A 57,671-nucleotide genomic window follows, 5' to 3' on the forward strand; every position below is an offset into this window, starting at 1 on the left:
CCCCCCCCCCCCCCCCCCCCCCCCCCCCCATCATTTTTTTTTCACTCCAAACCCGCCAAACGCTCTTAGGGAGTGTCTCGTGGGCTCGGAGTTGTGTATAAGAGACAGGCCGGGTGCGCAACCCGCCGCGGCCGCGGCCGACGGGCAGAACAACACGCCGTTCACCGGCACGGCCCCGTTCGGGCCGCCGTCGTTCGTCCCCAAGGGCGGCTCGACCGTCGGTGTGGCCCAGCCGATCATCATCAACTTCCCCGGAACGGTCGAGAACGCCGACGCGGCGATCGGCGCCGTGCACGTCTCGTCGGTTCCGCCGGTACCGGGCAAGTTCTACTGGATGACCCCGACCCAGCTGCGCTGGCGTCCCATCAATTTCTGGCCCGCGCACACCGCGGTGACCGTCGACGCCGGCGGCACCGTGTCCACCTTCCAGACCGGCGACTCGCTGATCGCCACCGCCGACGACGCCACGCACCAGCTGACCATCAGCCGCAACGGCACCGTGGAGAAGACCTTCCCGATGTCGATGGGCATGACATCGGGCAATCACCAGACCCCCAACGGCACCTATTACGTGCAGGACAAGAAGGCCTCGGTGGTGATGGACTCCTCGACCTACGGGGTGCCGGTCAACTCGACCTACGGCTACAAGGTGACGGTGGAGGACGCGGTCCGCTTCGACAACGTCGGCGACTACGTGCACAGCGCGCCGTGGTCGGTGGATGACCAGGGCAAGCGCGACGTCAGCCACGGGTGCATCAACATCAGCCCCGCCAACGCCAAATGGTTCTTCGACAACTTCGGTCCGGGCGACCCGATCGTCGTGAAGAACTCCAGCGGCGGCAACTACAAGAAGAACGACGGCTCCGCCGACTGGATGAACTAACCCGCACCCACCACGCGAAATCGCCTATTTCCACACGGAGATGGGCGATTTCGCGTTTGTGGCCGCGGTTCCGGCGATGGGGCTTCCCCGGATCGCCGACTTATGTATAGCATCTTACATAAGCTAGACCTCTGAGGAGCTGCGATGCGTGGTCCCCGCGAGCGGATGATCGTTTCCGCCGCGCTGTTGATCCGGGAGCGGGGTGCCCGCGCCACCGCCATCTCCGATGTGCTCGAGCACAGCGGCGCCCCCCGCGGATCGGCCTACCACTACTTTCCCGGCGGGCGCACCCAGCTGCTGTGCGAGGCCGTCGACTACGCCGGCGAGTACATCGCCGCCGTCATCACCGGCGCCGAGGACGGCCGGCAACTGCTGGACACGTTGATCGACCAGTACCGTCGCCAGCTCCTCGACAGCGACTTTCGCGCGGGCTGCCCCATCGTGGCCGTCTCGGTTGAAGCGGGCGAGCAGCACGACGCCGAACGCACGGTGATCGAACGCGCCGCAGCGGTCTTCGACCGATGGACGGACCTGATCGCCGCGCGGTTCATCGCCGACGGCATCGCGCCGGAGCGGGCGCGCGAATTGGCGGTGATGGCCACCACCTCGCTCGAGGGTGCGATCGTGCTCGCGCGGGTGCGACGCGACCTGATGCCCCTCGACGTCGTCCACCGCCAGCTGCGCGACCTGCTGGCGGCGTCTGGTCGGCCGCTCGGAAAGGAAACCCACGATGACCGGTGAATGGCAATCCAGCGCGTGCATCCTGTGTGAATGCAACTGCGGCATCGTCGTCCAAGTCGATGATCGCCGGCTGACCCGCATCCGCGGTGACAAGGCGCACCCGGCCTCGCAGGGCTATACCTGCAACAAGGCGCTGCGGCTGGACCACTACCAGAACAGCGGCGCGCGGCTGACCTCCCCGCTGCGCCGCCGCGCCGACGGCAGCTATGAGGAGATCGATTGGGACACGGCGATCGTCGAGATCGCCGAGGGCTTCAAGCACATTCGCGACAGCTATGGCGGCGACAAGATCTTCTACTACGGCGGCGGCGGGCAGGGCAATCACCTGGGCGGGGCCTACAGCGGCGCCTTCTTGAAGGCGTTGGGCTCGCGCTACCGCTCAAATGCGTTGGCGCAGGAGAAAACCGGAGAGGCCTGGATCGACGGGCAACTCTACGGCGGCCACACCAGGGGCGAATTCGAGCACGCCGAGGTCGCGGTGTTCATCGGGAAGAACCCGTGGATGTCGCAGAGCTTTCCGCGCGCCCGGGTGGTGCTCAACGAGATCGCCAAGGATCCGGCCCGCTCGATGATCGTGATCGACCCGGTGGTCACCGACACCGCCAAGATGTCCGACTTCCACCTGCGGGTGCGACCCGGCACCGACGCGTGGTGCCTGGCGGCGCTGGCCGCCATCCTCGTGCAGGAAAACCTGTGCAACGAAGCATTTCTCGGCGAGCACGTGCGCGGCGCGGATGCCGTGCGCGCCGCGCTGCGCGAGGTTCCGGTGGCCGACTACGCCCAGCATTGCGGCGTCGACCGGGAACTGCTGCGGGCGGCGGCGCGGCGCATCGGCACGGCCGCCAGCGTGTCGGTGTTCGAGGACCTCGGCGTGCAGCAGGCACCCAACAGCACACTGTGCTCCTATCTGAACAAGCTGCTGTGGATCCTCACCGGCAACTTCGCGAAAAAGGGTGGCCAGCACCTACATTCATCGTTCGCCCCGCTGTTCGGCCAGTTCTCCGGACGCACACCGGTCACCGGCGCCCCGATCATCTCCGGCCTGGTGCCCAGCAATGTGGTGCCCGAGGAAATCCTGACCGACCACCCGGATCGCTTCCGGGCCATGATCGTGGAAAGCAGCAATCCCGCGCATTCACTGGCCAATTCGGCCGCCTGCCGGGAGGCCTTTCAAGCCCTGGAACTGATGGTGGTCATCGACGTCGCGATGACCGAGACGGCCAGGCTTGCACACTATGTGCTGCCCGCCGCGTCGCAATTCGAGAAGCCGGAAGCCACGTTCTTCAACCTGGAATTCCCGCACAACACCTTCCACTTGCGCCGTCCGCTGATGGAGCCCCTGCCGGGTACCCTGGCCGAGCCGGAAATCTGGGCGCGGCTGGTGCGGGCGCTCGGCGTGCTGGATGACGCGGATCTGCGGCCGCTGCACGAGGCCGCGCGACAGGGCCGCCAGGCCTACACCGAGGCGTTTCTCGGTGCGGCGGCCAATCCGACCGTTGCGCAACTCCTTCCGTACGTGCTTTACGAAACGCTCGGGCCCATCCTGCCCGAAGGGCTCCGCGGTGCGGCCGCGCTGTGGGGACTTGCCCAAAAGACCGCCATGAGTTATCCGGATGCGGTCCGGCGCGCCGGGCACGCCGACGGCAACGCCCTGTTCGACGCGATCCTGAACACCCCGTCGGGGGTGACGTTCACCGTGCACAACTACGAGGACGACTTCACGCTGATCAGCCACCCCGACCACAAGATCGCGCTGGAAATCCCGTCGATGCTCGACGAATTGAAGACGCTGTCCCGGATTCCACCCCGGCTGACCACGCCGGAATTCCCGATCGTGCTGTCGGTGGGGGAGCGGCGCGCCTACACCGCCAACGACATCTTCCGCGACCCCACCTGGCGCAAACGCGACGCCGAGGGCGCGCTGCGGATCAGCGTCGAGGATGCCCAGGCCCTCGGGCTCGGCGCGGGGGACCGGGCGCGCATCAGCACCGCGGCCGGTAGCGCCGAGGCCACCATCGAGATCACCGAGACGATGATGGCCGGGCATGCCGCCCTGCCCAACGGTTTTGGGCTCGATTACGTCGACGACGAGGGACGCACCGTCACCCCCGGCGTCGCGCCGAACGTGCTCACCTCGACCGAGTGGCGCGACCCTTACGCGGGCACGCCGTGGCACAAGCACGTGCCCGCGCGGATCGAGCCCGCCCCGATACCCAGCGGCGTCAGTTCCAGATCTTGACCCGGCTGTCCGGCTCCAGGAACAGCGCACCGGAGTCGGCGTCCTCGAAGGCGTCGTAGAACGCGTCCATGTTGCGCAACACGCCGTTGCAGCGGAACTCCGGCGGCGAGTGCGGATCCACCGCCAGGCGCCGGATCGCCTCCGCGTCACGGGATTTGGTGCGCCACACCTGGGCCCAGCCGTAGAACACGCGCTGCACGCCGGTCAGACCGTCGATCACCGGGGCGGGCTGGCCGTTCAGCGACAACTGGTAGGCCAGCAGCGCGATCGACAAGCCGCCCAGGTCGCCGATGTTCTCCCCGACGGTGAACGCGCCGTTGACGTGGTGGTCACCGCCCAGGCCGCGCGGCGTGTAGCTGTCGTATTGCTCGATGAGAGCCTTTGTGCGCGCGCCGAATTCGGTCCGGTCGGCGTCGGTCCACCAGTCGATGAGGTTGCCGTCGCCGTCGTATTTCGCGCCCTGGTCGTCGAAGCCGTGGCCGATCTCGTGCCCGATCACCGCGCCGATGCCACCGTAGTTGGCCGCGTCGTCGGCCTCGGCGTCGAAGAACGGCGGCTGCAGAATCGCTGCCGGGAAGACGATTTCGTTCATTCCCGGGTTGTAGTAGGCGTTGACGGTCTGCGGCGTCATGAACCACTCGTCTTTGTCCACCGGCCCGCCGAGCTTGGCCAGCTCACGGTCGTGGTTGACCGCGTAGCCGCGCTGGTAGTTGCCGTACAGGTCGCCGCGGTCGATCACCAGCGACGAGTAGTCACGCCACTTGGAGGGGTAGCCGACCTTGGCGGTGAACTTCTCCAGCTTGGTCAGCGCCCGCTCCCGGGTCTGCGGTGTCATCCAGTCCAGATCGCTGATGCTCATCCGGTACGCCGCCCGCAGGTTGGCGACCAGCTCGTCGATGCGGGCCTTCGCCCCGGGCGGGAAATGCCGCTGCACATAGAGCTTTCCGACGGCGTCGCCCATCAGGTTCTCCACCAGCGACACCGCGCGCTTCCACCGGTCCCGGATCTGCTCGGTGCCGGTCAGCCGCCGGCCGTAGAAGTCGAAGTCCGCGGACACCAGCTCGTCGGTCAGCCAGGCGGCCCGCGCGCGGATCAGCCGCCACCGCGCCCAGCTCTTCCACACCTCCAGGTCCTCGCTGCGCCACAGCTCGGCGAAGGTGCGTAGGTAATCCGGTTGGCGCACAATCACTTCCGCGAGGGCATCGGGGTTCGCGCCGAGCGCGCCGGCCCAGCCGGCCCAGTCGAAGCCCACCGACTCGTCGCGAAGCTCCGCGAAGGTGCGCAGGTTGTAGGTGAGGTCGGCGTCGCGGCGCTTGACCACGTCCCAGTGCGCCTCGGCCAGCCTGGTCTCCAGCGCGACGATGCGGTCGGCGGTCTGGACGTGGTCGGCCGGGTCCCCGCCGAACACCAGGGCGAACATCCGCGCGATGTGCGCGGGGTAGGCCTCCAGCACCTCGGCGTGCCGCTCCTCGCGGTAGTAGGACTCGTCGGGCAGCCCGAGGCCGGACTGGGTGAAGTGCACCAGGTAGCGGGCCGAGTTCTTGGCGTCGGTGTCCACGTACACCCCGACGCCCCCACCCGCGCCGGTGCGCTGCAGCGCGCCGATGGCCCGGGCCAGCGCGTCGGCGTCGGCGGCCTCGTCGATCACCGCCATCTCGTCCAGCAGCGGCCGCACGCCGCGGCTCTGCACGGTGTCCTCGTCGAGGAAGCTGGCGTACAGGTCGCCGATGCGCTGCGCGTCGTCGTCCGCGGCGGCCGAACCCTGCTGGCTGGCCTCCACGATCAGGTCGCGCACCTGTTCCTCGGCGCGGTCGTACAGCTGGCGGAAGGCGCCGTCGGTCGCCCGGTCCGCCGGTATCTCGTATTCGGCCAGCCAGCGGCCGTTGACGTGACCGAACAGGTCGTCTTGGGGGCGGATACTGTCGTCGACAAAGCTCAGGTCGATGCCCGAGCGGATGGCCGTATTCGTCACCCCGCCATCCTTCCATCTTTCCCGGGTGCGACGATCGGGCCATGTCCGAGGGCGAGCGAACCGAGCCATCTGCCGAAGAAGATTGCGTTGACGTCGCCCCCGACGACGACGCGAACGATGACGCGAGCGACGTCGGCGAAGACGAATCCGAAAGCGCCGAAGTCTTTTCCCATTACGGCATCGCGTCGGCGGTGCTCGGTGTGTTGTCGGTGGCCGCGGTGGTGCTCGGCTTCATCATCTGGTCCGACCACCGCGACCAGGTCGCCGAGCGCGGCTACCTGAGCCGGGCCATGCAGACCGCCGCGGACTGGGCGAACGTGTTGATCAACATGAACAGTGGCAACGTCGACGCCAGCCTGCAGCGGCTGCACGACGGCACGGTCGGCGAGCTCAACACCGACTTCGACGCCGCCGTGCAGCCCTACAAGGCGGTCGTGGAGAAGCTGCAGTCCAAGAGCGCCGGGCGGATCGAGGCGGTGGCGGTCGAAACCGTGCACCACGACCTGGACACCCAGCCGGCGGGCACGAGGCCTCCAAGAGACATAGTCACCACCAAGCTGCCGCCGTTCGCGAGCCGAACCGACTCGGTGATGGTGATCGCCACGTCGGTCAGCGAAAACGTCGGGGCCAAGCCGCAAACCGTGCACTGGAACCTGCGGCTGGACGTCTCTGACGTGGACGGCAAGCAGATGATCTCCGGATTGGCGTCGATCCGATGAGGAACGTCTGGCGGCTGTTCGCCTTCGACATCCTGGCCCCGCTGGCCGCGATCGCGGCCCTGCTGGCCATCGGGCTGGTGCTCGGCTGGCCGCTGTGGTGGGTCTCGGCGTGCTCGGTGTTGATCCTGCTGATCGTCGAGGGCGTGGCGATCAATTTCTGGCTGCTACGCCGCGATTCGGTCAGCCTCGGCACCGACGACGACGCCCCGGGGTTGCGGTTGGCGGTGGTGCTGCTGTGCACGACGGCGCTGGCCGCGGCCGTGGCGACCGGCTACACGCACTGGACAAGGGCGGACAACGACTTCACCAACGACTCGCGCCAGGTCGTCCAGATCGCCACCGGCATGGCGGAGGCGATGGCGTCGTTCAGCCCCACCGCCCCGGCCGGCTCCATCGACCGTGCCACGGCGATGATCGTCCCGGAGCACGCGGCCGCGTTCAAGGAGCAGTACAGCAAGTCCAGCGCGGATCTGGCCCAGCACAACGTCACGGCGCAGGCCACCACGGTATCGGCCGGAGTCGAGGCCCTCGGGCCGACGGCGGCCAGCGTGGCGGTGATTCTGCGGGTCACCCAGAACACCCCGGGCCAGCCGCCCAGTCAGGCGGCGCCGGCACTGCGGGTGACACTGACCAAACGGGGCAGCGACTGGTTGGTCGCCGACGTGCTGCCGGTCAGGTAGCTGGGGTCAGTTGGCTTCGGCGGACCGGGCGGACTTCACCTTGACGAACCGGTCCGACAGCCGCCGGATCCGGATCATCAGCGCGGCCGTCGGGCTGGTGCTGCCGTCGAGGTAACCGTCCAGCTCCTCGGCCGTGACGCCGATGCGCGACGCGAATTCCTGCGGGGCCAGGCCCGACCGGTCGATCAGGAGCCGCACGTGGCGCGCCACCTCGGCGCGCTCGTTGGCCTCCAGGTGGGTACGGGCCCGCTCGAGCACCTCCCACAGCGCCTTGGCGATGCCGTAGGGCCGGGTGCCTTCGAGAACCTCCTCGACCTGACGGGCGGTCCGCCCGTACGGGTCGCGCTTGAGTGCGCCGGCGATGCGCTTCCAGGTCGCGATGTCGCCGCCCTGCAGGGCGGACCGAATGGCCGCGGTCGGCCAGAACTCCACCGGCTGGTCGGGATCCTGGAAGGACCCGGATGGTCCTCCCGAGGGTCCATTGCCGCGGGGACGCTGCTCGGGGCCCGGCCGGTGGGGCGGCGGTGCGGGGCGTCGGTCGGGTGCCAACGTCACCTCGCCTCCTCCAGCATCGCTACCGCCACGGACAGGCAGCGTTGCCTGACTCCCTCCCAGTCCGCGTTGGCGTCGGCGTCCGATCCCTGGTCTTCCGGGTAATCGCAGGGGTCGGGATCTGCGAGTCGACGGACCAACTGGGTGGCAATCCACTGCTGCCTGGATGATTTACAACAGTAATACCTGTCCATTCCGGCCAGCACCACCGCGGCGGTCTCGGGCTCCAACGAATCGACCATGTCTGCAAAATCGGCATAATCGCGCCGACTGTTACGGCACATGATCAGGTAGCCCTTGAGCCGCAGGGTCTCGGCGCCGGTCGGCACCCGCAGCCGGTCGCCGGTGGGCAGCTGCACGTTGGTGGTCTCCACCGGGCTGCGCCGCTCGTATCTCGGCCCGCCGCCCGCCGTCGTGGTGTCGGTCTCCAGCGCGTCGATCGCGACCGACAGGCGGCCACGCCACAGCGTCACCGGGTGCACGGGCCGGTCCGTCCCGGCGATGGCCTTGGCGATGCCGTTGCGCGAGGTCAGGCCGCCGACCAGCTTCTTGGCCGCCAGGGAGCCGTTGGTGTGGCCGTTGGTGCCGGGCTTCCTGGCGGCGGCACCCACGCCGACGCTGACCTTCTCCTCGCCGAGGGCGACCTGGTGCGGGATCTGCGCGGGCCCCAGACCCCGGGTCTGCTCCTCGTCCGGGCCCGGCGACGCCTGCGCGTTGCGGCCACAGCCGGTGAAGGCGAGCGGATCGGTGACGGAGATGGCGTCGGGCGCGAGGTGCTGGAGCTTCGCGGCGGACTTGAGCACCATCCGCAGGTCGGCGCTGGGCGCCACCAGCGCCGAGATGTCGTCGGGGATGACGACCACGTCGCCGAGGTCGACCTCGGGCAGTGGCCGGTCGAAGTCGACCGACGGCAGCACCCGGGACAGCCACGCCGGCAGCCACCAGTTCCACTGGGCGAACATCGCCATCAACGCCGGCACCATCACCAGCCGCACCACGGTGGCGTCCACCGCGATCGCGACCGCGCACGCCACGCCGATCTCGGCCACCAGCGGCATGCCGGCGAACGCGAAGCCGACGAACACGGCGATCATGATCAGCGCGGCGCTGGTGATGGTGCGGGCGCTGGTGCTGACGCCGTAAGCCACCGCGTCGCGGGTGTTACCAGAATGCAGGAAGCGCTCCCGGATGCGGGTGAGCAGGAAGATCTCGTAGTCCATCGACAACCCGAAGGTCATCGCGAGCACCAGCGGCGGCACGGTGCTGTCGATCGAGCTGATCTGGGCGAAGCCGAGATCCTTCAGCCACCCCCACTGGAACACCATGACCAGGCTGCCGTAGGCGGCGGCGACCGACAGCAACGTCATCAGGACGCCCTTGAGCGCCAGGAAGACAGAGTGGACCGAAACCAGCAGCATCACGAACGCGATTGCCGCGACGATGGCCAGCACCAGCGGCTCAGTCGCCGACACCTGGTCGTCGAAGTCTTTGATCAGCGCGGTCGGGCCGCCCACGTCGACGCGCGCCGTGCCCGCCTCCGGAACCTTGGGCAGCTGCGCGCGCATCCAGCCGACCGTCTCGCGGGCCTTCATGTCCTCGGGGTCCACCGACAGCACCGCGGACAGCAGTGCGCTGCCGTTGTCCTCGGCGAACTGCGGCGGCGACACCGAGACGATGTTGGGCGCCTGCGACATCCGCTGGCGGATCGCGCCGACGGTGTGGCTGTGTTCGGGGGAGGCCGCGCCGCCGTCGGGGAAGTTGATCAGCACCCGGATGGGGCCCAGCGCGCCGGGGCCGAGGGCCTGCGCCGCGGCGCCCACCCCGGCGCGGATTTCGTGCGACGAGTCGAACTGGCGCAGCAGGCTGTTGCCCAGCACCATCGACGCCGCCGGCGCCGCCATCACAAGAAGCACCAGCGATGCCGCCAGCGCGGACACCCACGGCCGGCGCATCACCCAGCCGATCCAGCGGTTCCAGAACCGGGACTGCGTGCTCTCGGGCCGCCGCGACCAGTGCAGGAAGCCCGACCGCTTGGCGGCCGCACGCCCGAACGTCGCCAACGCCGCCGGCGTCAGGGTCGTCGAGGTCAGCATGGCCACCGCGACGGCCAGGATGGCGCCGGTGGCCATCGACTTCAGCGCCGGGGTGTTGATCACGTAGATCCCGGTGAGGGAGGCGATCACCGTCATGCCGGATAGCACCACGGCCAGCCCGGAGGTGGCCATCGCGGCGTCGACGGCTTCGCGGGGCTGGCGCCCGGTGCGCAGCTCCTCGCGGAACCGCATCAGGATGAACAGGGAATAGTCGACGGCCAGCGCGATCCCGAACATGGACACCGTCGAGGTCACGAACACCGACATGGTGGTGTAGGCGGACAGCAGATAGACCAGGCCCATGGTGACCACGACCGTGCAGATGCCCAGGGCCAGCGGGATGGCGGCGGCGGCCAGCGAGCCGAACACCGCGAGCAGCACGATCAGGATGACCGGCAGGTTCCACTTCTCGGCGGCGGCGATGTCGTGCTTGGTGTTGGCCGCGGCGGCGGCGGACAGCGCGCCCTGCCCGATGACGTAGAGCCGCACGCGGCCGTCCGCGGTCTGGCCGGGCTGGTCGCCCTTGATGCCGACCTTGGTGCGCAGCTGCTTGGCGACGTCGCTGGTGTTGCGGGAATCCAGCCGCACCGACAGCACGTAGGGCCGGTCGGGCTGCGGGGGCCGCTGGGTGGGGTTGGGTATCTCGGTGGTGCCAGGGATGCCGGCGGCGATCTGCCGCAGCTGCGCGACGGCGTCGTTCATGTCCTGATAGCTGGCGTCGGGCCGGGGGGCCGCCACCAGCGCCAGCGACGATCCACCCTGGTCGTGATAGAGATCCTCGAGCTGGTCGTGCACCGCCAGCGACTGCGATCCGGCCACGTCGAACCCACCGCCGGTCAGGTTGCCCGACTGCGTCAGCGCCAGGTAGACCGCCGGAACCAATGCCAGCAACCAGCCCGTGAAGACCAACCAGCGGTACCTACGCAGGCTGCGGCTGAGGCGCATCATTAACTGCTGGATTTTGTCGCTCCCCGGTTCTCGCTAACGCGTGTTGGCGACGATACCGCAGCAGGCTGTGGATTATGTGGGCTTATCTAGTTCCTGAGCTGCGGCGACGGCGTTGTTGCCAAGACGCTGCGAAGACGTTGTGAACCGTTGACCAAGCGGGATTTCGGTCACATATCCCGTCCCGGCGTTCGTTCGGACTGGCAGGGGTGATATCGGCGGTGGCAGGATGTCGGATGGCCCGCGAGGCCTCCGGGGGATTTCGGGGGGACGCCTTCATCGCGTCGGGCCGTCTCATTGCAGTCGTTTGCGAGGCGCCGAGTCGGCGGTCGTCGCAAACTCCTAAGGAGTTGTCCATGACGAGAGCCACCGCTGGACGGGGTCGCAAAATCTTCGTCGGGCTGATCGCCGCCACGGTGCCCGGGGCGGCCGTCGCGGTGCTCGCCGGGGCGCCCGCGACCGGGGCCAACGACCCGTGCGCGGCCAGCGAGGTCGCCCGGACGATCGGCTCGGTCTCCAAGTCGATGGGCGACTACCTGGATTCGCACCCGGAGACCAACCAGACGATGACCTCGATGCTGCAGCAGCAGGCGGGGCCGCAGTCGGTGAACGGCCTGAAGTCCTATTTCGATGCCAACCCCAAGGTCGCCGGTGACATGACGTCGATCGCCCAGCCGCTGACCAACCTGTCGCTGCAGTGCAAGTTGCCGATCTCCATCCCGCAGGCGATGGGCCTGATGCAGCAGGCGCAGGGCGCGGCCGGTGGGCTGCCCGCGCTGCCCGGTAACCCCGCCGCCGCGTCGCCGCTGGCCGGGACGACCGGTGGTGCCCCGGCCGCCGCGCCGCAGCCGGCGCCGCCCGCGGCGACCAACCCGCTGCCGGGCCCGTCGCGCGGCAACACCGTCGGCTAGAGCTCGGGTTCCGGATTCCGGTCCGGCGGCAACGGCCCCTGCAGCGCGGTCTCGGTCGGGTCGGCCGCGGAGTCGCCCTGCAGCGGCACGATTGGGAGCGGACCCGTGATCGGATCCTCGTCGGAGTCGGCGATGTTCTCGGTGCGGAACACGAAGAAGAACACCACCCAGCCGATCGCGGAGATGAGCAACCAGCTGATCAGCCGGTAGATCAGCATCGCCGAAATCGCGTTGGGCAGCGACATCCCGCTGGACACCAGGCCCGGCACCAGCACCGCCTCGACGATCAACAGGCCGCCGGGCATCAACGGGATCGTGCCGACCGCGCGGGCGGCCGCATACGCCACCGTCAACCCGGCCACCGAGGCGTGATCCCCGGCGGCGTAGGCGGCGAAGCCCAGGCAGGCAACGTCGGCGATCCAGTTGAACATCGACCAGCCGAACGCCACCCCCAGGTCGCGACGGCCCAGGCTCACCGATTCCAGCTGCATCAACGTCTCGCGCCACTTGTCCAGGCCGGTGTCGGCCGGCCTGCCGCGCACCGAATTGACCCACGCCAGCACCCGGCAGCCGATCCCGTCGATCAGCTCCGGCCGTGACGCGACGGCCTGGGCCAGCAGCAGCAGCGCGACGAACCCGCCGAGGGTGAACAGCAGCGAGAACGGGTTGTTCTTGGCGCCCAGCAGGAAGGCGCCGCCCAGGCCGAGCAAAGCCAATCCCACCGCCTGCAGCACACCCGACATCACCAGCTGCCACGAGGCCACGACGGCGGATGCGCCCCACAGCCGCTGCTGCCGGAACAGGAAGGTCGCCGACAGCACGGGCCCGCCGGGCAGCGTGGTGCTCAGCGAATTGGCGGCGTAGAACGCGGCCTCGGAGCGCAACTGCTTGACGTGCACGCCGGCCGACTTGAGTAACGTGCGCTGGATCTGGGCAAAGCTGTGCATCGACGCGGCCGCCGCCGCCACCGATGCGAGCAACCACCACCAATTCGCCTCGTACAGGCTCATCCAGGCTTTGGCCAGCTGATCCCAGCCCAGCGAAACCTCGACGGCAAGCACGATGGCTACCGCGGCGAGGATCACCCAGCGCACCCACCAGTACTTCCCGCGCGGGGTTTCCTCGCGCGGGAAGTCGAGATTGCGGGCGGGTGCGTCGTGCGGCACGTGATTTAGGGTAACGGTGCAGGTGGCGCGGCGATCGCTGCGCACCGCCCACCGTGTCTCGGAAGTTCCGGGGTCGTGATCGGATCGTGCCGACGGCGACGGCTCCGGCCGACGCATCACAGCCGTCGAGCGGGCGTAGAGAGACGTTTGACGGCGCGCCGCGGCGGATAGGCTGGCCAAATGTCAGCAAACGCCGACGACGCGTCGGTCGAACCCCTCGTCCGCAAGACCGCCGCCTGGGCCTGGCGCCTGCTGGTCATCCTGGTCGCCGTGCTTGCCCTGTTGTGGGTGGTGAAGAAACTCGAAGTCATCGTCGTCCCCGTGCTGGTGGCGCTGCTGCTGAGCGCGTTGCTGGTGCCGGTGGTCGACTGGCTGGACAAGCGTGGCCTGCCCCGCGGCGGTGCGGTGGCGCTGGTGCTGTTGGGTGGCTTCGCGATCCTGGGCGGCATCCTGGCGTTCGTCATCCTGCAGTTCATCGACGGCCTGCCCGGGCTGACCGAGCAGGTGACGCAGAGCATCGAGTCGACGCGGCGCTGGCTCATCCACGGGCCGGCGCACCTGCGCAACGAACAGATCGACAGCGCGGGCAACGCCGCCATCGAGGCGCTGCACAACAATCAGGCGAAGCTGACCAGCGGCGCGCTGTCCACCGCGGCCACCGTCACGGAGCTGGTCACCGCGGCGGTGCTGGTGCTGTTCACGCTGATCTTCTTTCTCTACGGCGGGCGCAACATCTGGCAGTACGTCGTGCAGATCATCCCGTCCGACGTGCGCGGCCGGGTGCACGAAGCCGGCAACGCCGGCTATGGGTCGCTGATCGGATACGTGCGGGCCACCTTCCTGGTGGCCCTGACCGACGCGGCCGGGGTCGGCACCGGTTTGGCCATCATGGGCGTCCCGCTCGCGCTGCCGCTGTCATCGCTGGTGTTCCTGGGCGCGTTCATCCCGCTGGTCGGTGCGCTGATCTCGGGCCTGGTGGCCGTGGTGGTCGCGCTGCTGGCCAAGGGGGTCGTGTATGCGTTGATCACGCTGGGCCTGCTGATCGCGGTCAACCAGATCGAGGCCCATCTGCTGCAACCGCTGGTGATGGGACGCGCGGTCTCCATTCACCCGCTCGGGGTGGTGCTCGCCATCTCTACCGGCGGCGTGCTCGCCGGGATCGTCGGCGCCCTGCTGGCCGTTCCCACGGTGGCGTTCCTCAACAACGCGATCCAGGTGCTGTTGGCGCCCGATCCGTCCGCCGAAGCCGAGAAACAGACCGAGGAGGCGGACGATAAGAACGCGATCCTGCAGGCCGAGCCCGACAGGCCCGAGGACGAACCCGGCTGAGGCTCAAGCCTTTTCGCGGCTCAAGGGCTTTAAGCGCCGCCCGGGCGCCTGATTACAGCCGTCCCTCGCGGCGCAGCAGATCCTGGGCGGACAGGCCGCCGCCGGAGCGCCGGCGTTGCCGCGCCGGGTCGCCGTTGTCACCCTGACCCCGCGCGTTCGCCTGGTCGCCGGCCGCGTTGGGGTCGTTGCCTTCCGCGCGCAGCTTGGGCAGGGCGGTGGTGGGTTCGGCGGCGTCGCCGTTGTCGTCAGGTCGGTTGCCGGGAACCGGGATGGCCCGCGTCTGATCGCCGGACGGCGGTGCCGCCGGGCCCGGCGCCGGGGCCCGCTGCGCGGAATTGGCCGGACGCGGGTCGGCCGGCCGGTCACGGCCGGGCGCTCCTTGGGCGGAGAAGCGCGTGGTCTTGGCTTCGGTCGGCTGGCTCGGCCGGGCCGGGATGCGCGTGGTGCTCGCGGCCGGTTCCTGCGCGGGCCGCGGGTCCGTGGGGCCGGGCCGCGCCGGGCGCGACGGTTCCAGCGCTCCGGGATGGGTCGGGTCGTGCGGGGGCCGCGGTGCCGCGGCGACCAGGCTGGCCGCCACCGGCGGCCGCGCGGGCCGGCCGTTGAGCGTGGGCCGCTTGCGCTCGTCGGGCAGGTCGATCTCGCCGAGGCCGATCTTGTTCTGCAGGCGGCGGGCCCAGCGCGGCGCCCACCAGCAGTCGTCGCCGAGCAGTTTCATCACCGACGGCACCAGGAACATCCGGACGACGGTGGCATCCAGCAGCAGCGCCGCCATCAGACCGAAGGCCAGATACTTCATCAGCACCAGGTCGGAGAACACGAACGAACCGGCGACCACCGCCAGCACCAGCGCGGCGGCCGTGATCAGGCGCCCGGTGGTCGCCGTCCCGATCCGGATGGCCTCGGCCGTCGACATGCCGCGTTCGCGCGCCTCGACCATGCGCGAGACCAGGAACACCTCGTAGTCGGTGGCCAGACCGAAGCCGACGGCGACGACCAGCGCGATGAGCACCACCATCAGCGGGGTCGGGGTGAAGTTCAAGATGCCCGACAGGTGCCCGTCGACAAAGATCCAGGTCAGGATGCCCAAAGTGGAGCCCAGCGTGAGCGCGCTCATCAGCACCGCCTTGACCGGCAGCACCACCGACCCGAAGGCCAGGAACATCAGCAGCAGGGTGGCGCTGAGCAACAGCACCAGCATCAACGGGCCCTTCTCGGCCAGGCTGTGAATGCTGTCCTGCTCCAGCGCCGGTGTGCCGCCGACATAGAGGTTCAGCCCCTTCGGCGGATTCACCGACCGCAGTTCGGCGAGCTTCTTCGCCGCATCGCTCTTGTTGACCAGGCCGTTCTGGATCACCCGGACCGAGCCGTCCTTGGGCACCGTCGTCCCGTTCGGGCCGGCGACGCAGGGGTTACCGGCGATGGTCGGGCAGGCCCGCTCCTCCCAGGTCTTGTCGGTGAAGCCGCCGATCGAGGAGATCCTGTTGCGGATGTCGGCCACCTGCTGGTCGGTCACCTTGCTGCCGTTGGTGCTCTGGATCACCATCGTCAGCTGCTCGGTCCGATAGCCGGGGAATTGCTTGTCGAAGTGTTCCTGCGCCAGGCGCACCGGATTGTCCGGGGGGAGGTACTTCTCGCTCATGCCGCCGAACGACAGGTTGCCCAGCGGGATGACCAGCAGGATCATGCCGACGGCGATCGGGATGGCGAAGGCCAGCGGCTTCTTCATCACCCAGTTGACGAGCTTGCCCCAGAATCCGGCCTCGACCTCTTCGCGGGTCTTCGTCTTCTGCAGCCGGTCGGCCAGCCAGTTCAGGTAGGCGCGCGAATACTTCCAGTTCCGCAGGAACGGCACCCGGAACGCGGTCCGCACGCCCAGCGCGTCGACGTGGCGGCCGAGGATGGCCAGGCACGCCGGCAGGAACGTGATCGACAGCAACGCCGCAAGCCCCACGGCGGCGAAGATCGCGTAGGTGAGCGAATGCACGAAGCCCTGCGGCAGCACCAGCAGGCTGGCGCTGGACGCGATGATCAGCACCGCGGAGAAGGTCACGGTGCGCCCGGCCGTCATCACGGTTCTTCGCACCGCGGCCTCGGTGTCGTAGCCCTCGGCTATCTCCTCCCGGAACCGGCTCACCACGAAAAGCCCATAGTCGATCGCGATACCCAGGCCGATCAGCGAGACGACCGGCTGGGCGAAGAAGTGCACCGGCCCGAACAGGGCGACCAGGCGCAGGATGCCCAGCGAGCCGGCGATACTCAGGCCACCCACGATGGCCGGCAGGCCGGCGGCGACCGCGCCGCCGAACACCAAAAACAGCACGACCGTCACCAACGGCAGCGCCAGGACCTCCATGCGGCGCTGGTCGGTGGCGATGGTGCCGGTCAGCGCTTCGGCGATCGGCTCGAGGCCGGCCAGTTGCACGGTGCCGCCGTCGAGCTTCTGCAGGTCCGGCTGGATGGTCTTGTAGTTGTTGAGGATGCTGTCGTCGTCGTTGCCCTTCAGCGGGATCGACACGAAGGTGTGCTTCTTGTCCTCGCTGACCATCCCCTTGATGACGGGGTTGGTGCTGTCCGGCGCAGCCAGCCAGCCGGCCCAGCCGACGACCTGGTCGGAGTGGTCGGTCTTGAACTTGTTGAGCTCGCCGATGATCTTGTTCCGCCACGCCGCATCATCGACGGTTTTTCCGTCGGGGGCGGTGAAGGTGGCCACCACGTGGCTGGTGCGGTCGCGGCCGTAGGTCTGGTCGCCCAGCACCGAGGCCTTAACGGATTGGCTGCCGTCGTCGTAGAAGCCGCTCTGTGTAACATGCTTGCCCAGGCTGATTCCGAAGACGCCACCCAGCAGACACAGAGCTACCGTGACCCCGATCACGATGTACCGGTATCGGTACACAGTTCGACCCCACCAGGCGAACACGCAAGCTCCTTACTGGATCGTTAACGACCCGCGCATCGGTTTTCCAGTGTCACACACGCGCGGTCAGCAGCGCGGAGAGCGGCCGGAACGGCTGCAGCCACGCACCCTGGTCAGGCAGCGAATCTAGGCCGATCCGCGGCAATGGTTCCCGGAAGACACCAGCGATATCCTCCAGATCAACGAAGTCCAAGGTATCCGACGCTAGCGCCCAACTCGCATGTTCGCGAAATCCGATCACCTGGACGCCGACCCCGCTTCGTGCGATGTCTTCCAGCGGGTGACGAAACGCCTGACCGTCGGCCGACGCCACCACCAGCGCCGCCAACCCCTCGGTGCGCCGCAGTTCGATGTGGGCCAGCATGTCGCGGTCGACGTCGCTGTCCTCATCGATCTTCGGCTTGGCGAAGACCGCAAACCCCACGTTACGGAGGGCGTCGACCCACGGCCGGACGACGTCGGCGCTGCCGGGCGCGATGTTGGTGAACACCGTGGCCTCGGGTTCCACCACGACGCCGGGGCGACCGGCGCTGACTTCGGCCGTGCGCGCCAGCAACCAGCGGCCCAGCGCGTCGAACCGCGGGCGTTCCAGGGCTGTCGGGCGGCGGCCCAGGATGGAGCCCAGCCCCATGTCCAGGTTCGGGGCGTCCCACACCAGCAGCACGCGGCCACCCGGGGGAGAGAAGCCGCCCAGCTCGTCGCCGGTCAGCAGCGCCGGCGGCGCGACGGGTTGGGCACCGGTCGCGGCCTGTTCGGTCAGGCTCATACTCATCGCCTACTCATCGTCTAAGCCAAATGAATTCGGTGACGGCGCTGCCCGCTTCTTGAGCCTTCGTCTCGTACTTGGTGGTCGGGCGCGCGACCGAGATCGGCAGCGCACTGTCGGGATCGGCCCGGTGCAGCCGGGGCTCGCCCGCGCCGACCTCGGCGATGTGCTCGGCGTAGCCGGCGTGGTCCGTCGCAACGTGCAGGACACCTCCGGGGAGTAGCCGGTCGGCTATCAAGCCAATCGTGCCCGGCTGCAGGAACCGGCGTTTGTGGTGGCGCGCCTTCGGCCACGGATCGGGAAAGAAGACGCGCACGCCGGTCAACGAACCCGGCGCGATGAGGCGTTGCAGGACGTCGAGGGCGTTGCCGCGGATCAGCCGGATGTTGCTGACTTTGTCGCGGTCGATCGCGCACAGCAGCTGCGCCAGCCCGCGCCGGTAGATCTCCACCGCGACCACATCGATATCGGGCTCTTCCTTGGCCATCGCCAGTGTGGATATGCCACTGCCGCAACCGATTTCGAGTACCACCGGGGCCTGTCGCCCGAACCAGCCGCGGGTGTCCAGCGCGGGTTCGGGGCCGTCGGGTTCGTCGGTTGCGGCGCCCACCGACAGCCCGAGCTCGGGCCAGCGCCGTTCCCAGGTCTCGCGCTGCGCATCGGACAGCGCCGATCGCCGCGATCGGAACGCCGTGGCCGGCAGATAGCGCTGTTCGGGGCGGTCCGGGCCCCCCGTCGGCGTGTCGGCAGACATCGCCATCCCGCGCTGCGCATGCATTTGTCCATGGTGGCCTATAAACCTCGGATGTAGCCGCCCCTGGTCCGGATTGATACCCAACAGTTGCCTCCACCTGGTAACTCATTAACGGTGGCTCGCTTCTTGGTGGCGTGGGTGCCACCATTCGGTGGGACCGCTCGGCCCCGGCGCTGCCTCCGGTAGCGGCGACGCCGGCCGGGCGCGGGGTCATCCAGAACCGAACAGGCGGGATATGAGGGAACAGGGACACCAGAGTTTCGTCGACGAGCTGGCGCGCTTCGCCGCCGGCCAGGTCGACCCGCGCCTGACGGCGATCGGGCAGCGATGCGCCGCGCCCCTGCGCGTGGTTGTGCGCGGCCGCCGGGGGGTCGGCTGTCGCACCGTGCGCCGCGCCCTGGACGGCGCGGGACGCGCGGCGGGCGTCGCCGTCGACAGCCCGGCGGCCGAGCGCGACGTCGACGCGGTGGTTTACGTGATCACCGAGGTGGTCAAGCCCGAGGACACCCAGGCCGTCGCGGCGGCCGGGCGCCCGGTGCTGGCGGTGCTGAACAAGGCAGACCTGGCGGGCTCGCTGTCCGGCCGGGGCGGCGACGGCCCCATCGCGGCGGCGCGCGCCAGGTGCACGGAGCTCTCGGCGCTGCTCGGCGTGCCCATGGAACCGATGACCGGGCTGCTCGCGGTCGCCGCGCTCGACGACCTGGACAGCGCCCAGTGGACCGCGCTGGCCGCGCTGGCCGCTCACCCCGGCACGGCGTGCTTCGACGGCTCCTTCGCCACATTCCTGGCCGCCGACGCCCCGGTGCCGACGGAGGCACGGCAGCGCCTGCTCGACAGCCTCGACCTGTTCGGCACCGCGCTGGCGGTCGCCGCGCTGCGGCAGGGCCGCACCCCGGCCCAGGTGCTGACCCTGCTGCATCGGATGAGCGGCGTCGACGCCGTCCTGGCCAGAATCGGCGCGCTGGGCGCCGAGGCGCGCTATCAGCGGGTGTTGGACGCCGTCGCCGAACTCGAGGCGTTGGCCGCCGGCGGCGGCCGGCCCGCCGAGCGCATCAGCGCGTTCTTGTCGCGCGACGACACCGTCCTCGCCCGCATGGCGGCGGCCGTGGACCTGGCCGAGGCCGCCGGGCTGGAGCCGGGCGACCGACAGCCCGCCGGCGCGCATCGCGACCCGTCCGGGCACCTGCCGCGGGCGGTGCGGTGGCAGCGCTACAGCCGCGCGTCGGCCAGCGAACTGCACCGCGCGTGCGGCGCCGACATCGCTCGCGGATCGCTGCGGCTGTGGTCCCAGGCCTGCGGCTCGCTGCCGGGGGGATCGTGGTGAGCGGCGAGACAGGCGACGATCCCGTCGCCGCGGTCGACGCCCTGGTCGCTGCGGCCGGGCCGGGGCTGGATCCGCCGGCGATTCAGCGCCGCGACGTGGTGCTGGTGACCGGTCCGTGGATGGCCGGCGTCACCGCGGTGGCCGACGCCCTGCGCAAGCGGCTGCCGCAACACACATTCGTGGAGTCGACGGACCTGGGGCCCGGCGAGGCGCCGACGGTCGTGGTGTTCGTCGTCTCGGCGGCGGCCAACCTGACACCATCGGACTGCGCCCTGCTGGACGCCGCGACCGAGCACACCGATGCCGTCGTCGGTGTGGTCTCCAAGATCGACGTGCATCTCAACTGGCGCGATATCGTCGCCGCCAACTGCGACGCGCTGGGCGCGCACGCGCCCCGCTACAGCCGGGCGCCCTGGGTGGGTGTGGCGGCTCTGCCCGACCTGGGCGAGCCCGACGTCGACGCCCTGGTCGACGCGGTCTCGGCGCAACTCGACGACCCCGATCTCGCCCGGCGAAACAGGTTGCGGGCCTGGGAATCTCGCCTGCAGACGGTGGCGCGGCGGTTTGACCGCGAGGTCGAGGGGTCGGGCCGGCGGGCCCGGGTCGAGGCGCTGCGCGAGGAACGCAGCGCCGCGTTGCAGCAGCGGCGTCAGGCGAAAAGCGAGCGCACCATCACGCTGCGCAGTCAGATCCAGCAGGCTCGGGTCGCGCTGTCGCACTCGGCACGCAACCGGTGCGCGGGCGTGCGCACCGAACTGCAGGAATACGCGGCGGGTCTGTCGCGGCGCAACATGGCCGGCTTCGAGGCGGTCACCCGTGATCAGCTGGACGGGGTGGTCGCCGAGGTCAGCGAAAGCACCGACGCGCAACTGGCCGAGGTGGCGCAGGCGATGGAGGTGCCGATGGAGCTGCCGCCGCTCGAGCAACTGCCGGCGGTAGACGTCTCGCCGCCGCCGCTGAAATCGCGTCGCCAGGAAACCTGGCTGATGATCCTGCTCGGCGTCGGGTTCGGCCTCGGGGTGGCGCTGACGCTGAGCCGGCTGATGAGCGGTTTGGCCTCGCGGCTGAACCCCGCGCTGGCCGTCGTCGCCGCGCTGGCATGCGTGGCGATCTCGGTGGGGCTCACGTTCATGGTGATCAACATCCGTGCGCTGCTGCACGACCGGGCGCTGCTGGACCGCTGGGCGGGCGACGTCACGGCTTCGCTGCAGTCGGTCGCCGAGGAGCTGGTCGCCACCCGGGTGCTGGTCGCCGAGTCGGTGCTGAGCAAGGCGCTGCTGGCCCAGGATGAGGCCGAGAACGCGGAGGTCGCCGCGTCGGTGGGCGTCATCGACACCGAACTTCGCGAGCACGCCCTGGCCGCCGCGCGGGCCGCGGCCGCGCGCGATCGGGAGATGCCCGCGGTAACGGCGGCCCTGGCGGCCGTGCGTGCAGAACTGGGAGAACCGGGTATACGAGAAGACGAAAGTCACTTTGAAGACGTCGGCCGTGACGAGACCGAAAAACCCGCTTCGAGGAGCGAAGATGGCGACCCCTCGGGATCTTCTGAATCGTTGTTGTGAGAAGGCTTATACCTGCCCGAGACTCACCCGACAAGATCCTCACGATAACCTGTAGTTAACGCCACCAATTCCTTAATTGTGTGGGCGAGAGCATAGCGAGCAACACCAGCCCGATACGCAGAAGAATCCAGGAGAGTTCGATGACCTCAGCGACCATTCCCGGTTTGGACACAGCACCCACGAACCACCAGGGCCTGCTGTCATGGGTGCAGGAGGTCGCCGAACTCACCCAGCCCGACCGGGTGGTCTTCGCTGACGGCTCCGACGAGGAGTTCAACCGCCTGGCCACCCAGTTGGTCGAGGCCGGCACGTTGAAGAAGCTCAACGAGAAGAAGCACCCGAACTCCTACCTGGCGCTGTCGGACCCGTCCGACGTGGCGCGTGTGGAATCCCGGACCTTCATCTGCACCGAGACGCAGGACGGTGCCGGACCGACCAACAACTGGATGGACCCGTCCGAGATGCGGTCCACCATGAACGACCTGTACCGCGGTTGTATGCGCGGCCGCACCATGTGGGTGGTGCCGTTCTGCATGGGCCCCCTCGGCGCCGACGACCCGAAGCTGGGCGTGGAGATCACCGACTCCGAGTACGTCGTCATCTCGATGAAGGTGATGACGCGGATGGGCAAGGCCGCCCTGGAGAAGATGGGCGATGACGGGTTCTTCGTCAAGGCGCTGCACTCGGTGGGCGCGCCGCTGGAGCCGGGCCAGAAGGACGTGCCCTGGCCGTGCAACGACACCAAGTACATCACCCACTTCCCAGAGACCCGCGAGATCATGAGCTACGGCTCGGGCTACGGCGGTAACGCGCTGCTGGGCAAGAAGTGCTACTCGCTGCGCATCGCCTCGGCGATGGCCCACGACGAGGGCTGGCTCGCCGAGCACATGCTGATCCTCAAGCTCATCTCCCCGGAGAACAAGGCCTACTACTTCGCCGCGGCGTTCCCGTCGGCGTGCGGCAAGACCAACCTCGCCATGCTGCAGCCGACCATCCCGGGCTGGCGCGCCGAGACGCTCGGCGACGACATCGCCTGGATGCGCTTCGGCAAGGACGGCCGCCTGTACGCGGTCAACCCCGAGTTCGGTTTCTTCGGCGTCGCGCCGGGCACCAACTGGAAGTCCAACCCCAACGCCATGCGCACCATCGAGGCCGGCAACACCGTCTTCACCAACGTGGCGCTCACCGACGACAACGACGTGTGGTGGGAGGGCCTGGAGGGCGAGCCGGAGCACCTGACCGACTGGAAGGGCCGCGACTGGACGCCCGATTCCGGCGAGAAGGCCGCTCACCCCAACTCGCGCTACTGCACCCCGATGTCGCAGTGCCCGATCCTGGCGCCGGAGTGGGACGACCCGCAGGGCGTGCCGATCTCGGGCATCCTGTTCGGCGCCCGCCGCAAGACCACGGTGCCGCTGGTGACGCAGGCCCGCGACTGGCAGCACGGCGTATTCATGGGAGCCACCATGGGCAGCGAGCAGACCGCCGCCGCCGAGGGCAAGGTCGGCACCGTGCGCCGCGACCCGATGGCCATGCTGCCGTTCCTGGGCTACCACGTCGGTGACTACTTCCAGCACTGGATCGACCTGGGCAAGAACTCCGACGAGTCCAAGATGCCGAAGGTGTTCTTCGTCAACTGGTTCCGCCGCGACTCCGACGGCGGTTTCCTGTGGCCGGGCTTCGGCGAGAACAGCCGGGTGCTGAAGTGGATCGTGGACCGCATCGAGCACAAGGCCGGCGGCCAGGACACCCCGATCGGCATCGTGCCGACCGCCGACGACCTGGACCTGGACGGCCTGGACGTCGATGGCGGCGACGTGGCCAAGGCGCTGGCGGTCAACCCCGCCGAGTGGCGCGAGGAACTGCCCCTGATCGAGGAGTGGTTCGACTTCGTCGGCGACAAGCTGCCCACGGGTGTCCGCGACGAGTTCGAGGCGCTCAAGCAGCGGCTGTCCGAAGCGGGCTGAGCCCGCTCGCGGGCCGACTAACCCGCGCGCCGCGAATCGGGGCTGGCCTTTTTCTCTTGGTACATCAGCTCGTCGGCGCGCGCCAGCAGCTCGTCCACGGTGGCCGTGTCGGACACCGGCGCCCGCACCAAACCGATGCTGGCCGACACCCGGTAGGGCCGGTCGCCGGTCTTGTTGAAGTTCCCGAACGCCTCGGCCAGGCGCTCCTTGAGTGACGCTGTGTCATCGGCATTTTCGGTGACCATCACGCAGAATTCGTCGCCGCCGATGCGCGCCAGGATGTCGGACTCGCGGCGAATCGTGCGCAGCACGTGGGCGACGTCTTTGATCAGGGCGTCGCCCACGTCGTGGCCCTGTTCGTCGTTGACCTTCTTGAGGCCGTCGACGTCGAGGAAGGCGAGCACGCAGTTGTGGCCCAGATGGTGTGCCCCGCTGAGCTTCTGCTCTGCCAGCAGATAAAAGCCGCGACGATTGTTCAGCCCGGTCAGTTCGTCGGTCACCGACAGCCGGCGGATCTCCTCGTTGGCGTTCTCCAGCGCGGCGGTGCGGTCGCGGACACGCTGTTCCAGTTCGGCGTACACCTGGATGTTCTCCATGGCGATCGAGGTCGAGTCGGCCAGGGCCTGCAGCAGGTGAACCTCCTGCTCGGACGGCTGATGCGGGTCGGCCCAGTAGTTTCCGATCGCGCCGATCGGATCCAGCTTGCGGATCGGCACCATCACCAGGCTCTTGACGAACGTCGGGCGGTACAGCGTGTGCGGGATGCGCGAGTCGCTGTAGATGTCGGGGATGACCGCCGCGTCGCGGTTCAGCATCGCCCACCCGCTGATGCAGGACCGGATCGGGAAGCGGCTGCCCTTCCACAGCGGGGCGATCGCGTCCTCGTCGGCGTAGTAGCAGCGGTCGTTGTCGCGCAGCACGAAGGTGGAGCCGTCGCAGCCGGTGAGCTCGCGCGCCTGGGTGCGCACGATCCGCTGGATATCGGGCAGGCTGCGGGCCAGCGACAGCTCCTGAACCGCGTGCACCAGGCGCTCCATGCCGTCGACGTAGTCGGATGCGGCGAATTTGCGGTCCGGCGCGGGACGCGAGGCGATGGCCGCAGGCTCCGGTACCTGCTCGGCGGTCATGCGCGCCTCCGGTGCGAGAAGTGGCGTACCCGCCAAGGCTAACTTCCACGGCCAACGGCAGTGTACGTAACCGCAGGATCGCCGGCGACTTCTGCGGTGATCGGCGGAGGGTGGCCAAAATCCGCAGGCCGGGCCGCCGCGGCGCGGGTTTGCTGGGGCGGGGGACGGCGACCACTTAACACCCGTCAAGTTTGGCGGCGGTACAGTCTGCGCATGCAGATCCGCCCGTACATCGGCGCCGACAAAGCTGCTGTCATCCTGTACCCGTCCGGAACGGTCGTCACCTTCGACGACCTCGAGGCCCGTGCCAATCGACTGGCGCACCGCTTCCGCGGGGCGGGTCTGCGCGAGGGCGACACCGTCGCCATCCTGATGGAGAACAACGAGCACATCCACGCGGTGATGTGGGCGGCTCGCCGCAGCGGTTTGTACTACGTGCCGATCAACACCCACCTGACCGCGGCAGAGGCGGCCTACATCATCGACAACAGCAGCGCGAAGGCGATCATCGGATCGGCGGCGCTGCGCGATACCCTCGCCGGCCTGGCCGAGCATTTGCCGGGCGGTCTGCCGGAGCTGCTGCTGATCGCCGACGGTGACCTGCCCGGCTGGGAGCGTTACCCGGAATGTGTTGCGGGCCAGCCTGACACCCCGATCGACGACGAGATCGAGGGCGACCTGCTGCAGTACTCGTCGGGCACCACCGGCCGCCCCAAGGGCATCAAGCGCGAATTGCCGCACGTGCCACCGGCCGACGCGCCGGGCATGATGTCCGCACTGGTCGGTTTCTGGATGACGCCCGACTCGATCTACCTCAGCCCGGCTCCGCTCTACCACACGGCGCCGTCGGTGTGGTCGATGAGCGCTCAGGCCGGCGGCATCACCACGGTGGTGATGGAGAAGTTCGACGCCGAAGGCTGCCTGGATGCGATCCAGCGCCACCGCGTCACGCACGGCCAGTTCGTCCCGGCGATGTTCACCCGCATGCTGAAACTGCCTGAGCGGGTTCGTCATTCGTACGACCTGGCCAGCCTGCAGCGGGTGATGCACGCGGCGGCGCCGTGCCCGGTGGAGATCAAGAAGCAGATGATCGACTGGTGGGGGCCGATCATCGACGAGTACTACGCGTCCTCGGAGGCGCACGGGTCGACGCTGATCACCGCCGAAGAGTGGCTGGCGCACCCGGGTTCGGTCGGCAAGCCGATGGGGGGTGCCGTGCACATCCTCGACGAGCATGGCGAGGAGCTGCCGCCCGGCCAGGCCGGCGAGATCTACTTCGAGGGCGGCTATGCCTTCGAATACCTCAACGACCCGACAAAAACCGCGTCATCGCGCGACAAGCACGGCTGGGCCACCGTCGGGGACATCGGCTACCTCGACGACGAGGGCTACCTGTACCTGACCGACCGGCGCCACCACATGATCATCTCCGGCGGGGTGAACATCTACCCGCAGGAGGCCGAGAACCTTCTGGTCACCCACCCGAAGGTGCTCGACGCCGCGGTGTTCGGGGTGCCCGACGACGAGATGGGACAGCGCGTCGTCGCGGCGGTGCAGACCGTCGACCCGGCCGACGCCACCGACGAATTCGCCGACGAGCTGACGGTATGGCTGCGAGACCGGTTGGCGCACTACAAATGTCCGCGATCGATCGCCTTCGAAGCGCAGCTGCCGCGCACCGACACCGGCAAGCTCTACAAGAACGGGCTGATCGAGAAGTACTCGGTGTGACCGATGCTGCGGGTGGTCGACCTGTCCAGCGCGCCGCAGGACGGCCCGCCGTCGCCGCCCGGGGTGATCGTCGCGGTCGGCTCAGCCGCCGACATTGCCGAGGCCGGATTCTGGCTTGACGCAGCAACTTTCACGCTGACCCAGGATCCGTGCGCCGACCGGCGGGTGGTCACCGTCGATTCGGTGCCGGCGACGGTGGACGAGCTGACGGCGCGCTGCCGCCGCTGGCCGCACGCCAGCGGCATCTGCGACGACGTGTTGCGCGCGGTGGATCCGCGCGGCCCGGCCCTGCCGGGGGTGATGACGGAGTCGTTGGCCTACTCGACCCTGCAGGCCGGCCCGGAGTTCGCGCAGTGGTTGCGCGAGCGCGGCCCGGGCCGCATGCCCGATATCCCCGACCCGGTGCGGGCCACCCGCGACGGCGACGTCGTGCGGATCGCGTTCAACCGGCCGCAACGGCACAACGCGTTCTCCACCGATGCGCGCGCCGCGCTGTTGGAGGCGCTGGCGGTGGCGCAGCTGGATCCCTCGGTCACCGGCGTGGTGTTGAGCGGCAACGGCCCGTCGTTCTGCAGCGGCGGTGACCTGGCCGAATTCGGAACCTTTGCCGATCCGGCGAGCGCGCATCTGGCCCGCACCCGCTACAGCCCCGCCCTGGCGCTCGATGCGCTGACCGCCCGGCTCGGCCGCGCGTGCCGCGCCGAGGTGCACGGCCGGGTGATGGGCAGCGGACTGGAGATGGCGGCGTTCTGCGGGTGGGTCAGCGCCCGCGACGACGCGGTGTTCGGGCTACCCGAGCTGGCGTTGGGGCTGTTGCCCGGGGCCGGTGGCACCGTCAGCGTCACGCGGCGGATAGGCCGTTGGCGCACAGCGTATCTCGTGTTGTCCGGCCGTACCGTCGATGCGGAGACCGCGACGGCCTGGGGGCTGATCGACGAGACCTGGGATCAGAAACCCGGATAGGTGGTGGTGGTCGTGGACGGGATGGACGACACGATCGCCGCGAACATGGCAAACCACAGCACGACGCCGATCACCCCGACGACCGCACCCACGACCGCACTGATGATGGCCCACTTCTTGGCGTTGTTCGACGCCTCGTGCGCCTCGGCGTAGCGGCCCTGAGCCCACAGGCTCGAGACCTTGGTGGAGTAGACGATCGACACGATCCCGAGGGGCAGGCAGCACAGCACCGTGCACAGGATCGCCCAGACCAGATAGTTCTCGGGCTCCTGCTGGCCGTGCCAGCCGTGCTGGGGCGCCGGCCATCCGGCTGGCGGCTGTCCCGGCCATCCCGGCGGCTGCTGCGGCGGATATCCCGGCGGCGGCTGGCCTTGCCATTCCGGTTGCTGGCCTTGCCATTCCGGCTGCTGACCCGGCCATTCTGGCGAACCTCCGGGCGGCGCGGGGGGATAACTCATGGCGGCTGCCTTTCCCTTTGGTTCAGAGTCAGGTAAATATACTCCCAAACCTTGTTCTCCGACCGTGAGATTGGTGAGCGGATCAGATCCCGCCCCGCGTCACCAGTTGCCGGGCAATCACATTGCGCTGGATCTCGTTGGTGCCCTCACCGACGATCATCAGCGGCGCGTCCCGGAAGTAGCGCTCGACGTCGTATTCGGTGGAATAGCCGTAGCCGCCGTGGATTCGCACCGCGTTCAGCGCGATCTCCATGGCGGTCTCGGAGGCAAACAACTTGGCCATCCCGGCTTCCATGTCGCAGCGCTCGCCGCTGTCGTATCGCTCGGCGGCGTACCGGGTGAGCTGACGGGCCGCGGTGAGCTTGGTCGCCATGTCGGCCAGGTAGTTGCCGATCGACTGGTGCTGCCAGATCGGCTGGCCGAAGCTCTCGCGCTGCTGGGCGTAGGCCAGCGCGTCTTCGAGAGCGGCGGTGGCAACGCCCAGGGCGCGGGAAGCCACCTGGATGCGGCCCGTCTCGAGCCCCTTCATCATCTGTGAAAAGCCTTCGCCCGCAACGCCACCCAGCAGCGCCGTGCGGGGCGCCCGGAAGCCGTCGAACGACAGCTCGCAGGACTCTACGCCCTTGTAACCCAGCTTCGGCAGGTCCCGCGACACCGTCAGGCCGGGCCCGTGCTCGACGAGCACGATCGAGATGCCCTTGTGGCGTGGCCTGGCGTCCGGGTCGGTCTTGCACAACAGCGCGATCAGCCCGGAACGGCGCGCGTTGCTGATCCAGGTCTTCGACCCGTTGACCACCAGGCTCTCGGCGTCGTCGGGGTCGGGCAGCGCGGTGGTGGTCATGTTCTGCAGGTCCGAGCCGCCGCCGGGCTCGGTGAGCGCCATAGTGGCGCGCACCTCGCCGCTGGCCATCCGCGGCAGGTAGGCCCGCTTCTGGTCCTCGGTGCCGAACAGGGCCAGCAGCTTGGCGACCACGGTGTGCCCGCCCATCGCACCGGCCAGGCTCATCCAGCCCCGCGCCAGTTCCTCGGTGACCCGCACGTAGCACGGCATGGACACCGGCGAACCGCCGTATTCCTCCGGAACGGCCAGACCGTAGATGCCGATCCGCTTCATCTGCTCGATCCACGCCTCGGGGTAGGTGTTGGCGTGCTCGACCTCGCGAATGGCTGGCTTGACGTCGCGGTCGATGAACGCCCGAACCGTGGCGACCAGCATCTCTTCTTCGTCGTTCACCTCTGATCACCCTCCAGCGTCGATGGTGGCGACCCGCTTCGCCCGGCTTCGCCGCGCTCGCGATCGCCACGAAGTCGATGGTGGCGACCCGCTTCGCCCGGCTTCGCCGCGCTCGCGATCGCCACGAAGTTGACCCTCGATTCCACAGCCTGCCAGCATGGGGCGTTGTGACTGGCGACGGGTATGCGGAGATTCGCGAGGGCGGGCCGTACTTCGACGACCTCGCGGTGGGGCAGGTGTTCGACTGGGCGCCCTCGATGACGTTGTCGTCCGGCCTGGCGGGTGCGCACCAGGCGATCGTGGGGGACCGGCTGCGACTGGCGCTGGACGCCGATCTATGTGGGGCGGTGACGGGCCTACCGGCGCCGCTCGCGCATCCGGCGCTGGTGTGCGACGTGGCGATCGGGCAGTCGACGCTGGTCACCCAGCGGGTCAAGGCGAACCTGTTCTATCGCGGCCTGGTGTTTCACCGCTTCCCAATCATCGGTGATTCGCTCTACACCCGCACCGAAGTCGTTGGCCTGCGGGCGAATTCGCCTAAGCCGGGCCGGGCGCCCACCGGGCTGGCGGCGCTGCGGATGATCACGATCGACCAGGCCGATCGGCTGGTGCTGGACTTCTACCGGTGCGGCATGCTGCCCGCCAGCCCGGATTTCGCGCCCGACAACGCGCCGCATGACGATCTGTCCGCCATCGGCACCGACGTGCCCGGCCCGGCCCACGACCCCACCGCGCAGTGGGACGGCGCGGTGTTCCGTGACAAGGTGCCCGGCCCGCACTTCGACGCCGGCCTGGCCGGTTCGGTGTTACGCAGCACCGCCGACGTGGTCAGCAGCGCTCCCGAACTTGCCCGGCTGACCTTGAATATCGCTGCGACGCATCATGATTCGCGGGTCGGCGGTCGCCGGTTGGTGTACGGGGGGCACACCATCGGGCTGGCGCTCGCGCAGGCGAGCAGGCTGCTGCCCAACCTGGTGACGGTGCTGAGCTGGCAATCCTGCGATCACACCGGGCCCGTGCACGAGGGCGACACCCTGTACAGCGAGTTGCACATCGAATCCGCCGAGCCGACCGATCACGGGGGCGTGCTGGGGCTGCGGTCGCTGGTGTACGCGGTCAGCGAGGCCGCCGATGAGCCGGACCGCCCGGTGCTGGACTGGCGGTTTCACGCGCTGCAGTTCTAGTGCCGATGTGCGCGACGAGCACAATGGGAGCCGTGAGCTCGGCCGCAACCAAGTGGGGAAGCAGCGGGCTGGCCTACCTGACCGGCCCGCCCGACGGTCCCGCCGACTTCTCCCGCGCCCACGTGCTGACCCGCGCGCGCGACGTCGCCGCGGCCGCCGGGGACCGGCTGGGCATCGACATCGACGCGGCAGGCCTCTTGACGGGGCGGGCCGCCATGTTGGGGCTGACCCGCGGCGGGCGGGTGTCGCCGGGCGGCGCCACCCGCCTGCTCGCCGCCCGCGACGGCCACTGCGCGCTCACCCTTTCGCGCGCCGACGACGTCGACGCCGTGCCGGCGCTGCTGCGGGCCGACGAGGTGGCCGCGGACCCATGGCCGCAGCTGCAACGCTGGGCGGCCGCCCGCCCGGTGGCCGAGATCGTCGAGCGGGCCGGGCTGCTGGACATTCCGGCGGCGGGGATGGGCGAGGCCGCACCCACGCCGGCGTGGATACGCCCCACCGCCTCGCGAACGGCGCCGCGGGCGCCGCGGGGTTTGCTGGTGGCAGACTTGTCGTCGATGTGGGCGGGCCCGCTGTGCGGGCGGCTGCTCGCCCGGGCCGGCGCGACCGTCGTCAAGGTCGAAAGCCCGCGCCGCCCGGACGGCACCCGGGGCGGACATCGACCCTTCTTTGACTGGGTCAACGGCGAAAAGCTCAGCTACGAACTCGATTTCGATGCCCAAGCCGGTGAATTGCGCGAACTGCTCGCGGTCAGCGACATCGTCATCGAGGGCTCACGTCCGGCGGCGTTGGCGCGCCGCGGGCTCGGGCCCGATGACGTCGCGCCGCGCGCGGGCCGAGTCTGGTTGCAAATCACCGGCTATGACGGCCTGCGGCCGGGATTCGGCGACGACACCGCGGTGGCCGGTGGCCTGGTCGGCACCAGCGCCCAGGGGCCGGTGTTCTGCGGTGACGCCATCGCCGACCCGCTGAGCGGGCTGGAAGCCGCCTTGGCGGTGGCCGAATCGCTGGGCCGCGGCGGCGGCGAGCTGATCCGTGTATCCATGGCCGGGGTCGCCGCGACCTATGCGGCGCTGCCGGTCGGGCCCTCGGCATCGTCAGCGCCGGTGTCGGCGCCGGCGGCCCCGCCCGCGCCGCATCCGGCGTCCGACCCGGGCGCCGACAACGAGGCGGTGCGCCTCCTGGTCGCCCAAAGACGCGTGCTGTCATGCTGATTCAGCGGGCTACCCTACTGGACGGCACCACGACCGACATTCGGGTGGGGGCGCTGATCGAGGAGATGGCGCCGCCGGGCGAGGGCCTGGTGCCGCGGGCCGGGGAGGGCGTGCTGTACGCGGGCGGCGGCGCCGTGCTGCCGGGGCTGCACGACCACCATGTGCACCTGCGCTCGGCGGCCTCGGCGCTGGATTCGTTTTTCGTCGGGCCGCCCGGGGTCAGCACCGAGTCGCAGCTGACCCAACTGTTGACGAACGCCACACCGGGGCCCGACGGCTGGATTCGCGCTGTGGGCTACCACGATTCGGTTGCGGGAGAACTCGATCGTGGCGCCCTCGACGCCATCGTTCCGCACGTTCCGGTGCGCATCCAGCACCGCAGCGGGGCGCTGTGGATCCTGAATTCCGAGGCGCTGGGCCGGGTCGGCCTGGCCGAACATCCCGACGGGCGGCTGCGCAGCGCCGACCGCGGCTGGTCGCTGGCGCTGCAGCGACGCGAGAGCGACCTGGCCGAACTGAGCCGCCGAATTACCGCGACCGGTGTCACCGGCGTCACCGACGCGACCCCCGATCTCGATGCCGACGACATGGAGTCGCTGACGACCGCGCACGAGCGCGGCGAATTTCGGCCGCGGCTGAGTTTCCTGTCGCCGGGCAAGAAGATCCTGCACGACGATCGCTTGGACCTCGACGACCTCACGGAATGGATTGCGCGACAACATGATAGTGGGCATCCGGTCGCCGTGCACTGCGTGACCGCGGCCCAGCTGGTGGTGACCATCGCGGCCCTGCGCGCCGCCGGCGGTCATCCGCGGGACCGCATCGAACACGCCGCGGTGGTGCCCGACGACAGCCTGGCCGACCTCGCCGAGCTGGGGATCACGGTGGTGACGCAGCCCAACTTCGTCGCCGAGCGCGGCGATCAGTACCTCGCCGAGGTGCCCGCCGCCGAGCACGATCAGCTGTGGCGCGTCGCCTGCCTGCGTGACGCGACGGTGCCCGTCGCGCTGTCCACCGACATGCCGTTCGGCCACGGCGACCCTTGGACGGCGATGCGCGCCGCAGTGCACCGCACCACGCCGCAGGGCGTCGTGCTGGGCCCGCGCGAACGTGTTTCCGCGCGAGAGGCTTTGACGATGTTTCTGGGGCGGGCGGATCAGCCGGGCCGGCCGCGCAGCGTGGAAATCGGGCAGCCGGGCGACCTGTGTGTGCTGAACGAACCGCCCACGATCGCACTGGCCGCGCTGGACGCGGGGCTGGTCGCGGCCACCGTCATCGGCGGCGAGCTGGTGTACTTCGCGATGTGAGGCGGATCAAGCGGTCGGGGCCAGCGCCGCGCGCAGGCTGTCGCACTGGCTATCGAAAAACCGCCGGGACACTTGGGCTTTCGGCAACACCAGGTCGAAGCCGTGGAAGGCGCCGGGAATGGTTTCGACCTGGCACGGCACCCCGGCGGCGCGAAGGCGTTCGGCGTAAGCCAGGTCTTCGTCGTGAAACAGGTCATGCGTGCCCACACCGATCCAGGCCGGCGGCAATCCGCTCAGGTCGTCGCGGCGCCCGGGCACGGCGACCTGCGGGTCGGCATTGCCGAGATACGCCGACCAGCCGAACCTGTTGCTGCGGTTGTCCCACAGCCGGTAATTCGAGTTCGGCGCGGTGGCCGAGCTGCGGTCGTCCAGCATGGGATAGGTCAGCAGCTGGAACGCCGGGCTCACCTCGGCGCGGTCGCGGGCCAGCAGGGCCAGCGCCGCCGCCAGGCCGCCGCCGGCGCTGGCGCCGCCGATCGCGATGCGGTAGCGGTCCACCGATGGCAGCCCGGCCAACCACGTCAACGCCGAATAGCAGTCCTCCAGCGGTGTCGGATAAGGATGTTCGGGCGCCAGGCGGTATTCCACCGACGCGACGGCGATCCCCAGCCGCCGGGCGAACCCGCTGCACAGCTGGTCGTCCTGCTGGGCGGTGCCGATGACGTATCCGCCGCCGTGGATCCACAGCAGCGCGGGCGTGCTCTCGGTGGCCCCGGCCGGACGGAACAGCCGCACGCCGGCCCCCGACTCGAGTGTGATCGCCTCGACGTCGGCGACGGGCTTGCTGAGGCGCCCCCGCCACGCGAGCCCCACCCGCATGAGCGGCAGGGTTCGGGGGCCGACGAGCCGGCGCGGGGCGAAGCGGGCAAATCGCTGCAGGTCAGGATGAACATCGTTGTTCGTCACCGGACAAGTATCACCGACGCGGAAAATCATGAACTCCCGATGTGGGATCCGCCGTGCACACAACGACGTCAGGAGGCAGTGTGACCGCCAACAACCCCCGGCTGGATTCACGGTCGGTCGACACGGCTCTCGGGACCATCCGGGTTCAGGTGAGTGCGGGCGCCGGGCCGGCCGTCCTGATGTGGCCCAGCCTGTTGATGACGGGCGACCTGTGGGCTGGCCAGGCCGCGCACTTCGGCGACACCCATCGCCTGGTGCTGATCGACCCGCCCGGCCACGGCGGCAGCGCGCCGCTGCGGACGACGTTCAGCTTCACCGACTGCGCGCGGTGCGTCGTCGACCTGCTGGACGGCCTCGACATCGACCGGGCCCACTTCGTGGGCAATTCATGGGGCGGGATGATCGGCGGCACCTTCGCCGCGCTCTATCCCGATCGGCTCGACCGTGCGGTGCTGATGAATTGCACGGCATCGAAAGCCGGCGTGGCGCAGAAGTTTCAGTATGCGGCCCTGGTGTGGTTGGCGACGGCGCTGGGTGGGATCCGCTCGCCGCTGACCCGCTCGGCCATCCGCGCCTTCCTGGGGCCGACGACGTTGCGCACCCGCCCGGACGTGGTCGACACCGTGCGGACCAACGTGTGCTCGGTGAACACCGATTCGGTCCGCTGGGCGGTGCGCAGCGTGGTTTCGGCGCGGCCCGACCAGCGCGCGCTGCTGTCCCGCGTCACGTCCCCGGTGCTGGTCGTCGCCGGTGCGGAAGACGCCACCTTCCCGGTCGCTGAAACCCGCGTCATGGCCGACTCGATTCCGGGCTCGTCCTTCACCGTGCTCGACGGGGTCGCGCACCTCGCGGCGCTGGAGGACCCCGCGCGGGTGAACGCGCTGCTTGAAGAATTCTTGTTCGGACCTCGACGGTGAGGCCGCGGTAGTCATCAAGACAATCCACGGAAATACCTCCGAAACACTTCGCACGTAACTTCGGCATCGAAGGGCCGATCGGGAGGCGACATGGGAGGTCTACAGTGCAGAACCGGCCGAATGCGTACCGGCCCAGCAGCCAAGCGGTGATCGCCGATGGCGTCGGTGCCGACGAAAACACACTGCCCGTATTGCTCGTTGCAATGCGGGATCGCGATCGACGCCTCAGGGGATCGCGTCCAGCTCGCGCCGCAGGGTGACTTTCCCACCAATCGGGGTGGTCTGTGCGCGAAGGGATGGACCGCGGCTGACCTGCTGGGGCACCCGGAACGCCTGACCGGCCCCCTGGTTCGCGACGAGCGGGGCTTGCCGCTGCGACGGGCCAGCTGGAACGAGGCTTTGGAACGGGTTGTCGGAGCCTTCCAGAAGGCGCAACGCGATCACGGTCCGGATGCGGTCGGATGCTTCGGCGGTGGGGGGCTGACCAACGAAAAGGTTTACCAACTAGGTAAGTTCGCGCGCGTCGCGCTGCGCACTTCCGCGATCGACTACAACGGCCGGTTCTGCATGTCATCTGCGGCCGCGGCGAGCAACCGCTCGTTCGGCATCGACCGTGGATTGCCGTTCCCGCTGGCGGACATCGCGCAGGCCGACGTGATCCTGCTCGTCGGTGCCAATCCCGCCGAAACGATGCCGCCGGCCATGCAGTTCTTCGACGAGGGCCGGACCCGCGGCGCCCAGCACATCGTCGTGGACCCCCGGCGCACCGCGACCGCCGCCCGCGCTGACCTCCACCTGCAACCGGTTCCCGGCACCGACCTCGCCCTGGCCAACGGCATGCTCAATGTCATTGCCCGCGAGGGCCTTATCGACGAGCAATACGTCGCCCAGCGCACCACGGGCTTCGAGGCCGTGCGCCGAGGCGTGCGCCTCTACTGGCCGGACCGGGCGGAACGGATCACCGGTGTGCCCGAGAGCGACATCGTCACCGCGGCGCGGATGCTCGCCAAGGCCGAGCGCGCGATGATTCTGACAGCCCGCGGGGCCGAGCAGCACAGTTCTGGCACCGACACGGCGCAGGCCTTCATCAATCTCGCTCTGGCACTGGGCTTGCCGGGTCGCCCTTACAGCGGCTTCGCGACGATCACGGGCCAGGGTAATGGGCAGGGCGGCCGCGAACACGGGCAGAAGTGCGACCAGCTACCGGGATATCGCCGGCTCGATGATCCCGCCGCGCGGGCTCACGTGGCACAGGTATGGGGCGTCAACCCCGCCGACCTGCCCTCCTCGGGGCAGTCCGCATACGAAATGCTCAGTGGCATCGGGATGTGCGACGGCGTACGCGCGCTGTGGGTCCTGGCGTCCAACATCGCCGTGTCGGCACCGAACTCGTTACACGTGGCCGAGAAGCTGACGGAGCTCGACTTTTTGGTGGTCTCCGACATCTTCCTGTCCGAGACCGCTGCTCTGGCCGATGTGGTGCTGCCGACGACCCAATGGGCCGAAGAGTCCGGAACCATGACCAACCTGGAGGGACGTGTCATCCTGCGTCGCGCCGCGGTCGCGGCTCCCGGCGATGTGCGGTCGGACCTCGACGTGATGACGGACCTAGCGAAGCGGCTGGGGGCGCAGGGTTTTTCGTCCGATCCTGCGGAGGTATTCGAGGAACTGTCCCGAGCGAGCCAGGGCGGCAAGGCCGACTACCGCGGAATCAGCTACGAACGGATCGAGGCCCACAACGGGGTGTTCTGGCCCTGTCCGTCAGCGCTGTACCCCGACACCCCGCGGCTCTTCGTCGAGGACTTCCCGACACCGGACCGGCGGGCACACTTCCATGTGACGGAACACCGCGGTGCCGCGGAGCTGCCGGATGACGACTACCCGTACTACCTCACGACCGGGCGCGTGCTGCGCCAGTACCAGTCCGGCACTCAAACACGCAGGGTGGCAGAGCTTTCCGACGGCGATCCGGGACCGGTGGCCGAGCTGCATCCAACGCTGGGGCAACGGGTCGGTGTCGGCGACGGTGACAAGGTCCGTCTGACCACCCGCCGGGGCGAGGTCGTGATGACGGCCCGGTTGGACAGCCGCATCCGGCCGGACACCGTCTTCGCGCCGTTTCACTGGGGCGGTGTGGCATGCATCAACCGACTGACCAATCCGGCGCTGGACCCGCACTCGAGGATGCCGTCTTTCAAGGTTTGCGCGGTCGCGGTGTCAGCGGTCGCCGCTGAGCCGAACCAGTCACACCTAGGGAAGGAGATCGAGACGTATGGCTGACGACAGCACGCCCCGATTCCTGCAGGGCGCCTTCGCATTCGACGGCAAGGGCTATGACGCGCCCTCGCCGCTGGACGCGTCGCTGCGCTTCGTCGTGCCGGCCGGGGCTATCGCTCAGCCGGTCTACTTCCGCGGAGGCAACAGCACGGACGAGCTCATCACCATCGTGGTGATGCGCGACGGCGCCCCGATGCGCTACTTCCCGATCGGTGCCAAAGACGCGGTCCACGTGCCGCTTCGGGTCGTCGAAGACCTGCTCGCTGACACCGTCCTCGAAGTGTTCATCGCCGCACCCGACGGACTGAGCGGCACGGTGTTCGTCGACATCGGCTTGGTCGAGATCTAGTCACCGGAGGAAGCCGCATGACGCTCTTGGCCAAACCCACGGCGAACGGCCACAATCCGGCCCGCCTGGCCACCCTCGTGGTCATCGGCAACGGCATGGCGGGCGCCCGCGCGCTCGAGGAGATTCTGGCTCGCGGTGGCGGCGAGCGATTCGCCATCACCGTCTTCGGCGACGAGCCCTATGGCAACTACAACCGTATCCTGCTATCGAACGTATTGGCCGGCTCCGACGATGCCGGTGAGATCTACCTCAACCCACTGGACTGGTACGCGGACAACCAGATCGACCTGCGGTCCGGGGTGCGGGTGGTGCGCATCGATCCCTTCGCGCACCTGGTGCACGCCGACGACGGCAGCACGGTGCGTTACGACAAGCTGATCCTGGCCACCGGCAGCAGGTCCTTCTTCCCGCCGGTGGCGGGGATTTGGCAGGACAACACCACCCTGGCCCCCGGCGTCTTCGGATTCCGGACGCTCGACGACTGCCAGGCCATGATCGAATTCGCCGAGGGACGAAGCAGGGCTGCGGTTATCGGCGGAGGGCTGCTGGGTCTGGAGGCCGCGCGGGGCCTGCAGACCCGGGGACTGCAGGTCGGCGTCGTGCAGGGCGGACCGGCCCTGATGAACGCCCAACTCGATGATCAGGGCAGCGGCATTCTGCGCCGCCTCGTCGAGGCGCTGGGCATCGAGGTGCACACCGGCAAGACAACCAACCGAATGGTCACCTCCGGCGGCCTGCCGACGGCGATCGAATTCGCCGACGGCGGCCGGCTGCCGTGCGACATGGTGGTGATGGCGGCCGGCATCCGGCCCAACGTCGGGCTGGCCGCACGGGCCGGATTGACCGTGGAACGCGCGATCGTCGTCGATGACCACATGCGATCGGTCGACGACGACGACATCTACGTGGTCGGCGAGTGCGCGCAGCACCGCGGGCAGGTCTACGGTCTGGTCGCGCCGCTGTGGGAGCAGGCCACCGTGCTTGCCGATCATCTGACCGGCGCTAATCCCCTTGCGGCATACCACGGTTCGCGCACCGCCACCAAGCTCAAGGTCGCCGGTGTGGACGTGGCGTCGATGGGCATCAAGAGTCCCGAACGTGACGACGACGAGTTCGTGCAGTACTCCGAGCCCCGGCGCGGGGTCTACAAAACCGTGGTGGTGCGCGACGACAAGCTGGTCGGCGCCACGTTGGTCGGCGACGTCAGCAGGGTGGCTTTCCTCATGCAGGCCTTCGACCGGGGGCTGCCGCTGCCGCCCGAGCGTGTGTCGCTGATGTTCGACATCGGCGGCGCGCCGGACGCAGCCACCGGGGCCGCCGAACTGTCAGACGATGCGCAGGTGTGCAACTGCAACGGGGTGAACAAAGCGACCATCGTCGGCTGCGTCAAGGGCGGTCAGACGTCGGTCGAAGGCGTGATGTCGGCGACCCGGGCCGGCAAGGGATGCGGGTCCTGCAAGGGCCTGGTCGCCGAGATCGTCGGGTGGGCCGCCGACGGTGCGGTTTCCGAAGACGCCCAAGCGAATTGGTACGTGCCCGGCGTACCGTATGAGAAACCTGCGCTGATGCGCAAGATCCGTGAGCTCGAATTGCATTCGGTCTCATCGGTGTTCGCCGCGCTGGCGCCGGACGGCCGCGAGGACGCCGGATCCAAGATGGCGCTGTCCTCGTTGCTGCACATGATGTGGGGCGATGAATACGTCGAGGAACGCGACGGCCGGTTCATCAACGACCGCGTGCACGCCAATATCCAGCGCGACGGAACCTTCTCGGTGGTGCCCCAGCTCAAGGGCGGGGTGACCAGCGCCGAGCAACTGCGCAAGATCGCCGACGTCGCCGACAAGTACCGGATCCCGATGATCAAGCTCACCGGCGGCCAGCGCATCGATCTGCTCGGCGTGCGCAAGGAGGATCTGCCCTCAGTGTGGTCCGACCTGGGGATGCCCTCCGGGTACGCCTACGGCAAGAGCTTCCGAACCGTGAAAACCTGTGTGGGAAGCGACTTCTGCCGATACGGTGTGGGCGACTCGACGGCGCTGGGCATCGCGATCGAGGAACGCTTCCAGGGGATACCCAGCCCCGGCAAGATGAAGTTGGCCGTGACCGGCTGCCCGCGTAACTGCGCCGAGGCGCTGTGCAAGGACGTCGGCGTCGTCGCGATCGAAGGCGGGCAATGGCAGATCTACGTCGGTGGCGCGGCTGGTTCACACGTCCGTAAGGGCGATCTGCTGACCACGGTGGACACCCCGGACGAGGTGATCGCGTTGACGGGCCGCTTCCTGCAGTACTACCGCGAGAACGCCAACTGGCTGGAGCGCACTTACGACTTCGTACCCCGGGTCGGCATCGACCGGATCCGCGACATCGTGATCGACGACAGCGACGGCATCGCCGACGAACTGGACGCACGTATGCAGAAGTCGATCGATTCCTACCGCGATCCGTGGGCCGAGAGCCGAAACCCCGTCATTCCCAACCAGTTCCAGACATCGCTGCCGCTGATCCCGCTGCCTCAGGTGCCGATCCGATGAGTGCGGTCAACCTGGGCCCGGTGGATCAGATCCCGCTCGGGGAGGGTCGCGCCTTCGTCGTCGACGGGCGGCAAATCGCGGTGTTCCGGTTGCGCGACGGATCCCTGCGCGCGCTGGACGCCGTGTGCCCGCACCGCGGCGGCCCGCTGGCCGACGGGATCTCCGACGCCCGTGTCGTCGTCTGCCCCCTGCACGGCTTCACCTACGACCTGGCTTCCGGGTGCGAGGTCGGCAACGGCGGAGCGCCGGTCACCGCCTATCCGGTGCACGCCGATGACGGGACGGTTCACCTGTCCGTCGACGGCAAAGTCCACGCCTGATCGCTGAACGATCCACCCGTTGGGCTCGTGCTCAAGGGCGGTGGATTAGCCGAACCACGATCGGGGTACCGGAGCAATGCTGAGGCACGGGCATGCCGTCAGCTTGTTGGGTTTGCCGGTGCGCCGCCGCAACGTTCCACACGGGACCGAGCGCCGCCGCGTCGCCCGATCGGCCAGGACGCGAGGGGCGTGAAATGCTTGGGCAACTTTACGATCGGGCGTTGGGCGGGGAGCGATGTTGGATCCGTCATGAGGACGGCGAACTGCGGCCACTGCCGGCGCACCGATGGTTGGGGGTGCGATGTCCCGGTGATGGATCTGGTGACGCCTTCGACGAAGTCTTCGACGAAGCCGTCACGCAGATGTGCACCGGGCCGACAATCGAATTGGGCTGCGGGCCGGGCCGGTTGGTGGCCAGGCTGATTCAGCGCGGCATTCCCGCACTCGGCATCGACCGGTCGGCGACTGCCATCCAGCTGGCGGGCCGGGGCGGTGCGCCGGCCCTGCTGGGCGACGTGTTCGAGCCGCTGCCGGGAACGGGCCTGTGGCAGACGGTTCTGCTGGTCGACGGCAACGTCGGGCTCGGCGGGGACCCGCGCCGAATTCTGGGGCGCGCCTTCGAATTGCTGGCCCGCGGTGGCCGCTGCGTCGCCGAATTCGAAGCCGAGGCCATCGGAATCTGCTCGCGATGGGTGCGGCTGGAGGCGGCGGGCGAGGTAGGGCCCTGGTTTCGCTGGGCGACCGTCGGGGTGGACAGCGCCGCCGCGCTGGCCGCGCAGGTGGGGCTGACGCTGACCGGCGTCAGCCTCGTCGGCGGCCGGGTGATCGCGGACCTGACGGCCAGATAAGCGTGTCGTCCACAGCAAAATTCACCGACCTCAGCGAACCGCGAAAAACCCGTCGAACAGCATAAATACCGAACTCAGCGAGCCGGCCGGGCAAAGCGTTCGGGCCACCTTCGCCCGTTCTACAGAAACGTCAGTTTGCGAGATGCCGGGAGGGGTACAGTCCCACCCATGACGGTGAGTGGACCGGGCATTACCGATTGCGTGAAATGGTTGCTGCGGGCCCGCCCCGGCGACTATGCGCTGGCATTGAGCGTGGCCGGGGCTTCGCTGCCCGTGGTCGGCAAGCATCTTGAGCCGCTGGGCGGTTTGACCGCCATGGGTGTGTGGGGCGCCCGGCACGCACCGGAGGCGATCTCCGCGGCGACCAAGGACTGGTTCACGCCCGGGATCAACGACGTGCGGCGCCGCGACCGGGAGAGCACGCAGCAGGTGTCGCTCGCCGCGTTGCGCGGGGTCGTCTCGGCCGCGGACCTCGAGCTGGACTGGCCGGTCGCCGAGAAGACGCCGCCGATCTGGGACGGTCTGCGCCAGCGCCGCTACCTCTACCGCCGCGCCGTCCACTACGGCGACCACCCCGATCAGGTGCTCGACGTCTGGCGGCGCAAAGACCTGCCCGCGCAGCCCGCGCCGGTGCTGATCTTCCTGCCCGGCGGCGCCTGGGTGCACGGCAAGTGCATGGGCCAGGGGTCGGCGCTGATGTCCCGGCTCGCCGAACAGGGCTGGGTGTGCCTGGCGGTCAGCTACCGCGTCTCGCCGCACCATCGCTGGCCGCGCCACATCATCGACGTCAAGACCGCGATCGCGTGGGCCCGTGCCAACGTCGACAAATTCGGCGGGGACCGCAATTTCGTTGCGATAGCGGGATGTTCGGCCGGGGGCCACCTGTGTGCGCTGGCCGGCCTGACGGCCGACGACCCACAGTTCAAGGCGAAGCTGCCCGAGGGTGCGGACACCTCGGTGGACGCCGTCGTCGGGATCTACGGCCGCTACGACTGGGAGGACCGCTCGACGCCGGAGCGCGAACGGTTCGTCGAGTTCCTGGAGCGCGTCGTGGTGAAGAAGTCGATCGCCCGCCGCCCCGAGATCTTCCGCGACGCGTCCCCGATCGCGCGGGTGCACCGCAACGCGCCGCCCTTCCTGGTCATCCACGGCAGCAAGGACACGGTGATCCCCGTCGCGCAGGCGCGCAGCTTCGTCGAGCGGCTGCGGGCGGTGTCGCATTCCATGGTCGGCTACCTCGAATTCCCCGGGGCCGGCCACGGGTATGACCTCATCGACGGCGAGCGCGCCGGCGCGGCCGCGCATGTCACCTCGCTGTTCCTCAACCAGATCTACCGCACCAAGACACGCGTCGGGGCAAAAGAGGTTATCTGAACCGCCACCGCTGAGTATGGTCCCTCTATGGGTAAGGGGCAGCGGTGAAGAGGCTTAGCGGGTGGGACTCTGTACTGCTGTACAGCGAAGCGCCGAACGTGCACATGCACACCATCAAAGCGGCCGTCATCGAACTGGACGCCGACCGCCGATCGCTGGACGTCGACGCGTTCCGCAAAGTCATCGCCGGGCGGCTGAACAAGCTCGATCCGTTCTGCTATCAGCTGGTCGAGGTGCCGCTGCGCTTCCACCACCCGATGTGGCGGGAGAACTGCGAACTCGACCTGGACTATCACATCCGCCCCTGGCGGGTGTCGCCGCCGGGCGGCCGGCGCGAGCTGGACGAGGCCATCGGGCAAATCGCCAGCACGCCGCTGGATCGCAGCCGCCCGCTGTGGGAGATGTACTTCATCGACGGCCTGGCCAACAACCGGATCGCGGTCGTCGGCAAAATTCACCACGCCCTGGCCGACGGCGTCGCCTCCGCGAACCTGCTGGCGCGCGGCATGGACCTGCAGCCGGGACCGGAGGGCAAGCCGTATTTGTGCGACCCGCCCCCCACCACGCGCCAGCTGATGGCGTCGGCGTTCGCCGACCATCTGCGCCACGTCGGGAGCCTCCCGCACACCATCCGCTACACCGCCCAGGGGCTGGGCCGGGTCCGGCGCAGCGCGCGCAAATTCTCCCCGGAACTGACGCGGCCCTTCGAGCCGCCGCCGACCTTCATGAACCACAAGATCACCGCGGAACGGCGGTTCGCCACCGCCACGCTGGCGCTGGCCGACGTCAAGGAGACCGGCAAGCGGCTCGGGGCGACCATCAACGACATGGTGCTGGCCATGGCGTCCGGCGCGCTGCGCACCCTGCTGTTGCGGTACGACGGCAAGGCCGTGCCGCTGCTGGCGTCGGTGCCGATGAGTTTCGACTTTTCGCCCGAACGGATCTCCGGCAATCGCTTCACCGGCGTGCTGGTGGGCCTGCCCACCGATTCCGACGATCCGCTGGAGCGCGTGCGGTGCAGCCACGAGAACGCCATCGCCGCCAAGGAAAGCAATCAGCTGATGGGGCCGGAGCTGGTCAGCCGGTGGGCGGCCTACATGCCACCCGCGCCCACGCAGGCCTTCTTCCGGTGGGCGTCCGGGCGCGACGGGCACAACAAGATCCTGAACCTGAACATCTCCAACGTTCCCGGCCCGCGGGAACGCGGCCGGGTGGGCGGCGCGCTGGTCACCGAGATCTACTCGGTGGGCCCGCTGACCGCCGGCAGCGGCCTGAACATCACCGTGTGGAGTTATGTCGATCAGCTCAACATCTCGGTGCTCTCCGACGGGTCCACGCTCGAGGACCCGCACGAGGTTTCCGATGCCATGGTCGCGGACTTCATCGAAATCCGCAGGGCCGCAGGGCTTTCCGAGAAGCTGACGGTCATCGAGGCCGCGATGGCTCCGGCGTGATCGGCCCGGCCCGGTAGGGAATCGCCTCCGACGGTAAGCGGGATCTCGGGGGACGTTAACGCCATTTCCGCCGACCGCTACCATCGGTCCGACAGCAGCCACCCCTACCCGAAGGAGCTGTGCGGCACGTGAGCACTGGGAACGACGACGCCAACGAACCCGAAGTTCTGGTCGAACAACGGGATCGAATTCTCATCATCACGATCAATCGGCCAAAGGCCAAGAACGCGGTCAACTCCGCGGTGGCCAACGGCCTGGCCGCCGCCGTCGATCGGCTCGACAACGAGACCGGCCTCTCGGTGGGCATCCTCACCGGGGCGGGCGGTTCGTTCTGCGCGGGCATGGATCTCAAGGCCTTCGCCCGCGGCGAGCTTCCCATCGTCGAGGGTCGCGGCATGGGCTTCACCGAGCGTCCGCCGGTCAAGCCGCTGATCGCGGCGGTCGAGGGCTACGCGCTGGCCGGCGGCACCGAGCTGGCGCTGGCCACCGACCTGATCGTAGCCTCGAAGGACTCGGCGTTCGGCATTCCGGAGGTCAAGCGTGGCCTGGTCGCCGGCGGCGGCGGGCTGTTGCGGCTGCCGCAGCGCATCCCGTCCGCGATCGCGATGGAACTGGCGCTGACGGGTGAAAACCTGAGCGCCGAGCGGGCGCACGCGCTGGGCATGGTCAACGTGCTGGCCGAGCCCGGCAGCGCGCTGGACGCCGCGATCGAGCTGGCCGAAAAGATCGCGGCGAACGGGCCGCTCGCGGTGGCCGCCACCAAGCGGATCATCGTGGAGTCGCGCGGCTGGAGCCCCGGGGAGATGTTCGCCGAGCAGAACAAGCTGCTGGCTCCGGTGTTCTCCTCCAACGACGCCAAAGAGGGCGCGATCGCCTTCGCGGAGAAGCGCCCGCCCAAGTGGACGGGCACCTGAGCCAGGCCCGAGGGCCGCTAGGCGGCCCGATCCTCTTCTGCCGCTGAGCTTTCCGCGTCCGCGCTGTCCTCGGCGGTGACGGGGCCGGCCACCCTGGATGCGGCATCGGTGGTCGGCAGCGGGGCCAGACCGGGCTCCGGGGTCAGCAGCATCGTCGCGCGCGCATCCAGCACGTGGCCGATGAAGAAGTCGTAGAGGAAGATGCCGATGACGGCGCCGCCCAGCGGGCCGACGATCGGGATCCACCAGTACTGCGTGGTGCCGCCGTAATCGCCGGAGAAGGCCAGCTTGCCCCAGCCCATGAGGTAGGTGAACACGCGCGGTCCCAGGTCGCGGGCGGGATTGAGGGCGTAGCCGGCGTTGGTGCCGTACGAGCACCCGATCACGGCGACGACGAAGCCGATGATCAGCGGCGCCATGTTGCCCGCCGGCGCCTGGTTGCGGTGGTCGATCACCGCGGCGATCAATGCCACCAGGATGGCGGTACCGACCAGCTGGTCCACCAGCGGTCCCAGGTAGCCGCCGTGGAAGTACTGGGCGGGAAACGTCGCGAAGATCGAGTAGGTGTCCTGTGACTGGGGCCTGCTCAGGTGGTTGGCCGCGTTGTAGTCGTCGATGGCCGAGCCGTAGACGGCGTACACCGCCGCGGCGGCGCCGAACGCGCCGAGCAACTGGGCGACCCAGTAGGGAATGACGTTGCGCCAGTCGAACTTTCGCGCCACGGCGAAGGCCAGCGTGACCGCGGGATTCAGGTGCGCACCGCTGATACCGCCGGCGACGTAGGCCGCGAGCGTCACCGCGAACGCCCAGCCGAACACGATGATCAGCCAATTCGCCGGGCCGAACGGCACTGTCTGGCGGCCCGATCCGGGCAACCCGACGGCGTTGAGCGCGCAGGTGCCGAGTCCGAGCAGCAGCAGGATGAAGGTGCCGAAGAACTCGGCGAGCATGGCGCCGGGCAGCCCGGCGCGCAGTCTGGTCATCGTGGCGGGGGCGATCCGGGTCTGTTCTTGCAGGGTGGTCGATGTGGATTCCACGTGGTTCCCAACTAGGTCGGCGGTCTACGCCGTCGGGCGCCCGCAACGGCGACCCGGTCCGGCTTCCGGGGTGGGTTAACCCACCGTCAGCTGGGGGTAAACCTCGCCGGCACGCTCGGGCGATGTGACGGGCTGACGGTGCTGGGCCGCGAGATAGTTGCGTGATCTAAACTACAGTCGGACATGACACTTTTGGCCAGCTTTGTAACGCGTTGATACCGGAGAAAGATCGAGGATGAGCATTTCGCTGCTGCTCGAGATGGCCGCGTCGGGCGACGCCGAGCGCACCGCCGTGGTGTCTGGAGACCTGCGGCTGACAACGCAACAGCTCAGCGATCTGGCCGACGGCGGCGCCGGCGTGATCGCCGGGTCGAACGCCAAACACGTCGCGTATGTGGGCACCGGCGGCGCGATGCTGCCGGTGCTGATCTTCGCGGCGGCGCGCGCCGGGGTGGCCTTCACGCCGATCAACTACCGGCTCTCCGCCGACGGCATCCGGGCGCTGATCGAGCGGCTGCCCGAACCGTTGGTGATCGTCGACAGCCGCTACCGCGACGCGGTCGGCGACGCCTCGGACCGGGTGATGGTGTCCGACGACTTTTTGGCGGCCGCGCGCACCGCCGAGCCGGCCGCGGAATTCCCCGACCCGGACTCCGTCGCGATCGTGCTGTTCACCTCGGGCACCACGTCACAGCCCAAGGCCGTCGAACTCTCGCACAACAACCTGACCAGCTACGTCACCGGGACCGTCGAATTCGGGGCGGCCTCCGACACCGACGCGGCCCTGATCTGCGTGCCGCCGTACCACATCGCCGGGGTCAGCGCCGCGCTGTCGAATCTGTATGCCGGCCGCAAGATGGTGTACCTGCCGAATTTCGATGCGCAGGAATGGGTTCGGCTGATCAACACCGAGAACGTCACCACCGCGACGGTGGTGCCGACCATGCTGGACCGCATCATCACCGTGCTGGAGAACGGCGACGGGACGCCCATCGAGCTGCCGTCGCTGCGCAACCTCGCCTACGGCGGCTCCAAGGTGGGGCTGCCGCTGGTCCGCCGCGCGCTCGAGCTGCTGCCCGACGTGGGCTTCGTCAACGCCTACGGTCTGACCGAGACCAGCTCGACGATCGCGGTGCTGACGCCCGACGACCATCGCGCGGCGCAGGCGGGGGCGACGCCCGACGTCGCCCGCCGGCTGGGCTCGGTCGGCCAGGCGGTGGCGGGCATCGAGCTGCAGATCCGCGACGAGGCCGGCAACGTGCTGCCGCCGGGTGAGACCGGCGAGCTGTTCGTGCGGGGCGAGCAGGTGTCGGGCCGCTACACCGGGATCGGTTCGGTGCTCGACGAAAACGGCTGGTTCCCCACCAAGGACATCGCCATGCTCGACGACGAGGGCTACCTGTTCATCGGCGGCCGCAGCGACGACACCATCATCCGCGGCGGCGAGAACATCGCGCCCGCCGAGCTGGAAGAGGTGCTGGTCGAGCATCCGCACGTGCGTGACGTCGCGGTGGTCGGTGTCGAGGACCCGCAGTGGGGCCAGGCGATCGTCGCGGTGGTGGTGCCGGCGGCCGGCGTGGACCCCGACCCCGAAGAACTGCGGGAATTCGTCCGCAAGAGTTTGCGCGGTTCGCGCACCCCCGACGAGGTAGTGTTTCGCGACGAGCTGCCCACCACCGCTACCGGCAAGGTCTTGCGGCGGGAGATCATCCAGACCCTCACCGGGTTGCGCGCCGCACCGGCCCAGCAGTAAGCGATCAAGGACGGAAATCAATGATCAAGAACGGAACTCGTCTCGCCAGCCAGGTCTGTGACACGCAGGTGATCGTCGTCCGAAGTGCCGACAGCCTCGACGACCTGCGGTGTGGCGGTGCGCCGATGGTGCCGGTCGGCGGCGAGCGGTCGGGCGAACTGGACCCGGCGTTCGCCGACGGCACGGTCATGGGCAAGCGCTATGTCGACGACGCCGGTGCCGAGGTACTGGTGACCAAGCCGGGCGCGGGCAGCCTGAGCATCGGGCAGACCGCCCTGCAGCTCAAAGAGGTCAAGCCGCTACCGGCCAGCGACTGAGCGACTCACTGCGCGGCGTCCTGCTTGCCCGGGATCTTGTTCCTGGCCACGAATTCCTTTGCCTTGATCAGGAATTCGAGCTGTTCGCCCACCTGGTGTAGCGGGCCCGCGTTGCGGGTGGAGCGGGAGAGCACGATGGCGCCCTCCAGCGCGGCGATAGACATCACGGCCAGCGACGCCGCATCGGCGTCGTCGAAGCCGTCGTTGACGAACGCGCGGGTGAGCGCGGTGCACCAGCGGCCCAGGATGGCGCCGGCCTCGGTGGACAGCTTGGGACCGTCGTCGTCCGAACAGCCGATCGCCGCCGCCACCACCGGACAGCCGGCGGTGAATCCGCCGTCGGTGAGCAGCCGTTCCCAGAATCCGACGAACTCCTGCAACAACACTCGGGCGCCTCGGCCGGCGGCGTCGTCGATCATGGCGGTGATGGAGTCGCCGGAGTAGCGCAGCGCTTCGGTCAGGATCTGGTTGCGTCCGTCGGGAAAGTGGTAGTACACCGAGCCGCGCGGGGCGCCGCTGCGGGCGAGTACCGCGTCGATGGTGACGCCCGCCGCTCCGCGCTCACGCATCACCTCGGCGGCGCTGGCCAGCATTTTCGTCCGGGTGCCCCCGCGTTTCGCCGGGGCTTGCTCCGGCGCTGCCGCACCGATCGTCGGCGTGGGCGTACTTCCCATGGCCGGGGTCATGCAGCGTGCGAGTGCCGCAACGCCGGCCAGTGCATGTGACGTGGGCTGAAGCGGAAGGTGCGGCGCCGCAAGTCTGGCATTTCGCGGGTGAATTGATAGCCGGCGACGTTGAGCTCGATGATCCACATGGTGTTCTCCCGGCCTATGTACGGCCCTTGATTATGCTATGAACCATATAAGACATCCGTAAATTAAGCAATTTCTCAGGCAAAGTGTGACGTACGCCGCACAAAACGGCGGTGGACTCGGCGAGGAACCGCACTTACGGCCGCGTAAACTGAGCAAAATTATGCTCTATTGCATAATCTCTACAACTTCGCTTCACTGAGCGGATGGTCAACCATCCCGATGCCTCGCCGCCCGCCCTACCGGATCTGGACACCGTGTCGCTGCAGCGCGACGGCGATGTCCTGCTCATCGGCCTGAACCGGCCGCACAAGCGCAACGCCTTCGACCGGACGATGCTGGCCGACCTGTCCCGCGCCTACGGCGTGCTGGAGTCCGACCCGTCGGTGCGGGCCGGCGTGCTGTTCGCGCATGGCGACCACTTCACCGCCGGTCTTGACCTCGTCGATGTCGGTCCCGGCATCGCCCGCGGGGAGCTGTCCTTCCCAAACGACGGCGAAGATCCCTGGCGCCTCGACGGCGCCTGGACCACGCCGCTGGTCGCCGTGGCGCACGGTTGGTGCATGACGCTGGGCATCGAACTGCTGTTGGCCGCCGACATCCGCATCGCCGCGACCGGTAGCAGGTTCACCCAGTTGGAGGTGCAGCGCGGGATCTATCCGTTCGGCGGCGCGACGATCCGGCTGCCCAGGGCCGCCGGCTGGGGCAACGCCATGCGCTGGCTGCTCACCGGCGACGAGTTCGACGCGGCCGAGGCGCACCGCATCGGGCTGGTCCAGGAGGTGGCCGAGGACCCCGCGGCGGGTCTGGCCCGGGCTCGCGACATCGCGCACACCATCGCCGATCGCGCCGCGCCGCTGGGCGTGCGGGCGACGCTGGCCTCAGCCCACCTGGCGGTCGAGCGCGGGGACGCCGCCGCCGTGGAGCGGCTGCGCCCCGCCGTCGCCGAACTCTTCGCCAGCCAGGACGCCGCCGAGGGTGTGCAGTCGTTCGTCGAACGCCGGCTGGCCCGCTTCGTGGGTCGGTAACCGACAAGCCTCACAAACCTCGGCCGGCGGTGCACGTGCCCTTGTCGATCAGCTCGAGGGCGCCCGCGACCAAGGGATCCGAACGTTCCGGCATGGGTTGATCGGTCACGGCGTTGCGCCCCTTCGGCTTTCACAACCTGCGCAGTTTGTGCAGCACCCGCATGAACGGCGTGGTGGCCGCGAGACCGCGGCGAAGGCTCGGCTGCAGCACGCTGACGTGACAGATCACCGGGTATTGCATGCCGTGGTCGCGCCACTCGGCCGCCTGGTCGATGACGTCGTCGGGGGTTCCGCTCAGGATGCACTCCTTCATCAAGGAGAGGGGCACGTGGGCGGTGGAGGAGATCGCGGTCTGCTCGTCGAGCGTCTGCGGAACGAGGTCCTGCGCGCCGGTGAAGTCGTTCCCGAGCGGATGGCTGGCGCCGTGGCGCGCCCAGTTGTCGGCGGAGACGTTGAGGGCGAACACCTTCATGACGTCCGAACTCAGCGCCTCGTCCACCTGGTCGCGGCTGTTGCCGGTGACGACGAACTTCCAGCCGGCGGCGGTGATCGACGCGGGATCGCGGCAGGCGTCGGAGGCGGCCGTCCTGACCTGTTCGAGGGCGGCCGCGTATTCCTTGGGCCGCATGATGAAACCGGGGAACCAGGCGTCGGCGTACCGGCCGGTGGCGCGCAGCATCCGCGGCCCATGTGAGGCCACCCAGATCTCGGGCCACTTGCCCCGGTACGGCGGCAGATCGAAGACCGCGTCGCGCAACGGAAAGAATGGGGAGTCGCGGGTGACGAGCTCGCCGCCGGAGTCCCACAGCGCCCGGATGGTCGCCATGGCCTCCTCGAACCGGGCCACCGGCTGCGACCAGTCCACCCCGTAGGGCTCGTTGCCTTCCCGCTCGCCGGTGCCGATCCCCAGGATGGCGCGGCCGCGGGTGAGCAGATGCAGCGTCGCCGCTGCCTGCGCGGTGACGGCCGGGTTGCGCCGGCCGGTGTCGGTGACTCCGGTGCCGAGTCGCAAGCGGCCGAGCCGGTTTCGCGCGGCGAAATGCCCGAGCACCGTCCACGGCTCCAGCAGCGCGTCGGTCTTGGGCGCCAGGCGGGCGGCCCCGACGTACTTCGGCGTCATCACCGAGCGGGGAAACAGACTGTTCAGATGGTCGGGTATCCAGAACGAATCCAGCCGGGCGGCGACGGCGGTCAGATAACTCGCCCTCATCAACGCCGTGGGCGACAGGCGAGTGTGCAGCGGCAGTTCGGCCAGCCCGACCTTAAGCATCGGTGGCGACCCTCAGCCGACCCGGTGTACCCACGTGCTCAATAAATCAGCTATGCCGCCCGCGCCGACTCATCCGAACGGTTGAACTTTGCTAGCCGCCAACCCCCGAGCGTCACGCCGGCGTGGCGCCGGACGCCGAGCGTCATGCCAGCGCGACGCTCGGCGTGGGAAGGCGAGAAAACCTCAGCTCTCGACGGTGTAGCCCATCGGCATCAGCACGCTCTTCTGCTGCGTGAAGTGCTCGACGCCCTCCGGCCCGTTCTCGCGGCCGATGCCGGAGTTCTTGTAGCCGCCGAACGGGCAGCACGGATCGAAGGCGTACCAGTTGATGGCGTAGGTCCCGGTGCGGATCTTCTCCGAGATCGCAATGCCCTTGGGGATGTCGGTGGTCCACACGCTGCCGGCCAGGCCGTAGGCCGAGTCGTTGGCGATCTTGATCGCGTCCTCCTCGGTGTCGAACGGGATGATGCTCAGCACCGGCCCGAAGATCTCCTCCTGGGCGATCGTCATCTTGTTGTCGACATCGGCGAAAACCGTGGGCTGGACGAAGAACCCGTTGTCCAGGCCCTCGGGACGGCCGCCCCCGCACACCAGCCGGGCGCCTTCCTCGATGCCCTTGGCGATGTAACCCTCGACGCGGGCGCGCTGTTTCTCCGAGATCAGCGAGCCGATCTGTGCGGCCGGGTCCGACGGCGGCCCGACCGGCAGGGCCTGCACGAATTCGCTTACGGCATTGACGATTTCGTCATAGCGCGAGCGGGGCGCCAGGATGCGGGTCTGGCCCACGCAGGCCTGCCCGGTGTTCATGATCCCGGAGAACACCAGCATCGGGATCGCCGAGGCCAGGTCGACGTCCTCGAGAATGATGGCCGCCGACTTTCCACCGAGCTCCAGCGTGCACGGCTTGAGCATTTCCGCGGCGCGACGGCCGATCTCCTTGCCGACGCCGGAGCTGCCGGTGAACGTGAACAGGTCGACGTCCGGGTTGGAGGTCAGCGCCTGGCCGGTCTCGACGCCGCCGGGCACCACCGACAGCACACCCTCGGGCAGGCCGGCCTCGGCGAAGATCTCCGCCAAAGCGTTTGTGGTCAACGGGGTTTCGGCGGCCGGCTTGAGCACCACGGTGCAGCCGGCCAGCAGCGCCGGGCCCAGCTTGTTGACCGCCAGGAACAGCGGCACGTTCCAGGCGACGATCGCGCCGACCACGCCGATCGGCTCGCGGTGCACGATGGTCTGGCCGTAGGAACCGTTGCGGATCTCGCGCCACTTGACCTGGTCGACGGCCGGGCCGGCGAAGAAGTTCATCGCGCCCATCGACCCCATCCAGTGCATCGTCTCGATGGTGGTCGGCGGCTGGCCGGTCTCCCCGGCGAGCAGCGCGCTCAGCAGTTCCTTGCGCTCCTCCATCAGCTTGACCGCGTTGGCGATCACGGCCGCGCGTTCCTTAGGCGGCGTCGTGGGCCAGGGGCCGTTGTCGAACGCGGCGCGCGCCGCGGCGACCGCGGCGTCGACGTCCGCGGCCGCGGCCAGCGGTGCCTTGCCGAAGTACTCGCCGGTGGCCGGACAGCGCACCTCGATCACCTCAGAGGTCGACGGCTCCGTCCACTTGCCGCCGATGAAAAGCTTGTCGTATTCGGTCTTGATCTCGGTCATGTTCCGCCGCTCCTCCTCATCGCTCCGCTCTGCATCGTCGCCGGCGGGCATGGCGCCACCCTACATAAGCCGACGCAAAACGAGAACACGTTCCACTATTGGGGTTGCAGGACCAGCACCAGATTGCTCACCAGGAACTCGCGCAGCACCGGCACGCCGGTCAGCCACCACGCCCATCGCGGGTGGTAGCGGGGAAATGCGGCCACCAGCGCCCCGGTACTCGCGGCCCAGTCCAGGCCCGCGGCCGCCGACACCGCGAACAACGACGACCCGTAGTGGTTTTTGGCCGGATGGCCGTGCTTGCGGGCGTAGCGGGCGGCGGCACGGGCGCCGCCGAGGTAGTGCGTCAGGCCCATCTCGTGGCCGCCGAAGGGCCCCAACCACACGGTGTAGGACAGCACGGCCAGCCCGCCCGGCTTGGTCACCCGCAGCATCTCGGCGCCGAGCTGCCAGGGTCGCGGCACGTGCTCGGCGACGTTGGACGACAGGCAGATGTCCACCGAGACGTCGGCGAACGGCAGCGCCATCCCCGACGCGCGCACGAAGGTCCCGGCTCCGCCGGCGACGGTGGGCCCGGCGGCGTGCATCTCGCTGGGGTCGGGCTCGACGCCGACGTAGCGGACGCCGGCGTCGGTGAAGGCCGCCGCGAAGTAACCCGGCCCGCCGCCGACGTCGAGAAGCGTGCGGCCGGACAGAGGCTCGCCGCGGGCGGCCCGCCACAGGTCGCTCACCATGGCCGCGGTGTCGGCCGCCAGGGCGCCGTAGAAGCGGGCCGGATCCGGCTGCTCGTAGCGAAATTCCGACAGCAGCCGCACCGAGCGGGCCAGCGTCGCCCGGCGCGCGAAGATCTCGGTGGCCGCCACCGGCCACACCCTACGGATGTGTAGCGCTGCCCGGTGCAGATCGTCGCCGGTTAGGCTGACGCTTGATGTCTTCCGTGCGCTCCGTGCTGCTGCTGTGCTGGCGCGATACCGGGCACCCGCAGGGCGGCGGCAGCGAAGCCTATCTGCAGCGCATCGGCGCGCAGCTGGCAGCATCGGGAATCGCCGTCACACTGCGCACCGCCCGCTATCCCGGCGCATCGCGCCGCGAGGTCGTCGACGGCGTGCGGATCACCCGTGCCGGGGGCCGCTACACGGTCTACATCTTCGCGCTGCTGGCGATGGCCGCGGCCCGGCTGGGGCTGGGGCCGCTGCGAAAAGTGCGGCCCGACGTGGTCGTCGACACCCAGAACGGCCTGCCCTTCCTGGCCCGGCTGGTCTACGGCCGCCGGGTGGTGGTGCTGGTGCACCACTGCCACCGCGAGCAGTGGCCGGTGGCCGGGCCGGTGCTCGGACGGCTCGGCTGGTTCGTGGAGTCGACGCTGTCGCCGCGGGTGAACCGGCACAACCAGTACGTCACGGTGTCGCTGCCGTCCGCGCGCGACCTGGTCACCCTGGGCGTCGACGGCGCCCAGATCGCGGTGGTGCGCAACGGCCTGGATCGGGCGCCGGCACAGTCGTTGTCGGGCCCGCGGTCGGCCGCGCCGCGGGTGGTGGTGCTGTCGCGGCTGGTACCGCACAAGCAGATCGAGGACGCCCTGGAGGCGGTCGCGCGGCTGCTGCCGCGGACACCCGGCCTGCACCTGGACATCGTCGGCGACGGCTGGTGGCGCGAGCGGCTCGTCGAGCACGTGCAGCGGCTCGGCATCGGTTCGGCGGTGACGTTTCACGGTCACGTCGACGACGTGACCAAACACCATGTCCTGCAAGGGGCGTGGGTGCACCTGCTGCCGTCACGCAAGGAGGGCTGGGGCCTGGCCGTCGTCGAGGCCGCCCAGCATCGGGTGCCGACCATCGGCTACCGGTCCTCGGGTGGCCTGTCGGACTCGATCGTCGACGAGGTGACCGGGATCTTGGTGGACAGCCACGCCGAGCTGGTGGATCGGCTCGAAGAACTGCTCGCCGATCCGGTGCTGCGCGAGCAACTCGGCGCCAAGGCACACACCCGCAGCGGGGAATTCTCCTGGACGCAGAGCGCCGACGCGATGTGCGGCGTGCTGGAAGCGGTGCACGCCGGCCGCACGGTCAGCGGGCTAGTCACCGGGCGGGGCTGAGCGGGCGCGGCGCCGCCACGCGCCGATCACCGCGCCGGCGCCGCCGCCGATCAGCATCGCCAGCCACGCCAGGTGCGCGGCCGTCGTGGCGGTCCGCCGCCCGGCGGCCACCCCGGCGGTGTGCCCGCCGATCCGATACAGCGCGATCTCGCGATCCCGATAGACCGGGGCCAGCGCGCCCAGGGTGCGCGCGGCCGCGCCCATGTCGCCGGCGCTGTCGGATTCGACCACCAGCCAGCCCACCCCGGCCGCGGCCAGCGCCGCCGGATCGGGCCCGGTCAGCAGGAGCTCCTGCACCGCGCGGGCGTGTGCGCCCTCCCCGGCGATGGTGGTCCCCGAGATCACCAGGTCTCCGGTGCTCAGCACGTCGGCGCGCACCCAGCGGGGCAGCGGGTCCAGCACCGGTGCGGGACCCGACCAGGAGAACAGCCGCATGGTGCCGGCGGGCAACACCGCCACGGTCGCCGGCTGGGCGTTGATCGCGGCGGCGACGGCGGTCCAGCCGCGCGGATAGCGCACCGGCGCCACCTTGCCGAACACGCCCCACGCCAGGTCGGGCAGCGCCAGCAGCAGCACCAGGCAGCAGACCAGCGCCGGGACGGCGGTCCCGGACAGTCGCAGCCACCGGCGCAGCGTCACCGCCGCGCCGGCCCCCGCCAGCGCGTAGCCCGGCATCGCCAGCGCCACCCACTTCTGCCCGTCGCGCAGCACCCCGAAGCCAGGCATCGTGTCGACCACCGCGCTCAGCAGCCGCAGACCCGGGCCGGTCGCCAGCGCTGCCGGAGCCAGCACCGCCACCGCCGCCAGCACCAGCAGCGGTACCGCCGCCGGGCGCCGGGCGACCGTCGGCAGACCCACCGCCACCACGCCCAGCAGCACCACTGCCGAAGCGACCGCGAAAAGCGTGGTGCGCGAACCGGGTACGGCGTCGCCGTTCCAGATGCCGCCGAGGCTGGCCAGGCTGGCCAGGGTCCCCAGCCCGGGCTCGGCGCGGGGAGCGAACGCCTCCACCCCCAGCCGGTTGGCCGCCGTGTGGGCGGTCAGCGACGAGCCCGTCGCCGACGCCGTCAGCCACGGCAGCGCCGCGACCAGCGCGGCGCCCAACGCGCCCGCCGCGCACCAGCCGCGCGCGGCGCCGGCGCCCGGCACCGCCACGCACACCAGCGCCACCGTCGCGGCCAGCAGCAGCCCGGTCGGGGTCAGCCCGGCCAGCGCGATCCAGAACGCCAGCCCGAAAAACGCAAACCGGCCCGCCCTGAAGCGGGTCGTCCGCAGCGTCAGCATGGCCGTGGCCACCCAGGGCAGGCAGCCGTAGCCGACCAGCAGGCTCCAATGACCCTGCAGAAGCCGTTCCGCGACATAGGGATTCCAGATCGCCACGGTGGTGGCCACGAACTGGCCGGGCGCGCCCGCGCGCGGCAGCGCGACGGCGGTCAGCCGGGCCGCGCCCCACCCCGCCAGCCACAATCCGAGCACCAGCAGGGTCTTCACCACCACGCCGCCGTCGACCAGATGGGAGGCCAGCGCCACCGCGAAATCCTGGGGGGTGGCGCGCGGCGCCGACGTCAGCCCCAGCGCGGTGTCGGACAGGTAGGACCGCGGCGTCGACACCGCGTCACGCAGCAGCAGGTACCCGGGTGCCAGGAGCGGCCCGACCACCAGCAGCGCCAAGACCAGTGCGTACCCGGGTCGGGTCCAGCGCACGGTTAACGCATCCGGGCCGGGCTATTCCCGGTCGTGCTGGCCGGGCGGATTGTGTTCGGTCGGCCCCGCCTCGGTGGGCTCGTCCGGTCCGGGCGGGTCGGAGCCGGGTGGACCGGACTCCTGACCGGCCTCGGGACGCTGGGTGGGCAGCTTCTCGGTCTCGGCTTCGGCGCCGGGTACGGGTTCCTCGAGACCGCTGCGGCCGAAGAAGTCCTGGTCGCCCCGGTCCAGGCCGGGGTCGGTCAGCGCGCTCTCGCTGCGCAGGCTGAACGAGGCGAGCAGCCCACCGCCGATCAGCGCGATCAGGCCGACCGCGGTGAACGTGATCGGCAGCACCCGCGACCACAGCGCCAGCCGGTCGCGCTCGTCGCGGGCCGCGTTGATCTGGGACTCGACGGTGTCTTCGTTCGAGGTGACCTTGTAGTCGGCCAGTGTGAGTTCCGGCTTGAGCGGATCACGGGCGAAGTAGTGGTCGGCGTGCTCGGTCTGCTTGACGATGGTGCCCGACACCGGGTCCACCCAGAACGTGCGCTGCGCCGCGTAGTAGCGGGTCATGGTGATCTGCTCGTTCGGGTCGCCGCCCTGGACCCCCCACATCGACGCCGACGTGGTCTGCTTGGCGTCCTCGTTGCCCGCCAGCAGTGACGGGTAGGCCACCGGCGCCACCAGCTTGCCGTCGGCGTTGAAGCCGATGTTCTGGGTGAACTTGTACGTGGTCAGCCCGTTGACGTCTTCCTGGGTGTCGTAGTTGACGTCGAACGCCTTCTGCGCGATCGGATCGAAATAGGGGTAGGTCTTCTTCTCGGTGTGGAACGGGAACCGGTAGGACAGCCCGTCGTGCCGCAGCGGCATCGCGGTGGGCGGGTTCTCGTCGTTGACCGCGCGTGGTTTCTGCACCGAGCCGCCGGCGTGGGTGTCGTCGGAGACGGCCAGCGCGGTCTTGCGGTTGAGCGTGACGGTGTCCACGATCGCCAACAGCAGCCCGCTGTCCTTCTGCTTGTCGGTGCGCCGCAACGAACTTCCGACCTGGAGCGTGACCACGTCGGCGTTGGCGGGCGATTCGACGCTGATCTGCTGCTGGGAGACCAGCGGCACGTTCTGGTTGACGACGACGTGGTCGGTCGACAGCGACGCGGAGTCGAGTGCGGTCCCGGTGCCGTCACTGATCAGCGTGGCGTCGACGTCCAGGGGGACCTTGGTGATCCTGCTGGTGGTGTACGTCGTCAAAAGCAGCGCGGCGATTAGCAGGGCAGCTCCGAGTCCGATGATCCCGCATGCGGCGAACCGCAACATGACTGCTCGGTTCACGTCGCTGTGCCCTCCTCAATTCCTTGCTTCATCAGCCGCGACCCGACCCGAGCGAGCTGCCCGGGGCAA

The 57,671-nt window shown here is 69.2% G+C and carries 47 protein-coding genes; 28 read left to right on the top strand and 19 right to left on the bottom strand.

Annotation, left to right across the window (positions count from 1 at the left end; genetic code table 11):
- The 3 genes from ACYQ8K_RS20930 to ACYQ8K_RS20940 all read left to right on the top strand — a co-directional run.
- Positions 1-883, top strand: an 883-nt coding sequence (locus tag ACYQ8K_RS20930; protein WP_459971997.1) for a L,D-transpeptidase, incomplete at its 5' end; no start/stop codon positions are given.
- 144 nt (positions 884-1,027) lie between these two features.
- Complete coding sequence (locus ACYQ8K_RS20935; protein ID WP_459971999.1) at positions 1,028-1,624, top strand: TetR/AcrR family transcriptional regulator; 597 nt, start codon at positions 1,028-1,030, stop codon at positions 1,622-1,624.
- A complete protein-coding gene (locus ACYQ8K_RS20940) occupies positions 1,614-3,863 on the top strand; it encodes a molybdopterin-dependent oxidoreductase (protein WP_459972001.1) in 2,250 nt (749 codons plus the stop codon). The genes ACYQ8K_RS20935 and ACYQ8K_RS20940 overlap by 11 nt, the downstream gene beginning before the upstream one ends.
- On the opposite strand, the gene ACYQ8K_RS20945 is transcribed toward ACYQ8K_RS20940, so the two are convergent.
- Entirely contained in the window at positions 3,847-5,835 is a 1,989-nt protein-coding gene (locus ACYQ8K_RS20945) for a M13 family metallopeptidase (protein WP_459972003.1), read from the bottom strand. The two genes, ACYQ8K_RS20940 and ACYQ8K_RS20945, sit on opposite strands and share 17 nt — an antisense overlap.
- 41 nt (positions 5,836-5,876) lie before the next feature.
- Here ACYQ8K_RS20945 and ACYQ8K_RS20950 point away from each other — a divergent pair, with 41 nt between their 5' ends.
- Both ACYQ8K_RS20950 and ACYQ8K_RS20955 read left to right on the top strand, forming a co-directional pair.
- Positions 5,877-6,554 (top strand): hypothetical protein, encoded by a 678-nt coding sequence (locus ACYQ8K_RS20950; protein WP_459972005.1) that lies wholly within the window; start codon positions 5,877-5,879, stop codon positions 6,552-6,554.
- Positions 6,551-7,234: a hypothetical protein gene (locus ACYQ8K_RS20955; protein WP_459972006.1), complete on the top strand. Its 684-nt coding sequence runs from the start codon at positions 6,551-6,553 to the stop codon at positions 7,232-7,234. Before ACYQ8K_RS20950 ends, ACYQ8K_RS20955 begins: the two co-directional genes overlap by 4 nt.
- Positions 7,235-7,240: 6 nt before the next feature.
- Here ACYQ8K_RS20955 and ACYQ8K_RS20960 read toward each other — a convergent pair whose 3' ends face one another.
- Entirely contained in the window at positions 7,241-7,789 is a 549-nt protein-coding gene (locus ACYQ8K_RS20960; protein WP_064950841.1) for a hypothetical protein, read from the bottom strand.
- Positions 7,786-10,827, bottom strand: a complete 3,042-nt coding sequence (locus tag ACYQ8K_RS20965; RefSeq protein WP_459972008.1) for an MMPL family transporter — start codon at positions 10,825-10,827, stop codon at positions 7,786-7,788. Before ACYQ8K_RS20965 ends, ACYQ8K_RS20960 begins: the two co-directional genes overlap by 4 nt.
- A gap of 353 nt (positions 10,828-11,180) precedes the next feature.
- On the opposite strand from ACYQ8K_RS20965, the gene ACYQ8K_RS20970 reads away from it, so the two are divergent.
- On the top strand, positions 11,181-11,735 hold the full coding sequence (locus tag ACYQ8K_RS20970) for a hemophore (protein ID WP_459972010.1): 555 nt from the start codon (positions 11,181-11,183) through the stop codon (positions 11,733-11,735).
- Here the strand turns inward: ACYQ8K_RS20970 and ACYQ8K_RS20975 are convergent.
- Positions 11,732-12,901, bottom strand: coding sequence for a lysylphosphatidylglycerol synthase transmembrane domain-containing protein (locus ACYQ8K_RS20975; protein WP_459972012.1), 1,170 nt, complete (start codon positions 12,899-12,901; stop codon positions 11,732-11,734). The genes ACYQ8K_RS20970 and ACYQ8K_RS20975 overlap by 4 nt on opposite strands.
- Before the next feature lie 180 nt (positions 12,902-13,081).
- Here ACYQ8K_RS20975 and ACYQ8K_RS20980 point away from each other — a divergent pair, with 180 nt between their 5' ends.
- Entirely contained in the window at positions 13,082-14,230 is a 1,149-nt protein-coding gene (locus tag ACYQ8K_RS20980; protein ID WP_459972014.1) for an AI-2E family transporter, read from the top strand.
- Positions 14,231-14,282: 52 nt separating this feature from the next.
- Here the strand turns inward: ACYQ8K_RS20980 and mmpL3 are convergent, their stop codons facing one another.
- Genes mmpL3 through trmB form a run of 3 tightly spaced genes read right to left on the bottom strand, consistent with a single transcriptional unit; the run spans position 14,283 to position 18,706 of the window.
- Entirely contained in the window at positions 14,283-17,147 is a 2,865-nt protein-coding gene (gene mmpL3, locus ACYQ8K_RS20985) for a trehalose monomycolate exporter MmpL3 (RefSeq protein ID WP_459972015.1), read from the bottom strand.
- 49 nt (positions 17,148-17,196) lie between these two features.
- Positions 17,197-17,910, bottom strand: a complete 714-nt coding sequence (locus tag ACYQ8K_RS20990; protein ID WP_459972070.1) for an NYN domain-containing protein — start codon at positions 17,908-17,910, stop codon at positions 17,197-17,199.
- Positions 17,911-17,923: 13 nt separating this feature from the next.
- Positions 17,924-18,706: a tRNA (guanosine(46)-N7)-methyltransferase TrmB gene (trmB, locus tag ACYQ8K_RS20995; RefSeq protein WP_459972071.1), complete on the bottom strand. Its 783-nt coding sequence runs from the start codon at positions 18,704-18,706 to the stop codon at positions 17,924-17,926.
- Between the two features lie 193 nt (positions 18,707-18,899).
- Between trmB and ACYQ8K_RS21000 the strand changes: the two genes are divergently transcribed.
- The 3 genes from ACYQ8K_RS21000 (at position 18,900) to ACYQ8K_RS21010 (ending at position 23,517) form a co-directional block, all read left to right on the top strand.
- The gene (locus tag ACYQ8K_RS21000; protein ID WP_459972017.1) at positions 18,900-19,988 is read left to right on the top strand and encodes a hypothetical protein; all 1,089 of its coding nucleotides are present in this window, start codon (positions 18,900-18,902) and stop codon (positions 19,986-19,988) included.
- On the top strand, positions 19,985-21,550 hold the full coding sequence (locus ACYQ8K_RS21005; protein ID WP_459972019.1) for a hypothetical protein: 1,566 nt from the start codon (positions 19,985-19,987) through the stop codon (positions 21,548-21,550). Before ACYQ8K_RS21000 ends, ACYQ8K_RS21005 begins: the two co-directional genes overlap by 4 nt.
- Before the next feature lie 140 nt (positions 21,551-21,690).
- A complete protein-coding gene (locus ACYQ8K_RS21010) occupies positions 21,691-23,517 on the top strand; it encodes a phosphoenolpyruvate carboxykinase (GTP) (RefSeq protein WP_459972021.1) in 1,827 nt (608 codons plus the stop codon).
- 17 nt (positions 23,518-23,534) lie between these two features.
- Here the strand turns inward: ACYQ8K_RS21010 and ACYQ8K_RS21015 are convergent, their stop codons facing one another.
- Positions 23,535-24,644 (bottom strand): sensor domain-containing diguanylate cyclase, encoded by a 1,110-nt coding sequence (locus ACYQ8K_RS21015; RefSeq protein ID WP_459972022.1) that lies wholly within the window; start codon positions 24,642-24,644, stop codon positions 23,535-23,537.
- Between the two features lie 213 nt (positions 24,645-24,857).
- On the opposite strand from ACYQ8K_RS21015, the gene fadD4 reads away from it, so the two are divergent.
- Both fadD4 and ACYQ8K_RS21025 read left to right on the top strand, forming a co-directional pair.
- Positions 24,858-26,375, top strand: coding sequence for a fatty-acid--CoA ligase FadD4 (gene fadD4 / locus ACYQ8K_RS21020; protein ID WP_459972023.1), 1,518 nt, complete (start codon positions 24,858-24,860; stop codon positions 26,373-26,375).
- 3 nt (positions 26,376-26,378) lie between these two features.
- Positions 26,379-27,338, top strand: a complete 960-nt coding sequence (locus tag ACYQ8K_RS21025) for an enoyl-CoA hydratase/isomerase family protein (RefSeq protein WP_459972025.1) — start codon at positions 26,379-26,381, stop codon at positions 27,336-27,338.
- Here the strand turns inward: ACYQ8K_RS21025 and ACYQ8K_RS21030 are convergent.
- Positions 27,323-27,796, bottom strand: a complete 474-nt coding sequence (locus ACYQ8K_RS21030) for a CD225/dispanin family protein (protein WP_459972026.1) — start codon at positions 27,794-27,796, stop codon at positions 27,323-27,325. The two genes, ACYQ8K_RS21025 and ACYQ8K_RS21030, sit on opposite strands and share 16 nt — an antisense overlap.
- 82 nt (positions 27,797-27,878) lie before the next feature.
- Positions 27,879-29,030 carry an acyl-CoA dehydrogenase family protein gene (locus ACYQ8K_RS21035; protein WP_459972028.1) on the bottom strand — a complete coding sequence of 384 codons (1,152 nt, stop codon included), beginning with the start codon at positions 29,028-29,030 and terminating at the stop codon, positions 27,879-27,881.
- A 167-nt stretch (positions 29,031-29,197) separates the two neighbouring features.
- Here ACYQ8K_RS21035 and ACYQ8K_RS21040 point away from each other — a divergent pair, with 167 nt between their 5' ends.
- From ACYQ8K_RS21040 to ACYQ8K_RS21050, 3 genes are read left to right on the top strand one after another with little or no spacing between them, the layout of a single operon-like run.
- Positions 29,198-30,214, top strand: coding sequence for a MaoC family dehydratase (locus ACYQ8K_RS21040; RefSeq protein WP_459972030.1), 1,017 nt, complete (start codon positions 29,198-29,200; stop codon positions 30,212-30,214).
- A 23-nt stretch (positions 30,215-30,237) separates the two neighbouring features.
- Positions 30,238-31,428, top strand: a complete 1,191-nt coding sequence (locus ACYQ8K_RS21045) for a CoA transferase (protein ID WP_459972031.1) — start codon at positions 30,238-30,240, stop codon at positions 31,426-31,428.
- Positions 31,422-32,735, top strand: coding sequence for an amidohydrolase family protein (locus tag ACYQ8K_RS21050; protein ID WP_459972033.1), 1,314 nt, complete (start codon positions 31,422-31,424; stop codon positions 32,733-32,735). The genes ACYQ8K_RS21045 and ACYQ8K_RS21050 overlap by 7 nt, the downstream gene beginning before the upstream one ends.
- 6 nt (positions 32,736-32,741) lie before the next feature.
- Here ACYQ8K_RS21050 and ACYQ8K_RS21055 read toward each other — a convergent pair whose 3' ends face one another.
- Positions 32,742-33,641 carry an alpha/beta hydrolase gene (locus tag ACYQ8K_RS21055; protein WP_459972035.1) on the bottom strand — a complete coding sequence of 300 codons (900 nt, stop codon included), beginning with the start codon at positions 33,639-33,641 and terminating at the stop codon, positions 32,742-32,744.
- 179 nt (positions 33,642-33,820) lie between these two features.
- Here ACYQ8K_RS21055 and ACYQ8K_RS21060 point away from each other — a divergent pair, with 179 nt between their 5' ends.
- From ACYQ8K_RS21060 to ACYQ8K_RS21100, 9 genes are all read left to right on the top strand, one after another.
- The gene (locus ACYQ8K_RS21060) at positions 33,821-34,558 is read left to right on the top strand and encodes an alpha/beta fold hydrolase (RefSeq protein WP_459972072.1); all 738 of its coding nucleotides are present in this window, start codon (positions 33,821-33,823) and stop codon (positions 34,556-34,558) included.
- 156 nt (positions 34,559-34,714) lie between these two features.
- Positions 34,715-36,838, top strand: coding sequence for a molybdopterin oxidoreductase family protein (locus tag ACYQ8K_RS21065; protein WP_459972037.1), 2,124 nt, complete (start codon positions 34,715-34,717; stop codon positions 36,836-36,838).
- Positions 36,831-37,184, top strand: a complete 354-nt coding sequence (locus ACYQ8K_RS21070) for a molybdopterin oxidoreductase (protein WP_459972039.1) — start codon at positions 36,831-36,833, stop codon at positions 37,182-37,184. Before ACYQ8K_RS21065 ends, ACYQ8K_RS21070 begins: the two co-directional genes overlap by 8 nt.
- 17 nt (positions 37,185-37,201) lie before the next feature.
- A complete protein-coding gene (gene nirB, locus ACYQ8K_RS21075) occupies positions 37,202-39,715 on the top strand; it encodes a nitrite reductase large subunit NirB (RefSeq protein WP_459972040.1) in 2,514 nt (837 codons plus the stop codon).
- On the top strand, positions 39,712-40,035 hold the full coding sequence (locus ACYQ8K_RS21080) for a Rieske (2Fe-2S) protein (RefSeq protein WP_459972041.1): 324 nt from the start codon (positions 39,712-39,714) through the stop codon (positions 40,033-40,035). The genes nirB and ACYQ8K_RS21080 overlap by 4 nt, the downstream gene beginning before the upstream one ends.
- Positions 40,036-40,229: 194 nt before the next feature.
- On the top strand, positions 40,230-40,883 hold the full coding sequence (locus tag ACYQ8K_RS21085) for a class I SAM-dependent methyltransferase (RefSeq protein ID WP_459972043.1): 654 nt from the start codon (positions 40,230-40,232) through the stop codon (positions 40,881-40,883).
- Positions 40,884-41,051: 168 nt separating this feature from the next.
- Complete coding sequence (locus tag ACYQ8K_RS21090) at positions 41,052-42,257, top strand: alpha/beta hydrolase fold domain-containing protein (protein ID WP_459972045.1); 1,206 nt, start codon at positions 41,052-41,054, stop codon at positions 42,255-42,257.
- Positions 42,258-42,301: 44 nt separating this feature from the next.
- Complete coding sequence (locus ACYQ8K_RS21095; protein WP_459972047.1) at positions 42,302-43,711, top strand: WS/DGAT/MGAT family O-acyltransferase; 1,410 nt, start codon at positions 42,302-42,304, stop codon at positions 43,709-43,711.
- A gap of 119 nt (positions 43,712-43,830) precedes the next feature.
- A complete protein-coding gene (locus ACYQ8K_RS21100; protein WP_459972048.1) occupies positions 43,831-44,625 on the top strand; it encodes a crotonase/enoyl-CoA hydratase family protein in 795 nt (264 codons plus the stop codon).
- A gap of 17 nt (positions 44,626-44,642) precedes the next feature.
- Here the strand turns inward: ACYQ8K_RS21100 and ACYQ8K_RS21105 are convergent, their stop codons facing one another.
- On the bottom strand, positions 44,643-45,662 hold the full coding sequence (locus ACYQ8K_RS21105) for an MIP/aquaporin family protein (RefSeq protein ID WP_459972050.1): 1,020 nt from the start codon (positions 45,660-45,662) through the stop codon (positions 44,643-44,645).
- A gap of 235 nt (positions 45,663-45,897) precedes the next feature.
- Here ACYQ8K_RS21105 and ACYQ8K_RS21110 point away from each other — a divergent pair, with 235 nt between their 5' ends.
- Complete coding sequence (locus tag ACYQ8K_RS21110; RefSeq protein ID WP_459972052.1) at positions 45,898-47,415, top strand: class I adenylate-forming enzyme family protein; 1,518 nt, start codon at positions 45,898-45,900, stop codon at positions 47,413-47,415.
- Positions 47,416-47,435: 20 nt separating this feature from the next.
- Positions 47,436-47,732: a hypothetical protein gene (locus ACYQ8K_RS21115; protein ID WP_085291151.1), complete on the top strand. Its 297-nt coding sequence runs from the start codon at positions 47,436-47,438 to the stop codon at positions 47,730-47,732.
- A 5-nt stretch (positions 47,733-47,737) separates the two neighbouring features.
- Here the strand turns inward: ACYQ8K_RS21115 and ACYQ8K_RS21120 are convergent, their stop codons facing one another.
- Both ACYQ8K_RS21120 and ACYQ8K_RS21125 read right to left on the bottom strand, forming a co-directional pair.
- Positions 47,738-48,406, bottom strand: a complete 669-nt coding sequence (locus ACYQ8K_RS21120) for a TetR/AcrR family transcriptional regulator (protein WP_459972054.1) — start codon at positions 48,404-48,406, stop codon at positions 47,738-47,740.
- Between the two features lie 8 nt (positions 48,407-48,414).
- Positions 48,415-48,546 carry a hypothetical protein gene (locus tag ACYQ8K_RS21125; protein ID WP_003874074.1) on the bottom strand — a complete coding sequence of 44 codons (132 nt, stop codon included), beginning with the start codon at positions 48,544-48,546 and terminating at the stop codon, positions 48,415-48,417.
- A gap of 204 nt (positions 48,547-48,750) precedes the next feature.
- Here ACYQ8K_RS21125 and ACYQ8K_RS21130 point away from each other — a divergent pair, with 204 nt between their 5' ends.
- Positions 48,751-49,572 carry a crotonase/enoyl-CoA hydratase family protein gene (locus ACYQ8K_RS21130; protein ID WP_459972055.1) on the top strand — a complete coding sequence of 274 codons (822 nt, stop codon included), beginning with the start codon at positions 48,751-48,753 and terminating at the stop codon, positions 49,570-49,572.
- A 130-nt stretch (positions 49,573-49,702) separates the two neighbouring features.
- On the opposite strand, the gene ACYQ8K_RS21135 is transcribed toward ACYQ8K_RS21130, so the two are convergent.
- The 3 genes from ACYQ8K_RS21135 to ACYQ8K_RS21145 form a co-directional block, all read right to left on the bottom strand.
- Positions 49,703-50,842, bottom strand: a complete 1,140-nt coding sequence (locus ACYQ8K_RS21135) for an LLM class flavin-dependent oxidoreductase (protein WP_459972056.1) — start codon at positions 50,840-50,842, stop codon at positions 49,703-49,705.
- A 183-nt stretch (positions 50,843-51,025) separates the two neighbouring features.
- Positions 51,026-52,495 carry an aldehyde dehydrogenase gene (locus tag ACYQ8K_RS21140; RefSeq protein ID WP_459972058.1) on the bottom strand — a complete coding sequence of 490 codons (1,470 nt, stop codon included), beginning with the start codon at positions 52,493-52,495 and terminating at the stop codon, positions 51,026-51,028.
- Between the two features lie 95 nt (positions 52,496-52,590).
- Positions 52,591-53,358, bottom strand: a complete 768-nt coding sequence (locus ACYQ8K_RS21145; RefSeq protein WP_459972060.1) for a class I SAM-dependent methyltransferase — start codon at positions 53,356-53,358, stop codon at positions 52,591-52,593.
- 65 nt (positions 53,359-53,423) lie between these two features.
- On the opposite strand from ACYQ8K_RS21145, the gene ACYQ8K_RS21150 reads away from it, so the two are divergent.
- Positions 53,424-54,590 carry a glycosyltransferase family 4 protein gene (locus tag ACYQ8K_RS21150; protein ID WP_459972062.1) on the top strand — a complete coding sequence of 389 codons (1,167 nt, stop codon included), beginning with the start codon at positions 53,424-53,426 and terminating at the stop codon, positions 54,588-54,590.
- Here the strand turns inward: ACYQ8K_RS21150 and ACYQ8K_RS21155 are convergent.
- Together ACYQ8K_RS21155 and ACYQ8K_RS21160 are read right to left on the bottom strand one after the other, a co-directional pair.
- The gene (locus ACYQ8K_RS21155) at positions 54,570-56,294 is read right to left on the bottom strand and encodes a hypothetical protein (RefSeq protein ID WP_459972064.1); all 1,725 of its coding nucleotides are present in this window, start codon (positions 56,292-56,294) and stop codon (positions 54,570-54,572) included. The genes ACYQ8K_RS21150 and ACYQ8K_RS21155 overlap by 21 nt on opposite strands.
- Positions 56,295-56,315: 21 nt before the next feature.
- A complete protein-coding gene (locus ACYQ8K_RS21160) occupies positions 56,316-57,602 on the bottom strand; it encodes a PorA family protein (RefSeq protein ID WP_459972066.1) in 1,287 nt (428 codons plus the stop codon).
- Positions 57,603-57,671 lie beyond the last annotated feature (69 nt).

Source organism: Mycobacterium sp. MUNTM1, from assembly GCF_054660795.1.

Excerpts from the sequence above, each read along its gene's own strand:
- ACYQ8K_RS20935 (WP_459971999.1), top strand. The coding sequence starts at position 1,028 with ATGCGTGGTCCCCGCGAGCGGATGATCGTTTCCGCCGCGCTGTTGATC.
- ACYQ8K_RS20940 (WP_459972001.1), top strand. The coding sequence starts at position 1,614 with ATGACCGGTGAATGGCAATCCAGCGCGTGCATCCTGTGTGAATGCAAC.
- ACYQ8K_RS20950 (WP_459972005.1), top strand. The coding sequence starts at position 5,877 with ATGTCCGAGGGCGAGCGAACCGAGCCATCTGCCGAAGAAGATTGCGTT.
- ACYQ8K_RS20955 (WP_459972006.1), top strand. The coding sequence starts at position 6,551 with ATGAGGAACGTCTGGCGGCTGTTCGCCTTCGACATCCTGGCCCCGCTG.
- ACYQ8K_RS20965 (WP_459972008.1), bottom strand. The coding sequence starts at position 10,827 with ATGATGCGCCTCAGCCGCAGCCTGCGTAGGTACCGCTGGTTGGTCTTC.
- ACYQ8K_RS20970 (WP_459972010.1), top strand. The coding sequence starts at position 11,181 with ATGACGAGAGCCACCGCTGGACGGGGTCGCAAAATCTTCGTCGGGCTG.
- ACYQ8K_RS20980 (WP_459972014.1), top strand. The coding sequence starts at position 13,082 with ATGTCAGCAAACGCCGACGACGCGTCGGTCGAACCCCTCGTCCGCAAG.
- ACYQ8K_RS20990 (WP_459972070.1), bottom strand. The coding sequence starts at position 17,910 with ATGAGCCTGACCGAACAGGCCGCGACCGGTGCCCAACCCGTCGCGCCG.
- ACYQ8K_RS21000 (WP_459972017.1), top strand. The coding sequence starts at position 18,900 with ATGAGGGAACAGGGACACCAGAGTTTCGTCGACGAGCTGGCGCGCTTC.
- ACYQ8K_RS21010 (WP_459972021.1), top strand. The coding sequence starts at position 21,691 with ATGACCTCAGCGACCATTCCCGGTTTGGACACAGCACCCACGAACCAC.
- ACYQ8K_RS21015 (WP_459972022.1), bottom strand. The coding sequence starts at position 24,644 with ATGACCGCCGAGCAGGTACCGGAGCCTGCGGCCATCGCCTCGCGTCCC.
- fadD4 (WP_459972023.1), top strand. The coding sequence starts at position 24,858 with ATGCAGATCCGCCCGTACATCGGCGCCGACAAAGCTGCTGTCATCCTG.
- ACYQ8K_RS21025 (WP_459972025.1), top strand. The coding sequence starts at position 26,379 with ATGCTGCGGGTGGTCGACCTGTCCAGCGCGCCGCAGGACGGCCCGCCG.
- ACYQ8K_RS21030 (WP_459972026.1), bottom strand. The coding sequence starts at position 27,796 with ATGAGTTATCCCCCCGCGCCGCCCGGAGGTTCGCCAGAATGGCCGGGT.
- ACYQ8K_RS21045 (WP_459972031.1), top strand. The coding sequence starts at position 30,238 with ATGGGAGCCGTGAGCTCGGCCGCAACCAAGTGGGGAAGCAGCGGGCTG.
- ACYQ8K_RS21050 (WP_459972033.1), top strand. The coding sequence starts at position 31,422 with ATGCTGATTCAGCGGGCTACCCTACTGGACGGCACCACGACCGACATT.
- ACYQ8K_RS21060 (WP_459972072.1), top strand. The coding sequence starts at position 33,821 with ATGTGGCCCAGCCTGTTGATGACGGGCGACCTGTGGGCTGGCCAGGCC.
- ACYQ8K_RS21065 (WP_459972037.1), top strand. The coding sequence starts at position 34,715 with ATGGCGTCGGTGCCGACGAAAACACACTGCCCGTATTGCTCGTTGCAA.
- ACYQ8K_RS21070 (WP_459972039.1), top strand. The coding sequence starts at position 36,831 with ATGGCTGACGACAGCACGCCCCGATTCCTGCAGGGCGCCTTCGCATTC.
- nirB (WP_459972040.1), top strand. The coding sequence starts at position 37,202 with ATGACGCTCTTGGCCAAACCCACGGCGAACGGCCACAATCCGGCCCGC.
- ACYQ8K_RS21080 (WP_459972041.1), top strand. The coding sequence starts at position 39,712 with ATGAGTGCGGTCAACCTGGGCCCGGTGGATCAGATCCCGCTCGGGGAG.
- ACYQ8K_RS21085 (WP_459972043.1), top strand. The coding sequence starts at position 40,230 with ATGCTTGGGCAACTTTACGATCGGGCGTTGGGCGGGGAGCGATGTTGG.
- ACYQ8K_RS21090 (WP_459972045.1), top strand. The coding sequence starts at position 41,052 with ATGACGGTGAGTGGACCGGGCATTACCGATTGCGTGAAATGGTTGCTG.
- ACYQ8K_RS21110 (WP_459972052.1), top strand. The coding sequence starts at position 45,898 with ATGAGCATTTCGCTGCTGCTCGAGATGGCCGCGTCGGGCGACGCCGAG.
- ACYQ8K_RS21115 (WP_085291151.1), top strand. The coding sequence starts at position 47,436 with ATGATCAAGAACGGAACTCGTCTCGCCAGCCAGGTCTGTGACACGCAG.
- ACYQ8K_RS21120 (WP_459972054.1), bottom strand. The coding sequence starts at position 48,406 with ATGGGAAGTACGCCCACGCCGACGATCGGTGCGGCAGCGCCGGAGCAA.
- ACYQ8K_RS21125 (WP_003874074.1), bottom strand. The coding sequence starts at position 48,546 with ATGTGGATCATCGAGCTCAACGTCGCCGGCTATCAATTCACCCGCGAA.
- ACYQ8K_RS21130 (WP_459972055.1), top strand. The coding sequence starts at position 48,751 with ATGGTCAACCATCCCGATGCCTCGCCGCCCGCCCTACCGGATCTGGAC.
- ACYQ8K_RS21135 (WP_459972056.1), bottom strand. The coding sequence starts at position 50,842 with ATGCTTAAGGTCGGGCTGGCCGAACTGCCGCTGCACACTCGCCTGTCG.
- ACYQ8K_RS21140 (WP_459972058.1), bottom strand. The coding sequence starts at position 52,495 with ATGACCGAGATCAAGACCGAATACGACAAGCTTTTCATCGGCGGCAAG.
- ACYQ8K_RS21150 (WP_459972062.1), top strand. The coding sequence starts at position 53,424 with ATGTCTTCCGTGCGCTCCGTGCTGCTGCTGTGCTGGCGCGATACCGGG.